Here is a 53978-nt window from a genome sequence, read left to right as displayed (position 1 = left end):
ACGGGTTCCTCGACCGGAAGAAGAAGGAAGCCAAACAGGCGATGCTGGAGTACTATTCGTGATGCGGCCGGGACGCACCGGTCCTGATCACCCCGATGACGATACGAAGGATATGCGGTCTGCAGTGGAAATGAAGGGGTATCCATGGAGATAGCCGACCTTCCCCTCCCGCCGGATCTCCTGGCCGGTTACACGGAGCGCGGGATCACGGAACTCTACCCGCCGCAGGCGGCCTGCATCGAAGCGGGGCTTTTTACGGGGAAGAACCTCCTCATCGCCATCCCGACCGCGAGCGGCAAGACCCTGGTCGCCGAGATGGCGATGCACCACCAGGTCGGGCGGGGCGGCAAGTGCCTCTACATCGTCCCCCTGCGGGCGCTCGCGAGCGAGAAGTTCGAGGAGTTCTCGGGGAAGGGCCTCCGCGTCGGTATCGCCACCGGCGACTTCGATCGAAGGGACGAGTACCTCGGGAGAAACGACATCATCGTCGCGACGAGCGAGAAGGTGGACTCGCTCCTCCGGAACCGGACGCCATGGCTTGCGGAGGTCACCCTGCTCGTCCTCGACGAGGTCCACCTCATCGATGACCCCTCCCGGGGGGCGACGCTCGAGATGGTGATAGCAAAACTCCGGCACAAAAACCCCGCCATCCAGATCATCGCCCTCTCCGCCACCATCGGGAACCCACGGGACCTTGCCGGGTGGCTGGACGCGGAGCTCGTCGAGAGCGACTGGCGGCCGGTGGACCTCCGGGAAGGGGTCTTCTTCCAGAACAGTATCCGGTTTGCCGACCGGGACCGGGAGGTCGAACGCCGGAGCAAGTACGAGGACCTGGACCTCGTCCTCGACACGGTCGCGGAAGGGGGGCAGTGCCTGGTCTTCGTCAGCTCCCGCAAAAACGCCGAGGCGTTTGCGAAACGCGCGGCATCGGGGTTGAAACTCGCAAACCCGGTCCTCGCCGGCTACGCCGATAAGATACGCTCGAACGCCGCCACCGATATGGGGAGGACGCTTGCCGCCTGCGTCGCGCAGGGCGCGGCGTTCCACCACGCGGGCCTCGCCCGCGAGGAGCGCCAGATCGTTGAAGCGGGGTTCCGGGAGGGGCAGATCAGGGTGATCGCCTCCACCCCGACGCTCGCGGCGGGCTTAAACCTCCCCGCCCGGCGGGTGGTCGTCCGCGACTACCTCCGGTTCAACGCCGGAGAGGGGATGCTCCCGATCCCGGTCCGGGAGTACCGGCAGATGGCCGGGCGGGCCGGGCGGCCGCACCTCGACCCTTACGGCGAGGCGGTCCTGATCGCGAAGTCCGAGGAGATGGTCGACGAGCTCTTCGACTGCTACATCGGGGCGCCGGCCGAGGACGTCCGGAGCCGGTGCGCAGACGAGGCAGTCCTCTGCACCCACATCCTCTCGCTCATCGCGACGGGGTTCGCCCGCGAGACGGGCGAGGTGCTCGAGTTCATGGACGGGACGTTCTACGCCCACCAGGGGGAGAGCCCCCGCGCACTCTCGCGGGCGGTGCACCGGGCGCTTGAGTTCCTGCGCGAAGCCGAGATGATCACCGAGGTGGGGGAGTGGCTTGAGGCCACGGAGTACGGGTCGCTCGTCTCCCGGCTCTACATCGATCCCCGGAGCGCCGAGGTGATCGTGGCGGCGATGATCGGGCGCAAAGAGTATACCGATATCGGGCTCCTGCACCTCCTCTGCTCGACGCCTGATATGCCGACGCTCTTTGTGCGGCGGGACGACATGTACCTCCTCGACCGGTTCCTCGCCGACCACCGTGACAATCTCTGGATGGAGATCCCCTGGGACGCGGGCGAGGGGTTCGACCGGAGCCTCAAGACCGCGCTCCTCCTTGCCGACTGGGCGGACGAGGTCGGCGAGGATGCGATCTGCGAGCGCTACAGCGTCGGCCCGGGCGATATCTACGGTATGGTGGAGAGCGTCGCCTGGCTGGTCCACGCGAGCCGGCACCTTGCCGGGCTCTTTGCCCCGCACCTTGCAGCGCCCATCGAGGAGATGGAGCTCCGGACCAAGCACGGCATCAAAAAAGAGCTCCTGCCCCTCATCAGGCTCCGCGGGATCGGGCGCGTCAGGGCGCGCCGGCTCTTCAACAACAACCTCGGGTCGATCGAGGCGCTCCGCGCGGCCGGGCCGGAGAAGGTCGGGAAGGTTCTCGGCCAGGGGATCGCCGCACGGATATTCGAGCAGCTCGAGGGGACGCGGGCGGAGGTCGGGGAGGTCGGCGAAGAGCAGTCGACCCTCTCCCGGTTCGGGTGAAGAAGGATGGCAGAGATGGCATGCGATATCTACCCGGCGGTCTTCACGGTCGACGAGAACGTCCGGTTCCTGCGTAAGGTCCGCCGGATCGCCGAAGAACACCGGACCCACATCATCCTCTTTGATGCTGACCGCCTCGCCGGACGCGCCCACGTGGAGGCGGCGCTCCGGCACGCCTGGCGGTCGTGGGCCGGCGGCGAACCGATAGCAAACTCGATCGAGATGGAGGCGCTCCTCTACGCCGCGGGGACCCGGCAGTGCCAGGTGGCCGCGTCCTTCGGGGTCCATCCCGGCGAGAACCGCTCCTACATCGCCGTCTGCCCGTCGGCGCCGGGCGTCCGTGACCGCCTCGCCGGTCTCGTGACGTTCGTCGGTGAGGAGCGGGAAGAGGCGATCGGTCCCGCGAAAAGGGCGCGCCTTGCGGACCTCTTCGGCATCACGCCCGAAGAGGTCGCGGTGGTGGGAGAGGAGCGGTTCCGCGACCTGGTCCTCGAGCGGGTGGCGCTCCTCGACGTCTACCGCTGACCCGACGAGGCGTGGGTGAGGATGTGCCGGATCTCGGGGATGATGATCTCCCGCGCGGCAAGTGTCACGGCCTTCGTCGAGCCCGGTATGCAGAAGACCGCCCGGCCGCCGACGACCCCGGCGATCGCCCGGGAGAGGATCGCGGCGGTCCCGATCTCCTCGTAACTTTTGAGGCGGAAGAGTTCGCCGAACCCGTCGATGGTCTTCTCAAGCAGCGGCGCGACCGCCTCAATGGTCACGTCGTCGGGCGTGAGCCCGGTGCCCCCGGTGACGATGACACAGGTTGCACGCGAAAGGGCCGCGGAGACTTCGGCGCGGATCCGCGCGAGATCATCGGGGACCACGGTATAGTGGGTTACCTCGATGCCATCGGCGGAGAGGAGGTCGATGAGCGCCTTTCCGCTGGCGTCAGTCCCGGGTTTCCGGCTCGATGAGACGGTGATGACGGCCCCGGTCACGGTGAGGGGTTTAAGATGATTACTCTCCATAGGATCTTCCAGTACCCCTGTACCGCGTATTTTACTTCTTTCTATCTCTTGAGTGGCGGTGTTCAATCCCCGACCCCTTTGTTTCGACTGGAACCTGTGGAGGGACGGGGGGAGGGACGGGGAGGGGGACGGGGGAGGGACGGGGGGGAGGGACGGGGGGAGGGACGGGGGGGGGGGACGGGGGGAGGGACGGGGGAGGGACGGGGAGGGATGGATGAGTGCGATGTATGGAGAGGACACGGGACACGAAGAAGAACTGAAGAGGGAAACGCGGAGAGAGGGGGAGGGAATCGGTTCTCCGGCGGATATGCAGGTTCACCCGAAGGAGGTGACCGGGGCCGGACCGGAGGAGGAGAGCCCATCCCGGGATGTCATCGGGAGGCGGTGACCAGGATCCGGATCGGAAGGGGGAGGACCCATCCGGGGATATCATCGGGAGGAGGTGATCGGGATCCGGATCGGAAGGGGAGGACCCATCCGGGGATATCATCGGGAGGAGCTGATCGGGATCGGATCAGAGGAGGAGAGCCCATCCCGGGATGTCATTGGAAGGGATGACAGGGAGCCGGACCAGAGGAGGGGAGAACTCCCTGAAGACTCCTCCAGGATGAGGTGACAGGGGGATCAGGATCGAGCACCAGAGTGGGCTGTCTCGCCTGAATATCCAGGGGTCCCATCCCTCACATACCTTCCCTTCGTCTCTGCCTCTCTTCGTGTTTCTCTCTCCAGTTTCTCTTCGTCTCTCTCGTTCCTCTTCGTATCCCATACTCCTCCCCATATCCTTGCATTCGTCTCCCTGCATCCTGTACTCCACGCTCTGCACTTGTCCTCCGTATCCTGTACTGTTACGATAAAACTTTATATCTTGAGTTGCAGAGTTACACATGACTATCACCATCACCTTGATTGAATGATACCGCCCTGCGGTATCACCATCACTCTCCACTCGAAACAAAGGGGTCGGGGTGATCCCGGGTCGCTCCATCTGCGCTATCCCCGGCATTACTCTCCTCTTGAGCCCTTCACCGATATTTCGCCGCTGATTCGCCGGTATTTCGCCGGCAACCGGTCCGCTCTAAGTTCCACTGGAAACGAAGGGGTTATCAATCCCGACGACGATCATCTTAGGGGTTCACGGCGCGAGAATTTCCTGTCCTGGTAACCCCCTCCGGTGACATCATGTCGGACGATAAGACCAACCCAATGGGACTATTCAAAAAATACCTGACCAACAGGCGTATATTTAAGAACAGGGAAGTATTGCGCCACAGCTATCGTCCTCACATCTTTCCTCACCGGAAACCCCAGATCGACGAGCTCGCCTCCATCCTTGCGCCTGCCCTCACGAACGAGACCCCCTCAAACATCCTCATCTACGGCAAGACCGGGACCGGGAAGACAGCCTCGGTCCGGTACGTCGGGACGGAACTTGAGAACGCGAGCGCCCTCGCCGGAACGAAGTGCAGGATCGTCCACCTCAACTGTGAGGTGATCGATACCCAGTACCGCGTTCTCGCCCAGATCGCAAACTGCCTCGACGACGCCGACCAGCACCCAAGCGACAGCCCCCGGAGCCTCATCCCGATGACCGGGTGGCCGACCGACCAGGTCTACATGGAGCTCAAAAACCAGCTCGAGAGCAGCGGTGGGGTCATGGTCATCATCCTTGACGAGATCGACAAACTCGTCAAGAAGAGCGGCGACGACACCCTCTACAACCTCACCCGGATCAACTCCGACCTCAAATTCGCGAAGGTCAGCATCATCGGGATATCAAACGACCTCCGGTTCACCGACTTCCTGGACCCCCGGGTCCTCTCCTCGCTCTCTGAAGAGGAGATCGTCTTTCCTCCCTACAACGCCCCCCAGCTCTGCGACATCCTCCAGCAGAGGGCCGATATGGCGTTCATCGAGGGGGCGCTCGACGAGACGGTCATCCCGCTCTGCGCGGCGCTCGCGGCGCAGGAGCATGGCGACGCCCGGCGGGCGCTTGACCTCCTCCGGGTCTCGGGCGAGCTCGCGGACCGCGAGAACGCCGCGGGCGTGGGTGAGAAGCATGTCCGGATGGCCCAGGAGAAGATCGAGACCGACAGCATGGTGGAGTGCGTCTCCACCCTCCCGACCCAGAGCAAGGCGGTCCTCTACGCGATGCTGATCCTCGAACAGATGGGCAAACGGATCTTCACGAGCGGCGAGGTCACGGTGGTCTACCGGGAGATCGCCCGGCTCATCGACCTCGACGTCCTGACGCACCGCCGGATCACGGATCTCATCTCCGAACTCAACATGCTCGGCGTCATCAACACCCGGGTCGTCTCGCGGGGCCGCTACGGCCGGACGAAGGAGATGTGGTTCGACGCGACGACGAGTAAGATCGAAGAAGTCGTCACGCGCGACCCGAGGCTCGTCGACCAGAGGCTCAAGGAACTCGACATCAACCGATTAAGAGCAATGTTCAGGTGAAACCATGGATGACAAGGATCGTATCCTCCTCCATCTCCTGGAGGAGAACTGCCGTACCCCGGTGAGCGAACTCGCGGTGCTGGCCGAAGTGAGTGAGCAGGACATAAGAGACCGGATCGGCCGGCTGGAAGCGGCCGGCGCCATCCGCCGCTACGGGGCGGTCGTCGACTGGGAACAGGCCGGGAACGGCAACGTCGCCGCGGTGATCGAGCTCAAAGTCTCGCCCGAGCGGGACTTCGGCTACGACCGGATAGCAGAGCGGATCGCCCGGTTCCCGGAGGTCCGGTCGCTCCGGCTGATGACCGGGGCCTACGACCTCCAGCTGCTGGTGGTCGGATCGAGCATGCACGAGATCGCGCGGTTCGTCGCCGAGCAGATCGCCCCGATGGACCGGATCCGGGAGACGGCGACGCATATCATCATGAAGACCTACAAGGAGAACGGGACCGCCTTCGCCGGGCGCGAAGAAGTCGAGCGTCTCCCCTACTCGTTCTGAGGTGAGGATCGTTGAGGGACTTCGTCTCGGCACGGGCGCGCGCCATACCACCTTCGGGCATCCGGAGGTTCTTTGACATCGCCCAGACGATGGAGGACGTCATATCCCTGGGCGTCGGCGAACCGGACTTCGTGACCCCCTGGTGTGTCTGCGAGGCGTCCATCTACTCCATTGAGCAGGGGTCGACCGCCTACACCTCGAACAAGGGGACGCCCCAGCTGCGCGGCGCCATCAGCCGCTACCTCGATACCCGCTTTTCCACCCGCTACGACGCCGACGGGGAGATCATCGTGACCTGCGGCGTCTCGGAAGCGGCCGACATCGCCATCCGTGCCGTCGTCGACCCGGGCGACGAGGTGCTGGTGGCAGAGCCTAGCTACGTCTCCTATACCCCCTGTGTCTCCCTCACCGGCGGGGTCCCGGTGACCGTGCCCTGCCGGGCGGAGGACGAGTTCCGGCTGACTGCCGATGCGCTCATGGAGTCTATCACCCCCCGGACGAAGGCCCTGATAGCGAACTTCCCGAACAACCCCACCGGCGGGGTGATGCAGGAGGCGGACTGGCGCGCGGTCGCCGACGTCCTGGTCGACCACGACCTCCTCCTCATCAGCGACGAGGTCTACGCCGAGCTCACCTACGACGGCGACCACTTCTCGCCGGCGAGGATCCCCGAACTCCGTGACCGGACGATCACCTTAAACGGGTTCTCGAAGGCCTTCGCCATGACCGGGTGGCGGATCGGCTACCTCTGCGCCCCGCCCGAGATCACCGCGGCGGCCTTGAAGATCCACCAGTACGTCGCGCTCTGTGCTCCCGTCATGGGGCAGGTTGCGGCCTACGAGGCGCTCCGGATCGGCGAGGCCGAGAAGGACGCCATGGTCCGGGAGTACCGGCTCCGGCGGAACCTCTTCGTCGACGGGTTAAACAAACTCGGCCTTGTCTGCCACCTTCCGAAGGGTGCGTTCTACGCCTTCCCCTCGATAGAGAGCACCGGCATGAACGATATCGAGTTTGCCGAGTCGCTCCTCCGCGAGCAGCACGTGGCGGTCGTCCCGGGAAGCGTCCTCGGGCCGTCGGGTGCCGGGCACATACGGTGCGCCTACGCGGTCTCGCGGGATAATCTCAAAGAGGCGCTCTCCCGCATGGGGACGTTCCTTGAGTCGGCAAAATAGAAACGCCTTTATACCCGCCCCGGAGAGAATCAAAACCTTTTTATCCGGTATACCTGCCCCGGCAGCCGTCGGTCTGGTGTCCGACAGGGGAATGACGGGCGGAGAACCCCTTTATTTCCACTGGAGATGTGGATTTATTCAGGGATTATAGGTGCCGCGGGATCCCGTTGTGTCCATACGGGGGTACGCATCCCGTCTCCCGAACCCCGGACAGATCGCCGGGTTCGCATCCGCGCTCAGGCAAAAAAATCCGATTACAGATCAACATGCCTCTACCGGGAAAACCTCGGCGCAATGACCCTGGATTTCATGGAGATGAGGTTTCCAGTGGAAATGAAGGGGTCCGGATCCCGAGTTCGACCGGGTTTGTGGGGAACTGCCGCCGCGAAGGTTGATATACAATGGCCCCCTGCCGCCGGAACCCCGGGATAAGCGCATACCACGACGCAACGCCAAAACGGTCCGCCTGAAATCCGCGCTCCCGGGGAAGACCCATCCTTCTCGCGCGGGATACGACCCCTGTCCGGCGCTCGTCCGTCCGGGGGGCGGGGAGGGCGGTCTCTGCACCACGAAGACCCGGTTGCTTTCACGCGGGACGATCGCTCTCCCGGTGTTGCATTGTAACGTTTATCAGGATGTATCGCTCCATCCTACTTGATAGAACAATGAGTTGTACTATTATCGTCGGCGGATTCTTTGGTGACGAGGGAAAAGGAAAGATCGTGGCCCACATCGCTCACCAGGACAGACCATCCATCATCTCCCGGGGCGGCGTCGGCCCGAACGCCGGGCATACCGTCTGTATCGGGGAGAAGGAGTATGGTGTCAGGATGGTCCCCTCGGGGTTCGTTTACCCGGAAGCGGCCCTCATGATAGGGAGCGGCGTGCTCGTCGATCCCCGGGTATTCCTGCGGGAGGTCGACCTGCTCGGCGTCAGGGGCAGGATCTTTGTCGACGGACGGTGCGGCATCATCGAAGAGGAGCATATCGCCCGCGACAGGGGGAGCGAGCACCTCAGGGAGAAGATCGGGAGCACCGGGACCGGATGCGGCCCGGCAAACTCCGACCGCGTCCTCAGGACGTCCCGGCAGGCAAAAGACGTCCCTGAACTCGCGGAGTACATCACCGATGTGGCGGAAGACCTCAACCGCGCCCTGGACCGGGACGAGGTGGTCCTTCTTGAGGGGACCCAGGGTTTCGGCATATCGCTCTACTTCGGGACCTACCCGTTCGTGACCAGCAAAGACACGTCCGCCTCGCAGATCGCCGCCGATAACGGCGTCGGCCCGACCCGGATCGACGACGTCATCGTCGTCTTCAAGGCCTACCCGACCCGGGTCGGCGAAGGCCCCTTTGCGACCGAGATGACGATGGAGCGGTCGCACGAACTCGGTATCGAGGAGTTCGGCACCGTCACCCGCCGCCAGCGCCGTATCGGCACCTGGGACGGGAAGATGGCCCGCTACTCGGCGATGATCAACGGGTGTACCCAGGCGGCGATCACCGGCATCGACCGGATCGACCCGGCCTGTTTCGGCGCGACGGATTACGGCCAGCTGACCCGGAAGGCGAAGGACTTCATCGCGCAGGCCGAGAAGGATATCGGCAAGCCCGTCACCCTGATCTCGACGGGCCCCGAGATGTCGCAGATCATCGACCTCCGGGGCGAACTATGAGACGGGATCTCATGGAGATCCTCTGCTGCCCGGTCTGCAAGGGCGATCTGCTGCTGACCGCGACCGAAGAGAGCGGCGGGGAGGTGCTGGAGGGCACCCTCCGGTGTGCGGCATGCCGCGTCGATTACCCCATCAGCGAAGGCATCCCGAACCTCCTCCCGCAGACGGCCTGCGAGGACTGATCCCGCCGATGTCGGAGATTCATCTCAACCGCCGCGGGATCAACGCCATCGAGGTCCCGGGCGAGGTGGAGGCGGCGCCGGGAAGCGATCTCTCCCTCCGGATCGTCAACCACGGGTCTCCGCTCCACATCTCCCTCGCCACGGCGAACTCTGCGGCATTCACCGGCTTCATCCACGAGAACCTCTACGTGGGCGTCGATGCGGAGTTCCATATCCCCATCCGCGAGGACGCTCCCCCCGGGGTCTTCTCCGTGGAGGTCATCGCCGGGTACGGCGCCCGACGGGCGGCGTTCCGGGTCGCCGTCCGCGAGCGCAAAGCCCCGGAGCCCGAGCCGGTCGACGCGCTCCCGGCGGCGGCCCGGGCGGTGTCGCTCCCATCCCTCCCGCTCCCGCCCCTTCCGGTTCTCGCCCCCGTTGCCACAGCCCTGGTGCTCTACGGGCTCTGGATCGCATCGGGGATCGATCTCTTCAATGCCGCCGCGTTTGCGGTGCTCCTCGTCGGGGTCATCCTCGCATGGCAGCGGCAGCGGTCGTAGTCGCCGCGTCGCTGCTGGTTGACCGGCTGGTCGGGGACCCGCACTCCCGCTACCACCCGGTGGCGGTCCTCGGCCGGTTCATCGGGTGGTGGGGAGTCCCGTCCCGCTACCCGGTCCGGGTCCAGCGGGCGGCCGGGGCCGCGGGGACCATCGCGACCGCAGCGCTCTTTGCCGCCCCGTTCGCCCTCGTCCAGTTTGCCGCCCCCTGGTTTCTCTACATCATCCTCGCACCCTTCCTCCTCAAGGTCTGCCTCGCCTGGCGGTCGCTTGAGGAGCATACCGCCGCCGTGGTGCGGGCGCTCGAGGACGGCGGCATCGACGCGGGCCGTGCCCGGGCCGGGATGATGGTGAGCCGGGATACGGCGCACCTCGAGCGCGAGCACGTCCTCTCGGCCGCATACGAGTCGATGACCGAGAACCTGGTGGACAGCATCATCTCCCCGCTCTTCTACTTCGGGATCTTCGGCCTCGCGGGGGCCGCGGTCTTTCGGGCGATCAACACCCTGGACGCGATGCTCGGCTACCGCGACGAGCGGCTCCGGATCGGGTGGTTCCCGGCCCGCGCCGACGATGTCGCAAACTTCATACCGGCACGGGTCACCGGCCTCGTCCTCCTCGCCTACTTTGCGGCGAAGGGGCGGTTCGCCCCGGCGTATGCGGCGCTTTGCCGGGATGCGAAGGAGCGCCCCGGGTTCAACGGCGGGATCCCGATGGCCGTCATCGCCGGCGGGGTCGGGGTCCGGCTCGAGAAACCCGGGATCTACACCATCGGAGACCCGGAGCGGACGCTTGCGGAGGCGGGCGCCGGGATCGTCCGGGCGGTCCGGGCGGCGACGATCATCTTCGCCCTCGCCGAGATCGGCGCACTATTTTTATTGGGGTCCATGAGCTATACATAGGAGTAATGAAACTCGAGGAACTGAGATTTGGCACCGAGCTGATCAAGCGCGGCTTTGCGTCGATGCAGAAAGGCGGCGTCATCATGGACGTCGTCAACGCAGAGCAGGCAGAGCTCGCCGAAGAGGCCGGTGCCGTCGCCGTCATGGCGCTTGAGAGAGTCCCTGCCGATATCAGGGCAGCCGGGGGCGTGGCCCGCATGGCCGACCCGCAGAAGATCGTTGAGATCATCGATGCGGTCTCCATCCCGGTGATGGGGAAGGCCCGGATCGGCCATTTTGTCGAGGCGCAGATCCTGGAAGCGCTCGGTGTGGATATGGTCGACGAGAGCGAGGTGCTGACCCCGGCAGATGAGCAGTTCCACATCGATAAGACCCGGTTCTCGGTCCCGTTCGTCTGCGGCGCCCGGAACCTCGGGGAAGCCCTGCGCCGGATCGACGAGGGGGCGGCGATGATCCGGACGAAAGGCGAGGCCGGGACCGGCAACGTCGTGGAGGCGGTCCGTCACATGCGGGCGATCATGGGCGGGATCCGGAGTTTGAAGGGGCTCTCCAGCCAGGAGCTCGTCGACCGGGCCCGGGAGATCGAGGCGCCGGCGGAACTCGTCATCGAGTGCGCAAACCTTGGCCGCCTTCCCGTGGTGAACTTCTCCGCCGGCGGCATCGCGACGCCCGCGGACGCGGCGCTCATGATGCAGCTCGGGGCCGACGGTGTCTTTGTCGGGTCGGGGATCTTCAAATCTGCAAGCCCCGAGATGACCGCCCGGGCGATCGTGGAGGCGGTGAACCATTACGACGACCCGAAGGCCATCGCCGAGGTGAGCAAGGGGCTCGGCGAGGCGATGAAGGGCCTCGACGTCCACATGCTCCGGGAAGAAGAGGTGCTGCAGACCCGTGGGCGTTAAGGTCGGCGTTCTTGCGCTCCAGGGTGACGTTAGCGAGCACATAGCGGCGTTCCGCGACTGCCTCGCGGGCCGGTCGGGTTCGACCGCCGTGCCGGTCCGGCACCCTCGCGACCTCGCGCATCTCGACGCCCTTGCGATCCCGGGCGGGGAGTCGACCGCCATCTCCCGGCTGATCGGGAAGAACGGGCTTTATGAGCCTCTCAGGGGGTTCGAGGGCGGGGTATTCGCCACCTGTGCCGGGATGGTGCTTGCGGCGGACCGGGTTGACGATCCCCGGGTGCGGACCCTCGGCCTCATCCCGATGCATGTCGCACGGAACGCCTTCGGGCGGCAGGTCGACTCCCGCGAGGCGTCTCTTGACGTCGCGGGGCTCGCGGAGCCGTTCCGGGCGGTCTTCATCCGGGCCCCGGTGGCGACGGAGGTCGGCCCGGGCGTTGCGGTGCTCGCCCGTGTCCCGGAGGGGATCGTGGCGGTCAGGAGCGGCCGGCATATGGCGTTTGCCTTTCACCCGGAGCTTGGAGGGGACTTGCGCCTGCACCGGATGTTCTTAGCGGGGCTCGGGGTATAGGATCGGGGCCTCTTTTCGTATGAACATGGCCCCCGATCTTTTCATCCGGTATGCCTGTGGCCCCAGGGGCATCATGTAGTTTTTTGCCACGACCGGGAGGGCTCAGCAAAACCCGGGATTCCGGTCCCCGGCCGGTTCCCCTGCCCGCCGTGCCCACGTCTCGCCTTCGGCGGTCAGCCGGTAGATGATCCAGTTTCCCTGGGCCTCGCCGATGATCAGTTCTGCTCTCTTCAGGATAGAGAGGTGGTAGGATAACTTCGAGTCCGCTATCCCGATCACCGCCTTGATGACACAGACGCAGAGCGGCTGGACGGCGAGCATCGCGAGGATTTTTTGTCGGATCGGGTCGGCAAGTGCGCGGTGGAGGGCGCTCTCTCTTTCCAGAACCTCGTTCCCCGGCAACCGCCCGGTCAGCCCTGCGATACCCCCGCACCGGCAGAGCGACTCCTCGACCTCCGGCGGGAGGGAGAGCGTCTCTGTCCGGTACTCGTTCTTCTCTACCACCCGATCCATCACCTCGCTGGTTCAAACTAGTATGAAATGAGATGGCATATACCTTATCTGCGCTGTTCTGTCCTCCGCCGCCCGTTCCCACTGTGGCTCTGACACCCCCGGGGAAAGGGGTTGTCCGGTGCGGAGCCCGCCTGCTCGTACGGGGTGAAGAGACGACTGCCCATCATGGTCCCCGGGATCGGGATAGCGGAGTCGGGCGGGGGCACAGGGCATCGTAACGTTTATCCTCACTCCTGCACCATACTGTTTCAAATTTATTTGAATTAGTGATCAACCTCCAGTGAGGTACACTCGTGATTGACATACTCATCAGCGCTCTCGCATCAGGGCTTGCCTCCGTGCTCGACTACCTCTCGGCGCACGTTCTCACCTGCCTGATCCCGGCGTTCTTCATCGCCGGCGCCATCGCAGCCTTCGTCAAGAAAGAGGCGGTGCTGAAGTACTTCAGCCCGGACACCCCAAAACCGGTCTCCTACGGGATAGCATCGGTCTCGGGGACGATCCTCGCGGTCTGCAGCTGCACCATCCTCCCGATCTTTGCCGGTATCCTCAAGAAAGGGAGCGGCATCGGCCCGGCGACTACGTTCCTCTACGCCGGTCCGGCGATCAACATCCTCGCGATCATCTACACTGCCCGGGTGCTCGGGTTCGACCTCGGTGTGGCTCGGGCGGTCTCTGCCGTCACCCTCGCCATCGTGATCGGGCTTCTCATGGCGCTGCTCTTCCGGTCGACCGACGTCGAGACCCTGAAGCGGAAGGCGATGGCGCCGAGCGTCGCCGGGGCGTGTGAGGCGGAGAAGCCGCGCTGGGTCACGCCCGCGTTCTTCGCCCTCCTCGTCGGGGTGCTGGTCTTTGGCGCCTCGCCGCTTGACTGGGTGATCCGGCTCTCGATCGTCTACATCCTGACCCTTGCGATCGCCGTCCTGCTCATCTACTACTTCGACAGGGACGAGGTGACCGACTGGGGGCTTGAGACCTGGGATCTCACGAAGAAGATCTTTCCGATCCTGATCGCAGGAACGTTCCTTGTCGGGATCATCGCGTTCTTCCTCCCGCCTGAGACCTTCCAGCCCTACTTCGGCAACAACTCGCTCGGTGCGAACTTCCTCGCAGCCGTCGTGGGGATGATCCTCTACATGCCGACGTTGCTTGAGGTCCCGATCATCGGCACGACGTTCGGCTACTCGTCCGGGATCATGGCCGCCGGCCCGGCGCTCGCCCTCCTGCTGGCCGGGCCGACGCTCAGCCTGCCCTCTATCCTTGTCATCTACCGGATCATCGGAGCGAAGAAGACGGCGGCCTACGTGACGCTGGTTGTGCTCTCGGCGACCATTGCCGGGTTCGTCTACGGCAACGGGATGCTGCTCGTGTAGGGGGAAGCGTATGGAGAGCGATAAAAAGAGAGAGAAACCCTGCTGCGCCGCCGAAGCGCTGCGGCGTGTTCGCCGGATCGAAGTCGGAGGGGTCGTCGTCGGGCTCGTGATGCTCGACGATATCCTGGCCGATACAATCGCCCTTAACCTCTCAGGCGAGATCGCTATCGGCGATGAACTGATGAAACAGGTAAAGATCTACAACTACATCCCGAGGGAGGCGGAACTGCTCTACCGGGCGGCGATCCTTCGTGAGTACCAGAACGAGGTGAAGAAGCAATGGTAAAGATAGAAGTGCTCGGAACCGGTTGCGCGAAATGCAAGCGGCTCGCAAAGAACGTGGAGACAGCAATCAAAGACCTCGGCATCGAGGCAGAACTCGTCAAGGTCGACGACATCACCGAGATCATGGACCGCGGTGTGATGCTGACGCCCGCCCTCGCCGTCGACGGGGAACTGAAGGTCTCTGGCCGAGTGGCAGACGTCAAGGAGATCAAGGAGATCCTGCAGGGGTGATAAGCATGGCCCGCGAACGGCGCGTCATCGTCGCCTGCTGCGGGGGATCGTATACCGGACAACTCGCCTGCCGGAGCGCGGTGCGGCTCGCCCGTGAAGGCTACGGCGACCTCGTTGCCGTCGCTGCCGTCGCCGCCGGGTGCAGGCCCGGGATCGAACAGGTGCTGGCTGCAGACGACGTCGTGGTCATCGACGGCTGCGAGACCGGCTGCGCCCGGGCGATTCTCGATCGGTTGGGTCTTGAGCCCGACCAGTACATCGTCGTTGCCGGGCTCCCCCTCCGGTCGACCGGCTACCTCGGGATCGACCCGCAGGACGTCGATGCGGTCGTCTCTGCCGGATGGGTGCGAGATGCCGGGACCTGCATTCCCCGGAAGAGGAAAGACCATGGTGCTGATTGAAGTATTCGGGACCGGCTGCGTCAAGTGCCGGCGGATGAACAAGAACGTCGAGATCGTTGTCAGGGAACTCAAGATCAATGCGGATGTCCGCAAGATCGAGAGCCTCGATGAGATGATCGACCGGGGTGTGATGCTGGCGCCGGCGCTCTACGTCGACGGAGAGCCTAAAGTCGTCGGCCACGTCCCCTGCGTTGAAGATATCAAACAGATCCTGCTTGGAGAAAAGTAAACCATGACGGAACAGAACATACCCCGGTGCGCCTGTGAATCTGGCATAGAGATGGAGGGCGGCACGAAACGGATCATCTTCGCCTGCGCCGGCGCATCGAAGGCCGGACAGATCTCGAACGAGGCTGCCGTTCAGTTGACGAAGGAAGGATACGGGAATATAGCCTGCACGGCATCCCTCGCCGTCTCTACACCCTCGATCAAGAAGAAGGTCGAGGCAGCGGACGAGGTGATCGTCATCGACGGCTGCCCGGTCGGCTGCGCCCGCCAGATCGCGGAGCGGGCCGGGGTTGCGCCCGACCAGGAGATCGTGGTCACGGACCTCGGGATCGAGAAAGGCGGGGGCCTCGACCTATCCGAAGAAGACGTGGAGACGGTCGTCTCCGCCACCTGGGAGGGGAAAGGGAGAGCAGAGGAAGAGAACGAGCACAGGCGGTCCGGTGGATGCGGGTGTGGGTGCGGTTGCGGGGGGTCGACGGACACCCTCGTCGTTGAATGGCGGCATATCGGCAGAGACATCGAGAACACCTGCGAGCGGTGCGACGAGACCGGAAAGGCCGTGAGGGACGTTGTCGACCAGATTCGTGCGGTCCTTGAGGATGTGGGTATCACGGTCAGGTTTGTCGAGAACGTCCTCCCGAGCGATACGATCGCAGAGTCAAACAGCATCCTCTTCAACGGCGTGCGGCTCGAGAGCCTCGTCGAGGGCATGGAGGTCACCAGCACTCCCTGCACCTCCTCCGCCTGCATCACCGGGCAGGACGGCGCAGAATGCCGGGCAATCGAGTATAACGGCGAGCGTTACGATTCGATCCCGCCAGAGCTGATCGCCCGGGCGGCGCTCAGGGCGCTCGGGCTGGAGTGATAGCGTGAGGGAGAAAGTCCGCTTTGTCTGCACCCATAATTCCGCCCGGTCGCAGATGGCGGAAGGGTATATGAACGCACGCTATGGCGACCACTATGAGACCTTCTCCGCCGGCACCAAACCGGGGACCCTGAACCCCTACGCCGTCCGGGCGATGGCCGAGATCGGGATCGACATCTCCGGCCACAGGGTCAAAGACCTTGGTGAGTTCGATGAGCAGGAGATGGATTACCTTGTTGCCGTCTGCGAGGGAGGGCTCTGCCCCCTCTTTCCCTGGGCGAAGGGGGAGATCCATCAGGAGTTCCCGGACCCCTCGAACCTCACCGGCACCGACGAGGAGATCATGGTCGGCGTCCGGCGTATCCGGGACGATATTACGAGTTGGATCGACGCGACGTTCGGGGGGAACTGATTGGCGGTCATCGTCATCGCCTGTTTGGGGATATCGAACACCGGGAAACTGACCGCCCAGGCCGGGGTGATGCTCCTCCACTGCTCCTGCGGGGCGGTCGAGGCCTGCATCGCGGCCATCCGGCCGACGGCGTCCCTGGAGGTTGCGGTCCGACACGCGGACCGTATTCTGGTGCTGGACGGGTGCGCCGACTGCTGCGGGAAGAAGAAGGTGCGGGCGCTCGGGGTCGAGCCGCACCTGCATATCGTTGCCACCGGCTGCGGCATCGAGAAGAACGGGATGGCCAAACCCCGGTTCGATGAGATCGAGCGCCTTTCAGCCGCCGTGCTGGAGGCGATCAGGGAGTGACGCCGGTCGGGGGAAGACCCCGGAGAAGGTCGAGCACGTCGCCCGAAAAAGGAGCCCACTGTGACCGGTGATACCCGTACTGATTGCTCAGGCGTGCCGAACCTGATCGAGGTTGAAGACCTGACGAAGGTTTTCGGCACCATCACCGCCGTGGACCACGTCTCGTTTGAGGTCCGCGAAGGAGAGATCTTCGGTTTCCTCGGCCCGAACGGGGCGGGGAAGACCACTACCACGCGGATACTCACCGGCGTCATCCCGAGGAGCGGCGGGAGCGCCAGGATATTCGGGTATGATATCCTGAAGGAACCGGTCCGGGTAAAACAACGGTTCGGCGTCGTGCCCGAAACCTCGAACGCCTACGTCGACCTGACCGCATGGCAGAACCTCATGCTGATGGGGGACCTCTACGGGCTCGATCGTGCCCGGGCAGAACGGCGCTCGCACGACCTTCTCGAAACCCTCGGCCTCTCCGTGAGGAGAGGCCAGAAGGTGCAGGGCTACTCGAAGGGCATGAAACAGAGGCTCATCCTCGCCATGGCGCTCCTCCACGAGCCCGAACTCCTCTTCCTCGACGAACCGACGAGCGGCCTGGATGTGCAGAGCACGCAGATGATCCTCTCCATGCTGCGGGCGCTGAATGCGGACGGGACAACCATCTTCCTCACCACCCACAACATGGAGGAGGCGAACCGGCTCTGCGATCGAGTCGGTATCATCAGGAGCGGCCGGATCGTCGCGATCGACGCGCCCGAGAGACTGAAGACCACGATCGACCGTGTCCACCGGATCGAGGTGAGCTTCGACCGGGAGATCGGGGGAGATCTCCTTTCAGGGCTTGCGGGCATCACCGGGGCTGCCCGAACGGGGGATAAGTGGCAGATTACGGCAGAGAATCAGGACACGGCCATCCGCTCCCTTGTATCATTCAGCCGGCAGGAGGGGATAGCGATCCTCACCTTGAACACGCTTGCCCCGTCGCTCGACGAGGTCTTCCTGCGACTGACGGGCGAAGAGGAGAGAAGATGAACCCGGCAGGAACGTCCGAACAGGTGCGGCGGGCATGGGCGATAGCAAAGAAGGATATCCGGATCTATTACTCCAAAGGCCCCGTGCTCATCTTCGGTATCTTCATGCCGGTCTTCCTCTTCCTGGCCTTCTTCATGGGAGGCCGGCAGCTCCCGCTCGCGTTCCTCCTCTCCGGGCTTATGGGGATGACCCTCTTCTTCACCTCGACCGCCGTATCTCCTGCAATCTTTCCCTGGGAAGGGCAGGCAAAGACCCTCGAGCGCCTCGCAGCCTGCCCCATCACCATCGAGGCGATCGTCCTTGGGGACATGATCGCCTCCATCCTCTTCGGCATCGGGGTCACGGCGGTCACGCTCCTCATCGGGCTTGGGCTCGGGCTTGTGCTCCTGCACGGCATCGTGCTCGGTTCTGCCGTCTTCCTTGCGGCGGTCTGCTTCTCGGCTATCGGGATGCTCCTTGCCGTCCCCCCGACGAACGTGCCTTCGAACATCATGATGCTCTCCTCGCTCCTGAAGTTCCCGCTCATCTTCATCTCCGGGATCTTCATTCCCCTGGAGCAGATGCCCGCATGGGGGCTGTACCTTGCCGTCTGCTCGCCGCTCACCTACTTCACGGACCTGGTGCGATACTCGTTCACGGGCGCACACTACTTCCCGGTGGCGGTCGACATCGTGATGCTTGCCCTCTTCACCCTGGTCTTTACCGCCGCCGCGATGCACCTGCACCGGCGGACCATGCCACGGAGGCTGTGATGTCGCGCCGGGAAGCCGGGTTCTGGGGTTGGCTGCGGCTCCCTCCATCCTCCTTGCAGCCGGGTGCTGCACCTAACACCCCTCCCTCAGTGAAGGGGGTACTCTCCGGGCGCTTGAGAGGAGCAGCACGCGGACACGCCGGAAGGTGAACGCTATGGACAGGGTGCTGATACCCCGCATCATCGAGACCCTGCGGTACATCGAAGAGCAACTTGAGGAGCGGGAGCGGGAGGATCTCTACCGCAGGGAGATCACCCGGGCAAAGAAACGGGGCGAGCCGGAGTGACCGCTTCTGCATCCTGCCCCGATACACGGTGGAGGAACGCCGATTTTTCCGGCAGGTGGATGCGGTGATGAAGCATCACTGGAGAAAGCATATATATCCGCCTGCACAAGAACACAGAACCATTTCAAACCAAATTGTAACAGTCAATCCAGCGACGGGAGTGTCCTTGATGAAAACGAACCAACCATGCAGTTCTGAGGTCCCACGCATGCGCCGGGGGCTTGCTTGCAACATAACCGGACGAAAGGTCCTGCCGTTAGTTGCGCTGTCGGTTCTCCTGGCCTTTGCCGCCCTCTTTGCAGGGTGTACGACAGAATCCGGCGGAGCGGACGCAGCCACCGTCTCGCCGCTCAACGGCACCGTCACTAAAGTCGAGGTCATCCATTTCACCGCTCCGAACCAGTGCCACTCCTGCGTGGTGCTCGGTGACTACGCCGAGGAGACCGTAAAGACGCACTTCTCCGAAGAACTCGGCTCCGGGAAGCTGATCTTCGACCATATCGATATCGCCGACCCACAGCAGCAGGAGATCGTCGAGCGCTACGGCGCAACCGGTTCGTCGCTCTGGATCGGCACCTACGACGACCTGGGCGGGTTTTATAAAGAAGAGGATATCCGGGTCTGGTACAAACTCAACGACAAACCCGGATTCATGCAGTATCTCAAGACGCTACTCGGGATGCGTCTCGCCGGGGACTTCTCGCAATGAGCCTGATGGGGTTCATGGAGACGATGGGGACGAGCAGCGTCCCTCTCGTCGCCGCGTTCTTCATCGGACTCATGATGGCCCTCTCGCCCTGCCCGCTCGCGACGAACATCGCTGCAATCGGGTATCTCTCCCGCCGGATCGGCAGCCCGGGGCAGACCCTCCTTGCCGGAGCGCTCTACAGCGCCGGGAGGATGGCCGTCTACGTCGGCATCGCGGCGCTGATCGTCACGTTCGGCCTCTCCATCCAGGGGATCTCGCTCTTCCTCCAGTCCTGGGGCGAGGTGCTGGTCGGTCCGCTGCTGATCGGGCTCGGGGTTGTGATGCTCGATCTCGTCCCGCTCCCCTCCTGGACGGGCGGCAGCAGGCGATTCGCGGCATTCAAGGAGCGGGTTGCCGATCAGGGGCTGGCAGGGAGTTTTCTCCTCGGCGTACTCTTCGCACTGACCTTCTGCCCGTTCTCGGCGGTGCTCTTCTTTGCGATGCTCGTCCCGCTGGCGCTCCGGACCTCTGATCCGCTCGGCGTCCCGGCGGTCTTTGCCGTCGCGACCGCTCTGCCGGTGATCGCGTTCTCGCTGATCATGGTGACCGGGATCGCGAAGGTGGGGAGCGCGATGAAGGCGGCGGAGATGTTCGAGTACTGGACCCGGCGCATTGTGGGGGTGCTCTTCATCGGGATCGGGGTCTACCTCATCGCGGCAATGCTGCTTAGGTGAGACCCTTCCAGCGGAGAATCTTCCTGTGGCTGCACGGAAAACTCCCGCAGCCCTTCTCTCCTTCCATGCCGCGCTCCTGTCCGCGTTTGGTCTGAAGACTACATCGTCCTGCAGGTTCCTCCTGCGTACTGTCTCATACAAGTTCAATTTTTATTGAAATAGAAACCTTCATACGCCGGCACCGCCAACAGTAGTTCAAACCAGATTGAAACACTCCGGCAGGTGAGCCGGAGCGGACGTGGTGACCATGACAGGCGAGAACGAGAAAAAAGACGGAGTAAAAATCGGATCGCGGATAAAGAACCTCTTCTCCTCCGGATGCGGCTGTGGCAGCGGCGGCGGTTGCTGCGGCACACGGATCGTCCCGAAGGAGAAGAAAGAAGAATCTGACATAGGGGAGCAGTAAACCACCGATGCGGGACCGGGCCCCATGGATCTTCCCTCAACACTTATTACGGCCGGGCAGTTCTTCGTCGTTATAGCCGGGGAACTGATCCTGCTCTTTGTCGGGATCACGTTCCTCGTCGGGCTGCTCCAGGCCTATATCCCCGAAGACCGGGTACGGAGCGTGCTTGCCGGGAAGCGGCAGGGCATCGCCGGGAACGTCATCGGGGCTGGGTTCGGGGCGCTCACCCCGTTCTGCTCCTGCTCGACCATCCCCATCCTGCTCGGGCTCCTTGAGGTCGGGATTCCCTTCGGGGTCTGCATGTCGTTCCTGCTCGCCTCCCCGCTCTTAAACCCGATAATCCTCTCGCTTCTCGTCGCGCTCATCGGGGTTGTGCCGACCGCTGTGTATGCCGCCGTCACCTTCACCGCCGCCGCAGGCATCGGGTGGCTCCTCGGGCGGCTCGGCTACGGGCGCTACGTCAAGGACGTGATGGTTGAAGGGAGGCCGGAACCCTGCGACTGTGCTGCAGGCCACCCTGTCCGCATCCGCAAGGCGTTCTCCTTTGCCGTCAGCCTTTTCCGGCAGGTGCTCCCCTACCTCCTCCTCGGTGCGGGTATCGGGGCGTTCATCTACGGATTCATCCCCGGAGACCTGATCGTCTCCCTCGCCGGGCCGAATAACCCGCTCGCCATCCCGGTGGCGGCGGTGATCGGGGTGCCGATGTACATCCGGGCAGAGACGATCATCCCCATCAGTGCCGTCCTCCTCGAGAAGGGGATGGGCATTGGAGCGGTCATGGCCCTGATCATCGGCGGCGCGGGGGCAAGCATCCCGGAAGTGACGCTCCTTGCCGCGATCTTTGAGCGAAGGCTGGTCGCCGCGTTTGTGGTGACGATCCTCATGGTCGCCGTCCTTGCCGGGGTGGTGTTCCAGGTGCTCAGCGTGGTCTAACCTCTGTCATGAGGTGAACGAATCATGGATGGAAAACCTTGTTGTGCCGCGGATGCGCCGCATGCCGCCGCGCTCGCGGGAGAGATCCGGCCCGGCGGGTGGTGACCGGCGATGGACACCGCCGACCAGGGGACCTCCGGCTCCCGGCTCTCGTTCCTCGACCGCTACCTGACCCTCTGGATCGTCCTTGCCATGGCTGCCGGCGTCGCCGTCGGCTACTTTGTCCCCGCGGTCCCGGCAGCGATCACAGGGTTTGCTGTCGGGACGACATCGATCCCCATCGCCGTCGGGCTGATCCTGATGATGTATCCGCCGCTTGCGAAGGTCCGGTACGAAGAACTCGGGCGGGTCTTCCGGGACAAAAAAGTCCTCGGCCTCTCCGTCGTCCAGAACTGGGTCGTCGGCCCGGTGCTGATGTTCCTCCTTGCGGCGGCCTTCCTCGCGGATAGGCCGGAGTTCATGTACGGCCTCATCCTCGTGGGTCTCGCCCGGTGCATCGCGATGGTGATCGTCTGGAACGACCTTGCAGAGGGCGACTGCGACTACTGTGCCGCCATCGTGGGCTTGAACTCCATCTTCCAGGTGCTCTTCTACGCCCTCTACGCCTACGTCTTCATCACCGTCCTCCCGCCGCTCCTCGGGATCGGGACCGGGACGGCGGTGCCGATCACGATCTCGGGCGTCGCCGCCACGGTCTTTGTCTACCTCGGCATCCCGTTCATCGCCGGGTTCGTCACCCGGTTCGCCCTCCTCCGGGTGAGGTCGAAGGAGTGGTACCACGAGCGGTTCATCCCGAAGATATCGCCGATCACGCTCATCGCCCTGCTCTTCACGATCGTCGTGATGTTCTCGACCCAGGGCGGGAACATCGTCGCGCTCCCCGCGGACGTCGTGCAAGTCGCGATCCCACTCACGATCTACTTCCTTCTGATGTTCTTCGTCTCATTCTGGATGTCCTGGAGGCTCGGGGTCGACTACGGCCGGAGTACGGCGCTCTCGTTTACTGCGGCAAGCAACAACTTTGAACTTGCCATCGCCGTTGCCATCGGGGCCTTCGGGATCAGCTCCGGGGTGGCGTTTGCCACCGTCATCGGCCCGCTGATCGAGGTGCCGGTGCTGATATCGCTCGTGAACGTGGCGCTCCTGATCCGGGATAAGTGGTACGGCGGGGAGGCGACAGGAAGATGTCCCGCGGATTCCCACTAAAGGTGATATCATGAAGAAGGAACTCGTCATCGAATGGAAGCACATCGGAAGCGACATCGACAACACCTGCGAACGGTGCCACGAGACCGGGATGACACTTGCGGCGGTTCTCACGGAGATCAGCATGCTCCTTGAGATGGAGGGGGTCAGCGTCCGGGTGGTCGAGACCGTCCTCCCGAACGAGGCGGTCGCGGAGTCCAACAGCCTCCTCTTCAACGGGGTGCCGATCGAGGAACTCCTCGAGGGGATCGAGGTGACCACCACACCCTGCTGCTCCTGCTCCTGCATCACCTGCGAGGAGGATACGGAGTGCCGGGCGCTCCGCTACAACGGCGAGGAGTACGAGGCGATCCCGCCGGACCTGATCGGCCGGGCAGCTATGAAAGCTCTCGAAATGGAGTGAGGCTGTGGCGGAGCCCGTCACCCTCATCACCTGTTCCGGCCTCTCGAACACCGGGAAGCTGACCGACCGTGCGGGTATGGTGGTTCAGCAGCGCTCTCCAGGATCCGTGGAGGCCTCGCTCCCGGCAAGCCGCCCGTCGGCATCGCTTGAGGAGGCGGCACGCTACGCCGGACGCATCCTTGCGCTCGACGGCTGCGACGATGCCTGTGCGCTCAGAAAACTCCGGGAGCTCGGGGTCGAGCCGGACCTGCACGTCATCGCGACCGAATGCGGGATCGTGAAGAACGGTATGGCGGAGCCGCGGTTCGACGAGATCGAGAGGCTCGTGGGCGCGGTAATCGAGACGATCCGGGACGGGCAGCAGTTCTGACTGCATCACCCCTCCGGGCTGTAGAGTCTCCGGAGGATTGACGGGGCGCCCGGGGAGGCGCCGGCGGCTGCATCCGCAAGCAGCGCGGGGTCCCCGGCGATGCGGCCCGGGGAGAAGGGGGGCACCGGGACCGCGGATGGCGTCTGCGCCTCCCGCCACTCCCAGACGGCGTCCATCACGTCGCCTGCTGTCGCCATCACGCTCGCGGTCCTGACGTCCAGGACGACGGGGTTTCTAATCATCCAGCGCTGGATGACCGTATCGAGGAGCCGGCGCCGGACCGTCCAGATCATCGGGGGGTGCGGGAGCGAGACCAGCCGGTCGATCTGGTTGGCCCAGACCGCGCCCTGGAGTTCGAACCTTCCCACCTCATCGATGACCACGAGATCGGTTTCCCGGGGATCCGGCGGCGCAAGCGCCCTGCGGCCGAATGCGAGCCCTTCAGGCCGGAAGTAGAATCGGCCGTGGAGTTCGCACCGCGGATCGGGGTCGATCGAACAGAGCTCCTCGTGCTCGCTGGTGGCAAGATCGACGAGGGTGAACCCCGACCTCCGGCCGTCCCGCACGTGGCCGGGAGCGAGCACGCCCCGGACCCGGACGTTCAGCGCGACGGTGAGCCCGAGAACCAGGTGCAGGAACGTCGTCTTGCACTGGCCCTGCTCGCCGGTGATGATGAAGACGGGCGCCCGGTCGTTCATCCCGGAAGGCCCCCGCCGCTGCGCGGGGCCGAGTGGAGGGACGCGGGTATATCCCGGCCGCGGGTCCGGGGAGACGTTCGCTCCGGAGTACATGCATATACTTCTGCGGCCGTCCATATAAAACATTTTTACATGCTCTTTTTGTTTACATGATGACGTTGACTCGGCCCGCCGGGGAAGGGTGCGTGACCGCTCTCGTGCCGGACGGCGGCGCAAAGCCCGGCAGGGGATCGGCGGGAAGCGCAGCCTCCACCTGCCGGCTGCGGCGCATACCCCTCCCACCAGTATAAGTAACAACGGCGAACAATACCATACGGAGCTGTACACAATGGCAGAAACGGACAGAACGCTGGTCGTGCTCCACACGACCATGGGTACGATCACGATCCACCTCTACGACGACATGCCGGTGACGGCGGGGAACTTCGCGAAACTGGCAGGGTCCGGGTTCTACGACGGCACAATCTTCCACCGGGTCATCGAGGGGTTCATGATCCAGGGCGGCGACCCGACCGGCACCGGGACGGGCGGACCGGGCTACACCATCGCCGATGAGTTCGTGAAAGGCCGTTCAAACCGCCGGGGCACGATCGCCATGGCGAACACCGGACGCCCGAACTCCGGCGGCAGCCAGTTCTTCATCAACCTGGTGGACAACACCTACCTCGACTGGGACGACCCGCGGACGCCGAGCGCCCACCCGGTCTTTGGTGAGGTGGTGGAGGGGATGGACGTCGTCGACAGGATCGGGAAGGTGAAGACGGACTCCGCCGACAGGCCCAGGGTCCCCGTCCGGATCGAGAAGGCGGAAGTCCGGGAGTAATCCTCTCACCATGAGCCATAACGACGCCGTCCGCCGGGACCCGGGCGCGATCGAGGCACGGATCGGCTACGTATTCCGGGACCGGGCTCTCCTTTCACGCGCGCTCACCCGTCTCGCCTACACCCTGGAGGCGGGCCTCCCTTCGAGCGCCCACATGGATGCCCTCGCCACCCTCGGCGATGCGGTCATCAACGTGGCGGTCGTGGAAGCGCTGGTCGCGGGCGGGGCGCACGACAAGGGCGCGATCAGCAACCGGAAGATGAACCTGGTCAACATGACCCGGCTCCGCGAGCTCGCACAAGACCTTGACCTTGAGGATTACGTCCGCTGGGGGAAGGGCGAGGCCGCCCAGGCTGTCTGGACGTCCGGCCGGGTCCTTGCCGAGTGCCTGGAGGCGCTCGTCGGCGCCGTCTACCTGGACGGCGGGATGAGTGCGGCCGCAGGCGTGCTCCGGCAGCTCGGGCTCACGGAGAGGGTGTAAGCCTTCGTCCCTCCTCCTCCGCGCTCGCCTGAACCCCGGTCGGCGGCCGCATCAGGAGCCAGGCGACGATGAACCCCACCACCGCGAGGGCCGCGACCAGCGGAAAGACGCCGAGGTAGGTCCCGGTCGCTGTCCTGACGAACCCCGCAACCTGCGGCCCGGCGATGGCTCCCGCGCCGTAGGCGAGGAAGACGACCCCGTAGCACCGCGGGTAGTCGCACGTCCCGAAGTAGGACGCCGTCGCCGCCGGCGCGATCGCAAGCCACCCTCCAAGACATCCCCAGAGGACGGCGAACGAGACGACATAGGCGGGCACCCCCGGCACGAGCCAGATCAGGACCGACGCGGCCGCGATCAGCCCAAACGCCAGCATAGCCGTCTTCTGCGGGGATATCCGGTCGGCGAGACCGCCGAACGCCGGCCGTCCCAGCCCGTTGAAGACGGCGAAGAACCCGACGAGGAGCGTCGCGAGCCCCGCGTCGACTCCCGCCACCTCGGTCCCGACCGGCTTTGCGATCGAGATCGCGGTGAGCCCCGCGAGGCAGCCGATGAAGTAGCAGGCGAAGAGGCCGTAGAAAGCCCCTGTCCGGAGCATCGTCCTTCTATCGCACTCGCAGAGCGGCGCCGTGCCGACCTCGGGCGCGGGAGGGGACCATCCCGCCGGCCGCCAGCCTTGCGGCGGGAACCGGAGCGGCAGGGCCGCGAGCACCAGCACGGCGGCGAGCGCGACCCCGAAGATCCCAAACGTCGCCATCACCCCGTACGCGGCGATCAGCGCCCCCGCGGCGTTTGCGGTGACAAACGCCGAGATCCCGAACCCGAGCAGGGTGAGCCCCACCGCGAGCCCCCGCCGGTCCGGAAACCACCGGGCCGCGACGGCGACCGGCGCCCCGTAGGCGATCCCGACGCCGATCCCCCCGATCACCCCGTAGACGACATAGAGCGCCTCGACCGACGTCGCCGTCGAGGCGAGGAGCCACCCGAGGCCGGTGAGGAGCCCGCCGGCGATCGTCACCCTTCGGGGACCGTAGCGTTCGATGTACTTCCCGGCGAGCGGCATCGCGATGGCGAAGAAGGCGAGGAAGACCGAGAATGGGAGGAGCACCTCCCCCGCCGTCACCTCCCGGCCGAGCGCCGCGGTGAAGTGCGCGGCAAGCGGCGCCACAAAGACGCTCCATGAGTAGATGCTCCCGAGGCAGAGGTTGATGACGAGGCCGAGGGCGACGAGGCCCCATCTCCCCGTCTCTGCGGGCATGCCGAAGACCTTCGGTGTATCGGGCATCGGTTTTCCCTCACGAGAAGTGGAGGAGGGTCACTCCTCCAGGGTGGATATGTCCCCCGGGTCCATGCCGAGCTCCCGGGCCTTCAGGACCCGGCGCATGATCTTGCCGCTCCGTGTCTTCGGGAGCCGGTCCACGTACTCGATCTCGGCCGGCACCGCGACGGGCCCGAGGCTCTTCCTGACGTGGCGGGCGAGCTCGGCGGAGAGGCCATCGCCGGGACTTGCACCCACGCGGAGGGTGACGAAGGCCTTGATGATGTTCCCCTTCAGGGGATCGGGCTTGCCGATGACGGCCGCTTCCGCCACCGCGTCGTGGGAGACGAGCGCGCTCTCGACCTCCGCAGTCCCGATGTTGTGCCCGGAGACGACGATCAGGTCGTCGGCCCGCCCGAGGATCATGATGTAGCCGTCCTCGTCCTTCACCGCGAGATCGCCTGCCGTGTAGCAGCCCGGGATGGTCTCCCAGTAGGCACGGTAGCGCGCATCGTTGCCGTAGACCGTCCGGAGCATGGCGGGCCAGGGTGCCCGGATGACCAGGAACCCCCCGGTGCCGGGCGGGACCGGCTTCCCTGCCCTGTCGACCACATCCACGACGGCGCCCGGGATGGGCTTTCCGGCAAACCCCGGCTTCATCGCTTCGCCGATCATCGTGGTGATCAGGTGCATCCCGGTCTCGGTCTGCCACCAGGTATCCACGATCGGGCACTGCCCGCCGCCGATCTGGTGGTAGTACCACTCGAACGCCTCGGGATTGAGGGGTTCCCCGACCGAGCCGAGCACCCGGAGCGAGGAGAGGTCGTACTTCGCCGGCCACTTGTCGCCGTAGCGCATGAACATCCGGATCGCCGTCGGGGCGGTGTAGAAGATCGTCACCCCGAGGTCCTGGACCAGCCGCCAGTAGGCGCCCGGGTCCGGGTAGTCGGGCGTCCCTTCGACGATGACGACGGTCGTCCCGACAGCGAGCGGGCCGTAGACGATATAACTGTGGCCGGTGATCCAGCCGGGGTCGGCGGTGCACCAGAAGACGTCGTTCTCCTTGATGTCGAAGTCGTGAAGGGCGGTGTAGTAGGTCCCGACCATGTAGCCGCCGCAGGTGTGGACGATGCCCTTCGGCGCGCCGGTCGAGCCGCTCGTGTAGAGGATGAAGAGCGGGTCTTCCGCGTCCATCGCCTCCGCGGGAGAGTCCGGTGCGGCACGGGCCATGAGATCGGCGTAGTCGATCTCCCGGGCGGGGTCGAGGTCGGCCGCCGGGGTCTCGCGCCGGAGGACGACGACCTTCTCGACGCACGGCGCGTGGGTGAGTGCCTCATTTGCGATCTCCCGGAGCGGGACGGCTTTCCCCCGCCGGTAGGCGACGTCTGCGGTGATGAGGACCTTTGCCTCCGCGTCGTTGATCCGCATCGCAAGCGCGTCCGGCCCGAACCCCCCGAAGATCACCGAGTGGACGGCCCCGATGCGGGCGCAGGCGAGCATCGCGACGATCTGCTCGGGGACGAGCGGCATGTAGATGCAGACCCGGTCGCCCTTCCCGACGCCGAGGCGGGTGAGGCCGTTTGCAAACCGCATCACCTCGCGGTGGAGGTCGTCGTAGGTGAGCCTCCGCTCCTCCCCGCGCTCCCCGCGCCAGACGATCGCCGGTTTGTCCTTGTGGTCGCTCGTGACGTGGCGGTCAAGGCAGTTGTAGGTGATGTTGAGTTTTCCGTTGACGAACCACTTCGCGTAAGGGTAGTTCCACTCAAGGACCCGGTCCCACGGCTCAAACCAGACCAGTTCGCGGGCGATCCGGTCCCAGAAGGCCTCCGGGTCGTGCATGAACTCCTGATACGCCCGGGTGTAATCCGGCGTCCAGGCGGTCGCCTTGCACCGGGGATCGGGGAGGTAGCGTTTCTCTTCCAGTTTGACGGCAAACGTCCCTGTCATCTTCCCACATTCCTACATTATTAATCATGCCAGATTTACCCGGTCAGACCCCCATGGGTCCTGACACCGTGCAAAAGCGGCTAACCTTCTTCCCGGCCCATCGATCCTGCGACCGATGTGCCCGTGATCGTGCTGCCGTACAGACCTGTCACGCTCCCCGGCAGAGACCGCGGGCGGCATGACATCTTCGGGGGCCGCCACCCCGGCGACCCCGCCTATTTGACATGATCGATCATGTATAATTTGTCATGATCAATAATGTATATTGTGGTGATAAATGTTGTGGTCGGCCGGGGCAACGGGGCCGGCACTCCGCCTGAATGCCGGATGCTCCTGAGACATCGAGAAAAACCGGGGTTTTCCAGGGTGCAACGGCAAATGCCCGGGCTTTAGCCCGTGGAGGACGGCTAAGACCTGTCGCTCCATGTTGTTTGGGAGTCTGCAATCCTGTATTGGACCTTCGCGTCAACGCGGGAGGCAAGGGTGTGCAGGTGCCGATACCATTGCCGGACCCCTGCCCGCTGACCGGGGCGCTTCCCCGGACGCAAGCCTGCGGGGAGGGTCACAACCACCCTTTCCGGTTGATCGCCACCGCGAGGAGGGAGGAGACGATCAGGGAGAGGACGATGATGATGAGAAACCCGTAGGGTTCGTCCTGCAGGGGGACCGGGACGTTCATGCCGAGGAAACTTGCGATCATCGTCGGGATGGCAAGGATGATGGTTATCGAGGTGAGGAGTTTTAAGACGTTATTGAAGTTGTTCGATATGATCGAAGCGAAAGCATCCATCGTCTCTGAGAGGATCGTCGAGTAGGTGTTCGCCATCTCGATCGCCTGCTTGTTCTCGATGATGACGTCCTCAAGAAGGTCGGTGTCGTCCGCGTACATCCGGAGCGGCTGGAACGTCAGGGTCTTGTCGAGGACGATCTGGTTGCTCTTGAGCGACGTCGAGAAGTAGACCAGGCTCTTTTTGAGGTTCATCAACTGGATCAGCTCCCGGTTCCGCATCGACTGGTTCAGCTCGGCCCCGAGCCGGTCTGAGATCCGCTCGATCTGGCGCAGGTACTGGAGGAAATAGGACGCGTTCCTAAAGAGGATCTGGAGCACGAACCGTGTCTTCTTGAAGGTGTAGAACGACTTCACCCGTCCATTCGCGAAATCCTCGATGATCGCGTTCTCGCGGAGGCAGACGGTGACGATGCTATCGGGGGTGATGATGATCCCAAGGGGCATCGTCGTGTAGAGGATCGTCTGCTCAGGGTAGGGCATCGGGATATCGATGACGATCAGGGTGACACCGTCCTCGCTCTCGGTCCGCGGGCGCTCCTCCTCGTCGAGCGCCGCCCGGAGGTAGTCGCCCGGGATGGAGAGCCTCTCCGAGACCTCCCGGATCTCGTCTGCGGTGGGGTTGACGAGAGAGACCCAGGAGCCTGGCTCAAACCTTCCCGTCTCCTCCGTCCGTGGCGCCGTGGCCCCTTCAACCGTGCGGTAGATCTGGAACATGCGGTCTTCACCCCCCGTTCCGGGATGCACACATTATCTGGTTGTCCGTAGAGCGGGATGAAGGTATGGCCTCCTCTGGGGTCGCCCCCGGCGGGCCTAAAAAAGATGGGTTAGACGACCAGGATCAGCGGCGCAAAGACCAGCGCGACCATGGCCATCAGTTTCAAGAGAATGTTCAGCGACGGGCCCGACGTGTCCTTGAAGGGGTCGCCCACGGTGTCGCCGACGACCGCCGCCTTGTGGGCCGGCGATCCCTTGCCGCCGAGGTGGCCCTGCTCGATGTACTTCTTTGCGTTGTCCCAGGCCCCGCCGGCGTTCGCCATCGTGACGGCGAGGAGGAACCCGGACGCAAGCGAGCCTACGAGCAGGCCGCCGAGGGCTTCAGGGCCGAGGACGATCCCGACGGTGAGCGGCGCGGCGACGGCGAGGACGCCGGGCACGATCATCTCACGCAGCGCCGACTTGGTGGAGATGGCGATGCAGGAGGTGTAGTCGGGGTCTGCCTTCCCCTCCATGAGGCCGGGGATCTCCTTGAACTGGCGGCGGACCTCGTGGACGATGCTGTATGCGGCCTTCCCCACCGCCATCATCGTGATGGAGCAGAAGAGGAAGGGGAGCATCGCACCGATCAGGAGACCGATGAAGACGTTCGGGACCGAGACGTCGATGATCGAGAGGTTGACCGCCTGGGTGTAGGCGGCGAAGAGGGCGAGCGCCGTCAGCGCCGCGGAGCCGATGGCGAACCCCTTGCCGATGGCGGCGGTGGTGTTGCCGACGGCGTCCAGGGTGTCGGTGATCTCGCGGACCTCGGGTTTCTGGTGGGACATCTCGGCGATACCGCCGGCGTTGTCGGCGACCGGGCCGTAGGCGTCGACGGAGAGGGAGATCCCGAGCGTCGAGAGCATGCCGACGGCGGCGATCGCGATACCGTAGAGCCCGGCGACCTGGTAGGAGATGTAGATCGCGACGGCGATGATCAGGACCGGCCAGACGGTGCTCTCCATCCCTTTCGCAAACCCGGTGATGATGGTGGTCGCGGCCCCGGTCTCGCTCGACTTCACGATGGCGAGCGTCGGTTTCCGGTCAAAGGAGGTGTAGTACTCGGTGATCAGGCCGATAGCGAACCCTGCGACAAGGCCGGCGACGGTGGCGTAGAAGACGCCGATGTACTCTGCACCGAGCAGCGTGTTCACCATGAAATAGGTGGCGATGACGACTATGATGAGCGCGGAGAGCAACCCCTTGTTGAAGGCCATGTGGATGGCGCTGCTCTCGGTCTTGTTGGTCCGGACGAAGAACGAACCGATGATGGACGCGATGATACCGACCGCTGAGATGAGCAGCGGGAGGATGATCACGTTCATGACGCCGGCGTTCGGGAACTGCGTGGCCGCGACGGCGACGCCGAGGACCATCGTGGCGATGATCGAGCCGACGTAGGACTCGTAGAGGTCCGCGCCCATGCCGGCGACGTCGCCGACGTTGTCGCCGACGTTGTCGGCGATGACGGCCGGGTTCCGGGGGTCGTCCTCGGGGATGCCCGCCTCGACCTTGCCGACGAGGTCGGCGCCGACGTCCGCGGCCTTGGTGAAGATACCGCCGCCGACACGGGCAAAGAGGGCGATCGAACTTGCCCCGAGGCCGAACCCGGTCACGATGGTGAGGACTTCAGCCTGGGTCAGGTCTGTCACGGTGCTGATGACCATGTACGCGACCGAGAGCCCGAGGAGCCCGAGCCCGACCACGGCCATGCCCATGACCGACCCGCTCGAGAACGAGACCCGGAACGCGTCCGCGATCCCCCGCCGTGCGGCGTTCGTGGTCCGGACGTTTGCGGCCGTGGCGGTGAACATACCGATATAGCCGGCAGTCGCCGAGAGCGCCGCGCCGAGCACGAAGCAGGCGGCGGTGAGCGGGTTGATCCAGATCGCGAGGACGACGGCAAGCACGATGACGAATAGTGCTATAGCGCGATACTGCCTGTTCAGGTAGACCATTGCTCCCTCATGAATAGCGGCAGCAATCTTCTGCATCAATTCGGTACCCGTGCCCTCCCGTTTGATACTCATATACGAGTATCCCGCGAACAGGAGAGCGAGAATGGCACCGATGGGTGCCAGATACACCAGATCCATCTCTCTGCATTCCTCCGATAGAGTACCATATACAAAGGGATTCAACATTTTTAAATATGTGGAAAACATCCGGAAAAAACGGAGAATATTAACTGAAATCCATCACTTCCGGCTGAAGTGTCTGGAGATCGACGACGAACGCCCGCGCGGGCGTAGGATGGATGTTCATCTGTTTCTGAAACGATGTCTGCGACTGCCAGGTGCCGGCGTTCACCCCGAGGACGCCCCGGTAGCGGGTCATGCCGCAGATGTGGACGTGCCCCGTGAGGAGGATCTCGGGGAGCGGGTCGATGACGAGCCGGTCGGTCTTCATTGCGGCGATGGGGGTCCGCATACCGTAGGGGGAGGCAAGGAGCCGGCGTTTCAGCATCTCGTCCATGATCGCGGCGGGTTTTTCGTAACTCGCCCCGGGGATCAGCCCGATCATGTCATCAAACGACCGTCCGTGGTACATCAGAACCCTGACCCCCTGGAGGTTCAGCAGGCAGGGGTTCTCGACGAGGGTGCAGTTTGCCGGAAACTTCCCGGTGAACTCGGGGGGTATCGCGGGCTGCGGTTCGGCCATCCTGACGACGTCGTGGTTCCCCGGGGCGACGACGATCCGGACCCTCGAGGGGAGGTCGCGGAGCATCCCGGCAAAGACGTCGTACTGCTCATATATGTTCCGGATCGTCAGTTCGTTCTCCTGCCCGGGATAGATGCCGATGCCGTCGACGAGATCGCCTGCGATCAGGAGGTATGCGGCGTCGGAGTCCTGGAGCCAGTCGGCAAACCGGTTCCATCCCTCCTCGAGGAAGGTGTTGCTCCCGACGTGCACGTCGGAGATCAGGACGGCTTTCCCGGGTCTATCGCTCTTGAACGGGGCGTGATTGATGGGGACGTCCGGGCGGGAGAGTTGTTCGGCGAAGAAGAGCCCCCCGTCGCCTGAGAGTTTCCCCTTCACCCCGATCACCTCATCGGGGAGGATCCGTTCCGCCTCCGCAAATGAGTCGTCCCTTCCTTTATTGAAGAGCACCCGAATGGCCCCGGTAGGGTCCTCCACCTCGACGAGCCGGTGCCCTTTTGCGGTCGTCCGGGCGTCGGCCACCATACCGATGATGCTGCATTCCTCATCCCGGTAGCGGTGAGGGGATTTCGCCAGCGCCTCGATGGGCATCGCCGTCATCCTGCTCCGGATCATCGAGGAGAGGTTGTTGTAGCGGTCCCGGAAGTAGTGGACGGCGTCCTCGTGGCCGGTGACGCTCCCGGTGGACCCGGCGCTCCCCGTGATCACCTCAAGTTCCGGGTCGACGAGGAACCGGGTCCCGTCCCTGACCTTCCTGAGCCCCGGGATATGCTCTGCGGATATGACCAGGGTGCCGTCAGGGACCCCTGCCGCTATCCGGTCGATGAGCGTCGGATCGTTCTGTTCCCGGATGTAACTCACCACGTCGGGGTGGACCTGGTGTTTCAGCGCAAGGAACCGGCGTACGATCTCCGCTTCGGCGAGCATGGACTCATGTTATTCTCCGCGGGATAATATGGGTTTATCTTTTTCCGCCCGGTCCCCGGGGAACCTATGTATATGAAGGGAGTGCATTCTCTCTGAAGCATGTCGGATGTCACCCTGCTGCAACGTGTAGCATCAGCCCTCACGGCGTTCCGGGAGAGCGACAACCGGGTCGTTTCCCTGGCCCGGGACCTCCTCTGGGTCGTCGCGGTCGTGGGCGGTATTGCCCTTCTTCTCTACCTCTTCGCCGGCACCTGGCCGGCGGTGGTCACGATCGAGTCGGAGAGCATGGTCCCGAACATGAACGTCGGCGACCTGGTGCTGGTCGTTGACGAGGACCGGTTCGGCGCGTTGACGACCTGGGCCGAGGGGCAGCTGACCGGGCACCAATCCTTTGGAAATTACGGCGACGTGATCGTCTATCGCCCGAACGGCGCCGGTTCCGTCCACCCGATCATCCATCGGGCGATGACCTACGTCGATACCGCCACCGTGGAGCAGTCGGCGCTCGGCGAGTTCTACGCCAACCCGCACGGCGGCTACATCACCAAGGGGGACAATAACCCGTATATCGACCAGGGGAACCTCCGGATAGCGGGCGTCGGGGTTGTCGAGCCGGTCGAGAAGGAGTGGATTGTAGGCAAAGCCCTCGTCGCGGTGCCGCTCATCGGCTACCTGCCCCTGCACCTCACCGAGTTCGCCGTTGTCGTCATCATCGTCATCCTCATCCACGATCTCATCCTTGCGCGGCGCAAAGGGAAAGAGGAATAAATCCAGGACTGCAATAAAGTTGTTTACGATGCCGCATCCACTGCACACCCTGCTTCGTGACACGCTCGCCGGCCACCGGCTCACGGAGGAGGAGGCCGTCCGCCTCCTCTCGACCCGTGACCGGGGCGTCTGGGCGATCGCCGCCGCTGCCGACGAACTCCGGGAACGCAAAGTAGGCGATGTCGTCACCTACGTCCGGAACCAGAACATCCATGTCACCAACATCTGCAAGAACCTCTGCGGGTTCTGCGGGTTCGGGCGGCGGGCTGATGATCCGGGTGCGTTCTGCGATGACCTCGCGACCGTGCGGGAGAAGGCCCGGGCGGCGGTGGGGCGCAACGTCACCGAGATCTGTCTCCTCTCGGGGGTGCACCCGGACTACACGCTCGACTCCTACACCGACCTTATCTCCTCCGTGCGGGAGGCCGCCCCCGGTGTGGATATCCACACCGCAAGCCCGGACGAGATCGCCTGGGCGGCGGCGCGGAGCGGCGCTTCAACCGTCGCGGTCATCGAGCGGCTCCGGGCGGCAGGGCTCGGCACCCTGCAGGGGACGGCGGCCGAGATCCTGGTCGACAGAATCCGTGCGGTGATCTGCCCGAGAAAATGCGACACGGCGACCTGGGTCCGGGTCATCCGGGAGGCGCACGCTCTCGGGATCCGATCGACCGCGACGATCATGTACGGGTCCTGCGAGAGCGAGGCGGACCGCGCCCGGCACCTCGGTGTTCTCCGGGAGATCCAGGACGAGACCCGCGGGTTCACCGAGTTCGTCCCCCTCTCCTTCATCTACGAGAATACCCCCCTTTACCGGGCGGGGCTCGCCCGGCCCGGGGCGACGGGGAGGGAGGACCTCCTGATGGTTGCGGTCGCCCGGCTCTTCCTTGACAACTTCGACCACGTCCAGGTCTCCTGGGGGAAGGTGGGGACGAAGATGGCGGAGGGGGCGCTTCTTGCCGGCGCCGACGACCTCGGGGGGACGATGTTCTGCGACGATGTCTCGGTCGACGCCGGCGGCGAAGGCGCCGACTACCTGGACCCGCGCGATATGCAGCGGATCGCAGACGACCTCGGCCGGACGCTCCGGCAGCGGACGACGACCTATGAGCTCGTATAATCCTCCGGGTACCGCCCGGTTGCCGGTGTGGCCCCACCTCGCGGCAACGCGTTCTTCCGCGTGAGGCCGTGTCGCTCTCCGTACCGGATTACTCACGCGGAAGGGTATGAAGAGCGGTGGGGTGCTCCTGTTCCCGGTCGGCGGGGCGGTGTAGATACCTAATTCCGGTCCCTCCGAGGCCGGGGTCTCTAAATGAGGCTGGTTAGTGCGGTTTCTCTGAGGAGGAGACGGGGCCGGGCAACCGCCTGACGACGATAGACTCTTGCAGGTTCCCTGCGGGTATCGGAGGTGCAGGCGACGATATTTTAAGTTTACACAAACTTCGCGGATGATTGATATTTTACTCTAATTATACGCGTTGGCCAGGGCTCATCTCCTCTGATCCACGGGTATGTCTTTTTTCCCTTTACAAAAAGTTTACATATCTACAAAACAACTGCTGTTTTGTAAACAACATCATGAGGTGACCTGGGTGACCATTGGAGAGAGGTTGAAGATGGCTCGAACGATGAACGGTTTCAGCCAGAGGGAACTAGCCGGCAGGGCAGGAGTTACCGCCACTGCAATCTCCAAGTACGAGAGAGGAGTGATGGTTCCAGGTTCCGGGGTCCTCCTCAGATTAAGCACTGCATTAGGTGTGAGAGTCGAGTACCTGATGCGTCCTCGTGTGCATTCTATCCATCTGACGGTGCCGGTATTCCGTTCGGCTGGTCTGAGCGAGAAGGAAGAGGCAATGGTGATAGAGAAGGTACGGGAATGGCTTGAACGATATATTGAGGTTGAGGACCTGTTCGATCTCGAACAACAGGTACGGCCCTCCATACCCCTCGGCTATCCTATACGGATCACCGATATGCGGGAGGTTGAACAGGTCGCCATTAACCTGCGCCGGGACTGGGGGCTTGGCATTCAGCCGATTGAGAGTCTTACCGATCTGCTCGAGGATAAGGGAATAAAAGTGGGAGCGATCTCCGCCCCGGATTCGTTTGATGCGCTCGTGTTCTGGTACAACGATACTACGCCCGTCATCATAATCCGGGAGGGAGTAGCGGGAGATCGGCAGAGGTTCAGCATCGCCCACGAGCTGGGTCACCTGATGGTTGAGCCGTCGCAGGATCTTGATAAGGAGAGAGTTGCGCACCGGTTTGCAGGAGCATTTCTTGTCCCGGAAGAGGTAGCCAGAGGAGAGTTGGGGGAGAGCCGGAAGAGGCTGGACCTCTTCGAGTTGCACCTGTTGAAGCATCGGTACGGATTGAGCATCCAGGCCTGGGTTCACCGGGCAAAGGATCTCGGTATCATCCCGGACTGCGAGTATCGCAGGATATTCGATCACCTCGATACGATGGGGTGGCGCAAACGCGAGCCGGGAGACCAGATTCCTCCTGAAGAGCCCAAGAGGATGAAGCGCCTCGTGATGAGGGCTTATGCAGAGGACGTGATCTCCGCATCCCGCGCCTCAGAACTTCTCGGGAAGAGCATTCCTGAATTCTGCCGGGCCGAGGGAGAGCGGCATGATGGATTCCCGATTGAGATGTGTGATTGATGCCAGCGTGATCATCAATCTCCATCACGGGGGCATCCTCAAAGATATCACCAGCCTGCCGTTCGATTTTCTTACACCGGATATCGTGCTGGCGGAACATACTAACCCCCCTCCCGATGAGGTCCTGCGATCCGGCATCCGTGCCGGAGAGCTCCCCGATGTTCTTGTGCAACAGGCAGCAGTTCTTGCTCCTCAGAATCGCAAGTTATCGATACAGGATATATTCGCATTTGTCCTTGCGAGACATCACCGCTGTCTGCTGGTTACCGACGACGGGCGACTGCGGACACTGGCCGGGCGGCAGGTAACGGAGTGTCACGGCACTCTCTGGATTATGGGCGAGATGGTTGAGCGTGGGGTACTAAACCCTGCAGCTGCCTGCACCGCCCTCGGAATTATGTTAGTTAAGAACGCCCGCCTTCCGGCTGCCGAGTGCGAAGAGCGGCAGAAAGCGTGGAGAGAAATGCAGGATAGCACATTGACCGCCAACCGGGAATAAACGGTGCCGTGACCCGTTGCAGTGTGTTTTTGTATCCCTGCGGGGCTCGTCGGCGGCACGAGCGAGAAGGCCCCTCCGTACGGGGATGGAAGCGGCGTCCCCCCGTCACGCCGCCCCGTTCACAAGACTGCTCCCGGCAGGTGATCCCATTGTGCCGCCCCTCCCCGGCTGCCCGGTGCCGGGCATCGCCGGCCCCTCGGGTATGGCACCGACGTGCACCGTAGGTTGCAGAGCACAGGACCGGGCGTCAGGTTTTCACGCTACGGGCGGGTCTGGCGGGTTCGACGGCGGCGGAGTCGAGCGAGATCATAGCCGACTGCTCCCGGCAGAGCCCGGGGGTTACCTCCTGGGTCGTCACATCCTGTTTAAGGCCTCGCGCCCCGGCATCCCGACTTCGACGCGGCGCTGTATCGCCGGGAGGTTCACCGCCTTCACCTCGGCGTCCATCAGGTCGTCGAGGTTCTCCAGGGTGGACTCTTCCGAGACGCCCACGATCGCTGCGGGGACCCCGGCATTTGCCAGCGCCTCGATATCGAACCCGGCAGTCGCGATCAGCCCCTCGTCGGTCACCCAGGTCATCAGGCTGGTCCCTCCGACCGGGATGACGTATCCGTATGCGTCCTTGTAGCTGAGCCGTGTCCGCTGGTGACATAGGATCTGCTGAGCCATGGCTGCGGAGATGTCCCCGGAACAGATAAGGATATGCCTTTCCCCGGGAGCGCACCCGAAGGTTCTTGAGCTGACCGCGCCAAAACGAGATCATCCTGCAAAGACGGTTGAGGGGTATGACGCCACCGCTGCAAGAGCTGCTTTGCGACACGCTCGCCGGCCACCGGCTCACGGAGGAGGAGGCCGTCCGCCTCCTCTCGACCCGTGACCGGGGCGTCTGGGCGATCGCCGCCGCCGCCGACGAACTCCGGGAACGCAAAGTAGGTGATGCCGTCACCTATGTCCGGAACCAGAACGTCAACGTGACCAACATCTGCGTGAACGCCTGCGGGTTCTGCGGTTTTTCCCGGAAACCGGGCGACCCCGATGCGTATCGCCACGACGAAACCGCCGTGCGGGAGAAGGCCCGGGCGGCGCGCGGGCGGAACGTGACCGAGGTCTGCACGGTGAGCGGCCTCCACCCGGACTTCGACGCGCAATCTTACGTCGATATCATATCCTGGATACGAGACGAAGCCCCCACCATCCACATCCACGCGAGCAACCCGATGGAGGTGGCCTACGCCGCAAGGAGGAGCGGCCTCTCCACCCGGGAGGTGCTCGGCCGGATGAAGGCGGCGGGCCTCTCGACACTCTGCGGGACGGCGGCCGAGATCCTGGTGGACGACGTCCGCGCGGTGATCTGCCCTGGTAAGATCGATACCGCGACCTGGGTCCGGGTCATCCGGGAGGCGCACGCTCTCGGGATTCGATCGACCGCGACGATCATGTACGGACACTGCGAGAGCGAGGCAGACCGCGCCCGGCACCTCAGCGTTCTCCGGGAGATCCAGGATGAGACCCGCGGGTTTACCGAGTTCGTGCCCCTCACGTTCATCCACCAGAATACTCCTCTCTACCGGGCGGGGCTCGCCCGGCCCGGCGCGACGGGGAGGGAAGACCTCCTGATGTTTGCGGTATCAAGGCTCTTCCTCGACAACTTCGACCACATCCAGGCGTCCTGGGTGAAGCTCGGGACGAAGATGGCGGAAGTGGCGCTTCTTGCCGGTGCCGACGACCTCGGGGGGACGCTCTTTGAGGAGAGCATATCCCGGGAGGCGGGCGCCCGGGGCACCGACTACCTGGACCCGGGCGAGATGCGGCGGATGGCCGGGGACCTCGGGCGGACGCTCCGGCAGCGGACGACAACCTACGGCATCCTCCCGGGCTGATGCCGTTCTGGACCGGCCTCCCTCCCGGCCCACGACTATTCCCGGAAAATTATAAATATCCGTGGATATAGTGTGGCTCCTCAACGTCGGCCGGATGCCGGCGATTGGGAGGAGATAGATATGGTAAACGGTCTAATCGGCCTTGCAATCCTCTTCTTTGTACTGGCACTTATCTTTGCCCTGCTCGGGGCGCGGGGCGTTGCCGGGATGTCGATGTCGATCGCGAAGTGGCTGGTCATCATCTTCATCGTCCTCGCGATAATATCGCTGCTTCTCTGACTGCCCAACAGGCTTTCGGGCTGCTCTCCGGCCCGTAAGCCCTCGCACCGGCCGGGGATGTCCTGGTTTTAGCGCCCGTCTTCATCCCCCCGGCCGGGCGTATCCGTCCTTCAGTCCTCCGGCCGGAGGTACCTGATGATCGTATCCGCAACCTGCCGGGCCCTCTTCATCGCCCGCTCGTCCTTCCGGACATCACCCGGCGCATAGCCCCTTCCGCAGACGTAGCCGAGGTAGGAGAACTCATGGGAGTTGAGGAACCCCTCCATGGTTTCAAGTGCTCGTTCACCTCCCCGGTCGGCGCAGACGGCGACGGCGACCGCTTTCCTGCCCGCAAGCCTCCTGTCATGGTAGAGGGAGTAGGTCCGGTCGATCAGGTTCTTCGTCTGTCCGTTGATGTCGTAGTAGTAGGTCGGGGCGCCGAGGATCAGCACCTCGCAGTCGATCATCTTCTGTGCCACGCGGGCCCAGTCGTCGTCCTCCGTCACGCACCACTTTGCGCTTTTGCAGGCCTCGCAGCCGGTGCAGGGCCGGATATCCATACCGGCAAGCGTGAGGTAGTCGGTCTCGATGCCAGCCTCCCGCACCCGGTCGAGAATGGTGGTGACGAGGAGCGCGGTGTTGCCGTTCTTCCGCATGCTTCCGGAGATGCCGAGGACACTCATACCCTATGCTCGTCTCCCTCATTCTTGATTCTTGTGATCCGGGCATCCAGGTTGAGGCCCCTGAACGCGGCGAGGACTTCTTCGACCGGGTCGCCGGAACGGTGGAAGAGGTGCGAGGGGCAGGCGCAGTCGCTGCACCCGAACCCGGGGACCGGAGGCCCGCCGATGGCGCGGGCGAGGGCGCACTCGCAGTCCCGGTCTGTCGCGGCGGTGACGACGGCGACGGGGGCGAAGCAGGGGTCGAGGAGGAGGTAGTCGATGTGCCACCGGGCAGATCGGTCGCGGTGGAGGGCGAGCCGGACGTGCCGCTCTACCCGGGCGAGGCCGCCGCTTCCTAACGCCGATCCGACGTAGATGTGCCGGCCTGCCGCAAACTCCCGCACCCCGAGAGCGCCGATGCGGATCTCCCGGTGCGGGTTCTTGAGGATGAGGGCGTAAACGCCTTTATTCATAGAACCGGAACGCTTCCCGGGCGGCCGCGATATGCCTCCCGCCGCCCGTGGGGACGGGCTCGCCGTGCCCGGGATAGAGCCCCTCGACATCCAGCGCCGCGAGCCGCTCTATCGATGCCGCAAGCATCCTCCGGTCCCCGCCGGGGAAGTCGTAGCGCCCGAACGACCCGCCGGTAAAGACCGTATCCCCCGAGAAGAGTACCTTTGTCGCCGGATCGTAGAGGCAGATCCCGCCCGGCGTGTGCCCCGGGGTGTGGATGACGCGGAGGTTCCCGACCAGATCGCCGTCAGAAAGGAGGGTATCGGGAACGATCCCGGGCGATCGGGCCCCAAAGGCCATGGCGAGGCTCCGGGTGTCGTCGACGAGGCCGGGCGCGTCCGCCTCGTGGATGCAGACGGCCGCGCCGCCGCAGAGCCGGGCGATCTCCCTGACATGGGCGATGTGGTCGTAGTGGGCGTGGGTGATGACGATCGTCTCGATAGCGTCGGCATGCGGCTCCACGGCCATCGGGAGAACGCCTGCATCCACAAGGACGTTTCCGTAAACGAACGAGTTGGCGTAGGTTGTGCCGCTCGCGATCCACCGGACTGGCATGCAGACTAATATGGCCTCCGGACAAATGGTTCTTATGCATACCCTGATCTCCGCATGCCTGCGCGGGGTCCCCCCGGAGGTGGAGGCGATCGCCCGCGAGGAGGGCCTCGTCCCGCACCATGCCGCGCGGGCCGTCGCCCGCGGGCGGATCGTCATTCCGGCAAACCCCGTACGGCCGCACCGGCTCTGCGCCATCGGTGAGGGCTGCAGGGTCCGGATCAACGTGAACGTCGGGACATCGGGCGTCCGGTGCGACGAGGACCTCGAGGTCGAGAAGGCGAAGGCGGCCCTCCGCGAGGGCGCGGATGCGTTGATGGACCTCTCGACCGGCGGCGATCTCGCCCGTATCCGGCGCCGGATCCTCGCTCTCGACGCGCCCGTCGGGACGGTCCCGGTCTACGAGGCGGTCCGGCGGGCGGGGAACGCGGCGGACGTCGACGCCGACCTGCTCTTCTCGGTGATCCGGGAGCACTGCCGGCAGGGTGTGGACTTCCTGACCCTGCACTGCGGCGTGAACCGGGACGCGCTCGCATCGCTCCAGGCTGATCCCCGGACGATGGGCGTCGTCTCTCGCGGTGGGGCCTTCCACGTGGCGATGATGGCCGCGACCGGCGAAGAGAATCCCCTTTATGCCGAGTACGACTACCTGCTCGAGATCCTCGCCGAGCACGACGTGGTCGTGAGCCTCGGGGACGGGATGCGCCCCGGTGCACTCGTGGATGCATCCCGTCTCGCGAAGGCGACCGAGTACCTGACGCTCGGACACCTGGCGAAGAAGGCGCTCGCCGCCGGGGTGCAGCGGATGATCGAGGGGCCGGGGCATATCCCGGCCGACCAGGTCGGTTACAACGTCCGAATGATCAAGGAGCTGACCGACGGCGCACCGCTCTACCTGCTCGGCCCGCTCGTGACCGACGTGGCGCCGGGCTACGATCACGTCGTGGGGGCGATCGGCGGCGTGATCGCCTGTATGCACGGCGCCGACTTCCTCTGCATGGTCTCGCCGGCCGAGCACCTCGCGCTGCCGGACCTCCGCGACATCGTGGAGGGGACGAGGGTTGCGCGGATCGCCGCGCACGTCGGGAGCCTCTCCCGGAACGCCGGGAGCACCAGGAACCGCGAGATCCGGATGGCGGAGGCGCGCCGGGCGCTCGACTGGGAGAAGCAGTTCGAGGCGGCCCTCTTCCCGGGAGAGGCCCGGCGCATCCACGAGCGGGACGGCGAGCTTGAGACCTGCTCGATGTGCGGCGACCTCTGCGCCGTAAAGATGGTCCGGGATATCCTCAAGGCGCCGCCGGAAGAGCGGATGGAGCCGTGAAAGGTCCCCGGTAAATACTCCGTTCTCTCACTTCCTTCGCACCTCGCACCATCGGTGCTCACGCTCCGGATGTTCCATCCGTCGCTCCCCCGAACTGCCTGTCGATCCAGGCGGTTATCGCGTCCCGGCTTCGCCGGTAGGTCGCGAGGACCTTATCCGGGGTTCCGGTGGCTCTGGTCGGGTCCGGGAAGTCGACGTGGATCGTCTCCTTCGTCCAGGGAAACATCGGGCAGACCCCTCCGGCACAGAGCGTGACCACGTAATCCATCTCTTTCCCGTCGAAGAGACTGAGATCCTTCGCCCGCTGGCCGGCGATGCCGATCCCGATCTCGGCCATAACTCGTGCAGCCAGAGGATCGAGGGCGGTAGGGGCGATTCCGGCGGAGCAGGCCTCATAGCGGTCGCCGTAGCGGCCACGGAGGTAGCCCTCTGCCATCTGGGTCCGGGCGGCATTGTTTGTGCCGATGAAGAGCACCCTCTGCTTCATGTCCCCTCCCTCCCCGGCCCGGCACAAAAAGGTAACCGGGTCCGGGAGATTCTTGCCTGACCGGGGCGTGTACCGCCCCGCGTCGCCGGCTATACCCTTAATCCACGCGAGATGCGACGGGCACGACCGGTTGCAGGGGCTCTCCGGATAGCCTCATGCTTGCTGCGTTCGCACTTCGTCCGGGGCGTCCTGAAGTACGAAGGGTGCCCCACGCGGGCCGAAAGTCCCGGACACCCGGTCGCTGCCGCTGAAAACCCGGACCATAAATGGGGTTTTAGCAGGTGCTCCCGACCGGGTGCAAAAAGTTCCGTCAGGCGCGCCTCGCGCCGAGGATCCGAACCGCGAGCAGGGCGGCGTTCTCGCCGCTGTCCACGCCGACACAGGCCACCGGGACACCCTTCGGCATCTGGACGATCGAGAGGAGGGCGTCAAACCCCATCAGTTTCCCGCTCACGGGGACACCGATCACCGGGCGCTGTGTCTTCGAGGCGACCACGCCCGGGAGAGCTGCGGAGAGCCCGGCGATCGCGATGAAGACCCGGGCATCGCTTTCCTTCACGTACCCGTCCAGCCTCTCCGGGTCCCGGTGAGCCGAGATCACCTGGTAGTCGTAGGATACGCCGTGTTCCTGTAAGGTCGCAAACACCTTCTCCGCTACGGGGGTATCTGAAGCGGAGCCGCAGATCACCGCGACATCAACCATATCTCCCTTCGGTATGCCCCTCCCTCCTCATCTCTTTACCGGTATCGCACTGTGGAGAGGTTGATAAGAATCTACATCCAAGTTCCTTGCAGGAACTGCGTCTGTACTCGACGAGACGATATGGAATGATCCACATGGAAAACGAGCCACTCCTTATGATCCCCGGCCCCGTGCCCATCCCCCAGCGGGTACGCGCCGCCATGACGCGGCAGGCCATCAACCATCGCGGCCCCGAGTTCGGCGCCGCGTACGCGGACTGTGTCCGGATATTAAAGACCCTTTTTGGCACCACACACGAACTCTACATCATCAGCGGTTCGGGAAGCGCCGGGATGGAGGCCGCCGTTGCGAACTTTGCGCGGGAGAGATCGATCGTCTCGCTCATCAACGGCAAGTTCGGCGACCGCTTCGCAAAGATCGGGGAGCGTTACGGCAACGTCATCCCCCTCGAGTCTGAGTGGGGGACGCCGCTTGACCTTGCGGGCCTCGAGCGGGAACTTGAGGCCGGGGCCGAGATCGTCACCATGGTCCACAACGAGACGAGTGCCGGGATCAAGAACCCCGCACCCGAGGTCGGAAAACTCGCCCGCAAGCACGACGCCCTCTTCATCATGGACGGAGTCACCTCCGTCGGCGGCGACGACGTCCAGATGGACCGGTGGGGCGTGGACATCGCCGTCGTCGGGTCGCAGAAGTGCCTCGCCGCCCCGGCGGGCCTCGCCGCCATTGCTGTCAGCGATCGCGCCTGGGACCGGATATGCGAGAAACGTCCCTTCTACCTCGATATGGCTGCCTACAGGAAGAGCGGGAGCGGCACCCCGATGGAGACTCCCTACACGCCGGCGGTCCCGCTCTTCCTCGCGCTCCACGAGGCCTGCAAAATGATCGAGGAAGAGGGCGTCCCGGCCCGGATTGCCCGCCACCGCCGGATGGCCGACGCCGTCCGCGCCGCGGCGAAGGGATGGGGCGTCGACCTCTTCCCGACGCTCGACGCGCACCACGCCTACTCGAACACCGCGACCGCGATGCGGATCCCGGGCGGCATAACCGACAAGGATCTCCGGGGGACGGTCAAGAAGTTCGGGATCGAGATCGCCGGCGGCCAGGACCACCTCAAGGGCAAAATCTTCCGGATCGGCACCATGGGCGGGGTCGGAGCGCAGGAGATCCTTGCAACCCTCGCGGCAGTCGAGTTCACCCTCAAAAAGTCCGGGTTTGAGGCCGGCGATGGTGTCGAGGCGGCCGCCGGGGTGCTTCTCGGATGAAGATCGGGATCGCTGACACAACGTTTGCCCGGATCGACATGGGCAGGATCGCCGCGGACGAGATCCGCAAGCACGCAAGCGTGGGGCTCGAGCGCTACGTCGTCCCCGGCATCAAGGATCTCCCGGTGGCCTGCAAGAAGCTGATTGATGAGCGGGGGTGCGACCTCGTGATGGCGCTCGGGATGCCCGGGAGAGCCGAGAAGGACAAGGTCTGCGCCCACGAGGCCTCTCAGGGCCTCATCCTCTGCCAGCTTCTGACCAATAAACACATCATCGAGGTCTTCGTCCACGAGGACGAGGCGAAGGACGCAAAGGAACTTGCCTGGCTGATGGAGCAGCGGACCCGGGAGCATGCCGCGAACGCCGTCCGGCTTGCGCTCTACCCGAAGGAGCTCGAGAAACTCGCCGGGACCGGCCAGCGGCAGGGGTTCGAGGACGTCGGGCCCGCACGCCTCTAACACAAAAAGTGAGGATTATCAGTATCCGGTGCGAGTAGTACCACAAGGATTGATTGAAATGACGATAAAACTTGGATTTGTCGTCGCGGAGTTCAACCGTGACATCACTTATATGATGGAGATCGAGGCCCGGGAACACGCGAACTTCCTCGGGGCGGAGGTGACCGGGACGATCTACGTCCCCGGCGCCTACGATATGCCGCTCGCGATCAAGAAGCTGCTCAAGACGGAAGAGATCGATGCGGTCGTCACGATCGGGTGCGTCATCGAGGGCGCCACCCAGCACGACGAGATCGTCGTCCAGCATGCGGCGAGGAAGATCATCGACCTCTCCCTCGAGTACGACAAACCCGTCTCCCTCGGCATCTCCGGGCCGGGGATGACCCGGATGGAAGCTACCGAGCGTATCGACTACGCCAAGCGTGCCGTCGAGTCGGCCGTGAAGATGGTCCAGCGATTGGGATGAGGAGCCTGTCAGAGAAGATTGCGGGCATCCCTCCCTCCGCAACCATCGAGATATCGAACGCGGCAAAAAGGATGGCGCAGGAGGGTATCGACGTCATCAGCCTCTCGATCGGGGAGCCGGACTTCGATACCCCGGAGCATATCAAGAACGCCTGCATCGACGCTCTCCGCCGCGGGGAGACGCATTACGCCCCGAGCGCCGGTATCCCGGAGCTGACGGGCGCGATCGCCGAGAAGATCACCCGGGAGAACGGGTTTTCGGTGAAGCAGGACGAGGTGATCGTCACCTGCGGGGCGAAAGATGCCATCTACGAGGCGATGGAGGCCGTCCTGAACCCCGGTGACGAGGTGCTCATCCTCGATCCCTCCTGGGTCTCCTACGAGCCCTGCGCCCGGATCGCGGGCGCGAACGCCCGGCACCACACCCTCTCTCCCGCGACGTTCCAGGTCGACGACACCCTTCTATCGGCCGTCGGCCCCCGGACGCGGATGATCGTGGTCAACTCCCCCTCGAACCCCTCCGGCGCGGTGCTGAACATGGACTCGCTCCGCCTGATCGCCGATGTCTGCCGGGACCACGACATCTTCGCGCTCTCCGACGAGATCTACGAGAAGCTGGTCTACGGGAAGACGCCGGTATCGATCGCCTCCCTCCCGGATATGGCGGAGCGGACGATCACCGTCAACGGGTTCTCGAAGGCCTACGCGATGACCGGGTGGCGGATCGGCTACGCGGTCGCGCCCCGGCCGGTCATCCGGCAGATGGAGAAGGTGCAGCAGCACACCATATCGCACCCGACGACGTTTGCGATGTTCGGCGCGGTCGCCGCGCTTGAGGGCAGCCAGGAGTGTGTTGAATCGATGCGCCGCGAGTTCGAGCGCCGGCGCGACTACATCATCCCGGCGCTCCGCGACCTCGGCTACGCCACCGCTCCGGCGGACGGCGCGTTCTACGCCTACGTGGACGTCGGAGGCGACGATATGGCGATCGCCCGGTCGTGGCTCCACGACGCCCACGTGGCGGTCACCCCGGGGACGGCGTTCGGCACCCCCGGCTGGCTCCGGGTCTCCTACGCGACGTCGATGGCGAACCTCAAAGAGGCCGTCGGGCGGATAGCGCGGGTATAGGGGCCCCGCTTCCTTTTTCCACACCCGGCCCCGCGCTCAGGGCCGCCCCGGCAGCCGCCGCAGCCTCTCGTAGTACCTGACCGCCTCGGCGGAGCGGTCGAGGTAGATGAGGGCCACCGCCTTCCCCTTGAGCGCATCGGGATCGTCGGGGTTCGCAGCGAGCGCCCGGTCGTAGCAGTCGAGCGCCTCCTCGCAACGCTCCAGGATGACGAGGGTGTTGCCCCGGGCGCACCAGGCCTCCGCCCTCGCGGGATCGACCTCGATTGCCCGCGTGTAGCAGGCGACGGCCTCGCTGTACCGCCCGAGGATGAAGAGCGCAAGACCTTTGTTGTACCACGCGTCCGCGTTCTCCGGGTGCGCCCGGAGTTCCTGGTCGTAGCAGACGAGCGCCTTGTCATAGTGCGTGAGGATCGAGAGGACGTTTGCCTTGTTGCTCCAGACCCCCTGGTTCTCCGGGTCGATCCCGAGCGCCCGCTCGTAGCAGACGAGCGCCTCTTCATAGCGCTCGAGCCGGTAGAGCGCGTTTCCGTAGTTGTTCCAGGCGACGGCGTTCTCCGGGTCCGTCCGGACCACGGTCTGGTAGCAGCCGATCGCCGCCTCGTAGTTCCCGAGAGTGTAGTAACTCTCCCCCCGGTAGTAGCACGCGTCCGTATGGTCGGCGCGGAGCCTGAGCGCCTGGTCGAAGCACTCGATCGCCTCCTCGCAGCGCTTCAGGCTGAAGAGGACGAGGCCCTTCTGGTACCAGATCCCCGGATCGACGGCGTTCTCCTTGAGCGCCCGGTCGAAGCAGGCGAGTGCCGGGTCGTAGCGCTTCAGTCTCTTCAGCGCCGTGCCTTTATGGTACCAGATCCCGGTATGGTCGGGTCTGATCCGGAGCGCCCGGTCGTAGCAGTCGATCGCCTCCGCATAGCGCTCGAGGTGGTGCAGCGCCCGGCCCCTGTTATACCAGGCGTCGGCGTCTTTCGGGCGGACGGCGATCGCCCGGTCGTAGCAGTTGATCGCCTCCGCATAGCGCTCCAGCACCGCAAGCGTGCAACCCCGGACGTACCAGGCGTCGGCGTGGTTCGGGTCGATGGCGACGGCCCGGTCGTAGGACGCGAGGGCGTCGCCGTGCCGCGAGAGGATGACCTGGATTGTCCCTCTGGCGTACCAGGCGTTTGCGTTCCCGGGGTCGAGCGCGATGACCCGGTTGTAACAGTCGATCGCCGCGTCGTACTGCCGTTCGACGGCAAGCACCGTCCCCCTGGCGAGCCAGGCCTCCACCCGGCCCGGTTCGAGCGTGATGACCCGGTCGTAGCTTGCGATCGCGTCAAGGGTTCGCCCCATGCTCCTGAAGGCGTGCCCCCGGGTGAGCCAGGCGCCCGCAGAGTCAGGCGCGAGTTTCACCGCCTGACTGCAGTACTCGGCGGCCTCCTGGTACTGCTGGAGGTTGTAGAGCGCCTGCCCCCGGGCACACCAGGAGCGGGCGGACGCCGGATCGATCCTGATGGCCTGGTCGAAGCATTCGGCCGCTTCGTGGTGGCGCCCGGCGACGGTGAGAGCAAGCCCCTTATGGTACCAGGCGTCGGTGGCGTTGGCGTCCAGTTTGATTGCCCGGTCGTAGCACTCGACGGCCCGGTCGTACTGCCCTTCCTCGCAGTATGCCCGTCCCTTCCTGCACCAGACCTCGGTACTCTTCCAGGGCAGCTCCATTTTGTGAGAGATGGTGGTTCTCAGGCAAAAGGGTTTCGATAGCGTTCCCCGGCCTTCCGCGTACCGGACAGGAAACTTCCGGCTCTCCCTCCCCTGCCCGGTCGCTGCGGCTGTCCGGTGCGGCGAACCGATTGACAACGTATACATGCTCCGGGATCAAAAACGGGGATCAGGAACCTCGTTGGGCCCGATGAGCATGAAAAGGATGCGCGATATACCCAATCACGATCGTCCGCGTGAGAAGCTCGCAACACGGGGACCCCAGGCGCTCACCGATGCCGAACTGATCGCTCTCCTCCTCGGGCGGGGCGTAAAAGGGCGTGACGTCTCGCAGATCGCCGGGGACGTCGAACGGTACCTGAGGAATGCCGAAGGCAGCCCGTCGTATGATGCCCTCCTCGCGATAGAAGGCGTCGGGGCGGCGAAGGCCTGCGAGATCATGGCCTGTTTTGAGCTCGGGCGGCGGTACCTTGCGGACGATGGTGTCTCGGGGAGCCGGATCACCTGCCCCCGGGACGTGCTTCCGCTGATCGCCGAGTGGCGGGACAGGAAACAGGAGTACTTCTTCTGTATAACGCTCAACGGTGCCGGGGAGGTGATCGAGCGCCGGACGATCACCGTCGGGATCCTGAACCAGAGCCTCGTCCATCCCCGCGAGGTCTTTGCCGAGGCGATCACCGACCGCGCCGCCTCAGTCATCCTGGCCCACAACCATCCGTCGGGCACCCTGGAACCCTCCACCCAGGACATCAGCATCACCCGGCAGCTCGTCGAGGCCGGATCGATCCTCGGCATACGGGTGCTCGACCACGTCATCGTCACGAAGAAGGGTTACGTGAGCCTCAAAGAACTCGGGCACCTCTAGACCGGTGCCCGAAATACCCTTCCCGCTCTCCTGAACGTTCGCCGCCGGTGCAGGGGTGCCCGCGCCGGCGCTCCCTGCCCCCGGGCGGCGGGCGGCACCCCCTCGCCTGCACCCGGGTGCCGGTGAGGCCGGGCTCAGCCCCGGGTTTGGGGTGATATTCTCCGGGGATTTGTGGAGATCCCCGGATTCCCTCTTGCGTTCCTGAAAAAGTTTATCCTCTCTCATCCGCCAAGAGTATACGAGGCATACCTATCATGGAAACTGGATTTCTCCGGGTACTCTTCGATCCCGGGCATTTTTTCGAGAGCCGTATGCGGGACGAACCGAGCCTGAAGGTACCGGCGCTGATCGCGCTCGTCGTCGGGCTGATCGGCGCAATCTCGGCTGCACTGGTGGCAAACCTGATCGTCGGGATACTCCCCGCAGAGGCGCAGGCCTTCGGCGTGATCGTAGTAGGTTTCTCCGTGGCCGGTGCCGTCATCGGGGGATTCCTGACGTGGATCGTCTACGGCATCGTCTTCTATCTCATATCGATGGTCTTTAAGGGCGAAGGATCGCTTGCACGGACGCTCGAGGTTACCGGCTACGGGTTCCTGCCCCAGGTCTTCGGAGGCATCGTCGGAGCGTTCTTCTCCTACCTCATCGTCTCGAACCTGACGATCCCGGCCGCAGGGAGCCCCGAGGAGATCGCGGCGGTGACGGAGAACCTCACCGGCATGCTGGTGACCGACCCTCTGGCGCAGGTCGCCGCGCTTGCGGGCATCCTCTTCCTGGTCTGGAGCGCAAACATATGGATCTTCGGCATGAAATACGCGCGCAACCTCTCGACGCGGGACGCGGCCCTCACCGTCGGGATACCCGTGGGTCTCTATATCCTCTATACGCTCATCACCCTTGCCGGATGGCTGTAACCATGAAACCACTTTACCTCGTCATCGTATCACTCGTCTGCGCCGTCGCGGCGGTCGCCGGGCCGGCCTCCGCCGGCCCCGCGGACATCACCGTGACCTCTTCATCCATCGACCCGCCGGTCCTGATGAAGGGCGATACCGGGATGCTCACGGTGACGATCCAGAACAACGGCGCCGACCCCGTCTCCATCAAGAGCGCCCGGCTCTTTGGGAGCGGGGTCGTGGCGTTAAGCGACTCCTACCCGTCGGTCGGGGAGATCGGTGCCGGGAACGCAAAGACGTTCACCTTCACCGTCCGGGCGGACGCCGGGGAGGGGACGTTCTACCCCATGTTCGTCCTTGACTTCGTCAACGCCGGCAGCCTCCGCTACCCGGTCCCGGTCCAGGTCGAGGATACCCCGCTCAGCATATCGGTGATCAGGAAACCGGATGCCTTCGCCGAAGGGAGGACGGCCGACATAACCATCCGGGTGGCGAATCCCCGCCCGAACGCCGCATCGGGCGTCCAGGTAGTCCCGCAGGGGACGGGCTTTTCCGTCACCCCGTCGAGCGCGTTCATCGGCGCTCTTTCTGCCGACGGCTCCGGGACCGCCGTCTTCAACCTGACCCCGGCAGCGGAGACGACCGCCACCTTCCAGGTGGTCTGGCGCAACGGCATCAACACCCATACCGCCGATCTCGTCCTGCCGATCCCGTTCGGCGAGGACAAACGGCAGGCAGACCCGCTCATCACCAACGTCGAGGTCCGGCCGGAGGCCGGAGGATACCGGATCGTGGGTGACGTCATGAACGCCGGTCTTGAGTCCGCGCGGTCGGTGCTCGTCACCCCCGGCGCGCCGGCAACCCCCATCGACCCCTTCCGGGTCTACGTCGTCGGGACCCTCGACCCCGACGACGCGTCCCCGTTTGAGGTGACGCTCCGGGCCGACGCAAGCGCAACAGAGGTCCCGATCATCGTCGAGTACCGGGACGACGACGGCAACCGCTACACGACGACGACGATGGTCGGCGTCGGCGGTGCCCTGGCGGCGCCGCCTGACGAGGGAGACGGCGGGATACCGCTCGCCGGCATCATCGTCGTCGCGCTTGTCGCTCTCGGGGTAGCCGGGGCTATCTACTACTCCTGGAGACGGAAGTAACGACGATGCCCGTCATCAGTTTCGACGCGGTCACGAAGGTCTACCCCCTCCCGGCCGGCGACGTTGTGGCGCTTGCCGGGATCGATCTCGCCATCGAGGAGGGCGAGTTCGTCCTGGTCATGGGCCCCTCCGGGTCGGGGAAATCGACACTCTTAAACATCATGGGGTCGCTCGACGTCCCAACCACGGGGGAGGTCACCATCGCGGGAAGACGGATCGGCGGGCTGGGCGACGACGAGCTGACCCTTATGCGGCGGGACCACATCGGGTTCATCTTCCAGCAGTTCAACCTGATCCCGCTTCTCTCGGTGGTCGAGAACGTCGAGTACCCGCTCATCCTGAAAGGCCGGCGGGATACATCCCGCGCGCGGGCAGAGGAGGTCCTCGCGGCGGTCGGGATCCCTGATTCGCACTTCTCCCACAAACCCGGCGAGCTCTCCGGCGGGCAGCAGCAGCGGGTGGCGATCGCCCGGGCGCTCGCAAACGATCCCGACTTCCTCCTCTGCGACGAGCCGACCGGCAACCTGGACTCGAAGACCGGGACTGCGATCATGGACCTCCTCGACCGGATGAACCGCGAAGAGGGTAAGACCGTCGTCATGGTCACGCACGACCCCCGGATGACCGAATACGCCGACCGCACGATCCGGATGGTGGATGGGAGGCTGGCATGACGTTCTTCGACCTCGCCCGCAGGAACGTCAGCCGTCACTGGCTCCGGTCGGTCCTCGCGGTCATCGGGATCGCCATCGGCGTCGTCGCGATCGCCACGCTCGGGATCATGGGTAACAGCATCGGCCTCATGTTCAACGACATGGTCAGCGACGTCGGTGACACCATCATCGTCTCCCCGGCGACCGGTTCGGGAACCACGGAACTTACGGAACGGCAGGTGAACGATATCACCCGGGCGGTCGGGTCCAACCGGGCCATACCGTTCGCGACCACCTTCGACACGGTAACCGTGGGCGAGGCCAAAAGCGGCGCCATGATCTATGCGATCCCGGCCAGGGATATCCCCTTCCTGCTCGAGATGGAGGCGGGAGCATATCCGAAGGATACCGGTTCCGGGTGTGTGATCGGGAAGAAACTTGCCGAGAACAGCAAGGATACCGGCCTCAAACTCGGTGCCCGGGCCACGATCGGCAATGAGACCCTCCGGGTTGTGGGCGTGCTCGAAGAGCGGGGGATGGGGTTTGACATCAACCCCGACTACGCCATCATCGTGCCCTACTCGTGGTACTCGAGACACTACGATAAGGACAAGTACGACCAGGTCATCGTGAAGGTCCGCGACGTCAACGACCTCGACGCGGTCAAGGAGGCGATCGAGCAGAAGATGAACCGGCGGGAGGATGTCGTCAACGTCATGGATACCCGGGGCATCCTCAAGGAGGTCTTTGCGGCTGCCGAGTCGATCACAGTCTTTTTGATGGGCATCGGCGCGGTATCGCTCATCGTCGCCGGGGTCTCGATCCTGAACGTGATGCTGATGTCGGTCACCGAACGGATCAAGGAGATCGGGGTCCTGCGGAGCATCGGCACCCGCCGGAGCGAGGTGATGCGGATGTTCATCTACGAGGCCCTGATCCTCGGGGTCGTGGGTGCCGTCATCGGGGGCGTGCTCAGCTTCGGCACCGGGTATGCGATAACGGCGGTCTTTGCCGGGAACCCCGATTATCTCTTCAACCCGACGAGCCTTCTTTACATCGTCTTCGGGATGGCCTTCGGCGTCGCGACGAGTGCGGCCTCCGGCCTCTACCCGGC

The 53978-nt window shown here is 64.3% G+C and carries 64 protein-coding genes and 1 pseudogene (2 of these 65 running past the window's edge); 49 read left to right on the top strand and 16 right to left on the bottom strand.

What is annotated here, in order from left to right:
- From QZ408_RS04335 to cgi121, 3 genes are all read left to right on the top strand, one after another.
- Positions 1-62, top strand: partial view of a KH domain-containing protein gene (locus QZ408_RS04335; protein ID WP_292489975.1) — the final stretch only. 481 nt of this gene lie to the left of the window's left edge; the window shows 62 of its 543 coding nt (coding positions 482-543); its start codon lies off the left edge, out of view; the stop codon is at positions 60-62.
- An 82-nt stretch (positions 63-144) separates the two neighbouring features.
- Positions 145-2283: an ATP-dependent DNA helicase gene (locus QZ408_RS04330; RefSeq protein ID WP_292489974.1), complete on the top strand. Its 2139-nt coding sequence runs from the start codon at positions 145-147 to the stop codon at positions 2281-2283.
- A gap of 6 nt (positions 2284-2289) precedes the next feature.
- Positions 2290-2808, top strand: a complete 519-nt coding sequence (cgi121, locus tag QZ408_RS04325; RefSeq protein WP_292489973.1) for a KEOPS complex subunit Cgi121 — start codon at positions 2290-2292, stop codon at positions 2806-2808.
- Here the strand turns inward: cgi121 and QZ408_RS04320 are convergent.
- Positions 2799-3296: a molybdenum cofactor biosynthesis protein B gene (locus QZ408_RS04320; protein WP_292489972.1), complete on the bottom strand. Its 498-nt coding sequence runs from the start codon at positions 3294-3296 to the stop codon at positions 2799-2801. The genes cgi121 and QZ408_RS04320 overlap by 10 nt on opposite strands.
- Before the next feature lie 514 nt (positions 3297-3810).
- A complete protein-coding gene (locus QZ408_RS04315) occupies positions 3811-4194 on the bottom strand; it encodes a hypothetical protein (protein WP_292489971.1) in 384 nt (127 codons plus the stop codon).
- A gap of 281 nt (positions 4195-4475) precedes the next feature.
- On the opposite strand from QZ408_RS04315, the gene QZ408_RS04310 reads away from it, so the two are divergent.
- The 9 genes from QZ408_RS04310 (at position 4476) to pdxT (ending at position 12190) form a co-directional block, all read left to right on the top strand.
- On the top strand, positions 4476-5759 hold the full coding sequence (locus QZ408_RS04310) for an ORC1-type DNA replication protein (protein WP_292489970.1): 1284 nt from the start codon (positions 4476-4478) through the stop codon (positions 5757-5759).
- A gap of 4 nt (positions 5760-5763) precedes the next feature.
- Entirely contained in the window at positions 5764-6255 is a 492-nt protein-coding gene (locus QZ408_RS04305) for an Lrp/AsnC family transcriptional regulator (protein WP_292489969.1), read from the top strand.
- 11 nt (positions 6256-6266) lie between these two features.
- Positions 6267-7427: an aminotransferase class I/II-fold pyridoxal phosphate-dependent enzyme gene (locus QZ408_RS04300; RefSeq protein WP_292489968.1), complete on the top strand. Its 1161-nt coding sequence runs from the start codon at positions 6267-6269 to the stop codon at positions 7425-7427.
- 665 nt (positions 7428-8092) lie between these two features.
- Positions 8093-9103, top strand: a complete 1011-nt coding sequence (locus QZ408_RS04295; RefSeq protein ID WP_292489967.1) for an adenylosuccinate synthetase — start codon at positions 8093-8095, stop codon at positions 9101-9103.
- Positions 9100-9285 carry a methytransferase partner Trm112 gene (locus tag QZ408_RS04290; protein WP_292489966.1) on the top strand — a complete coding sequence of 62 codons (186 nt, stop codon included), beginning with the start codon at positions 9100-9102 and terminating at the stop codon, positions 9283-9285. Before QZ408_RS04295 ends, QZ408_RS04290 begins: the two co-directional genes overlap by 4 nt.
- Before the next feature lie 8 nt (positions 9286-9293).
- Positions 9294-9821: a hypothetical protein gene (locus QZ408_RS04285; RefSeq protein ID WP_292489965.1), complete on the top strand. Its 528-nt coding sequence runs from the start codon at positions 9294-9296 to the stop codon at positions 9819-9821.
- Complete coding sequence (gene cbiB / locus QZ408_RS04280; RefSeq protein WP_292489964.1) at positions 9800-10720, top strand: adenosylcobinamide-phosphate synthase CbiB; 921 nt, start codon at positions 9800-9802, stop codon at positions 10718-10720. The genes QZ408_RS04285 and cbiB overlap by 22 nt, the downstream gene beginning before the upstream one ends.
- Before the next feature lie 5 nt (positions 10721-10725).
- Positions 10726-11622, top strand: coding sequence for a pyridoxal 5'-phosphate synthase lyase subunit PdxS (gene pdxS / locus QZ408_RS04275; RefSeq protein WP_292489963.1), 897 nt, complete (start codon positions 10726-10728; stop codon positions 11620-11622).
- Positions 11612-12190: a pyridoxal 5'-phosphate synthase glutaminase subunit PdxT gene (gene pdxT, locus QZ408_RS04270; protein ID WP_292489962.1), complete on the top strand. Its 579-nt coding sequence runs from the start codon at positions 11612-11614 to the stop codon at positions 12188-12190. The genes pdxS and pdxT overlap by 11 nt, the downstream gene beginning before the upstream one ends.
- A 102-nt stretch (positions 12191-12292) precedes the next feature.
- Here pdxT and QZ408_RS04265 read toward each other — a convergent pair whose 3' ends face one another.
- Positions 12293-12703 (bottom strand): metalloregulator ArsR/SmtB family transcription factor, encoded by a 411-nt coding sequence (locus tag QZ408_RS04265; protein ID WP_292489961.1) that lies wholly within the window; start codon positions 12701-12703, stop codon positions 12293-12295.
- 293 nt (positions 12704-12996) lie between these two features.
- Here QZ408_RS04265 and QZ408_RS04260 point away from each other — a divergent pair, with 293 nt between their 5' ends.
- From QZ408_RS04260 to QZ408_RS04175, 18 genes and pseudogenes are all read left to right on the top strand, one after another.
- Positions 12997-14076, top strand: a complete 1080-nt coding sequence (locus tag QZ408_RS04260) for a permease (RefSeq protein WP_292489960.1) — start codon at positions 12997-12999, stop codon at positions 14074-14076.
- A 10-nt stretch (positions 14077-14086) separates the two neighbouring features.
- Positions 14087-14362: a hypothetical protein gene (locus QZ408_RS04255; RefSeq protein ID WP_292489959.1), complete on the top strand. Its 276-nt coding sequence runs from the start codon at positions 14087-14089 to the stop codon at positions 14360-14362.
- Positions 14356-14592 (top strand): thioredoxin family protein, encoded by a 237-nt coding sequence (locus QZ408_RS04250; RefSeq protein ID WP_292489958.1) that lies wholly within the window; start codon positions 14356-14358, stop codon positions 14590-14592. Before QZ408_RS04255 ends, QZ408_RS04250 begins: the two co-directional genes overlap by 7 nt.
- A 5-nt stretch (positions 14593-14597) precedes the next feature.
- The gene (locus tag QZ408_RS04245) at positions 14598-14993 is read left to right on the top strand and encodes a putative zinc-binding protein (RefSeq protein ID WP_292489957.1); all 396 of its coding nucleotides are present in this window, start codon (positions 14598-14600) and stop codon (positions 14991-14993) included.
- The gene (locus QZ408_RS04240) at positions 14980-15222 is read left to right on the top strand and encodes a thioredoxin family protein (protein WP_292489956.1); all 243 of its coding nucleotides are present in this window, start codon (positions 14980-14982) and stop codon (positions 15220-15222) included. Before QZ408_RS04245 ends, QZ408_RS04240 begins: the two co-directional genes overlap by 14 nt.
- A gap of 3 nt (positions 15223-15225) precedes the next feature.
- Positions 15226-16086, top strand: coding sequence for a putative zinc-binding protein (locus QZ408_RS04235; protein WP_292489955.1), 861 nt, complete (start codon positions 15226-15228; stop codon positions 16084-16086).
- A 4-nt stretch (positions 16087-16090) separates the two neighbouring features.
- On the top strand, positions 16091-16498 hold the full coding sequence (locus QZ408_RS04230; RefSeq protein WP_292489954.1) for an arsenate reductase ArsC: 408 nt from the start codon (positions 16091-16093) through the stop codon (positions 16496-16498).
- Positions 16499-16846, top strand: a complete 348-nt coding sequence (locus QZ408_RS04225; protein WP_292489953.1) for a putative zinc-binding protein — start codon at positions 16499-16501, stop codon at positions 16844-16846.
- Between the two features lie 60 nt (positions 16847-16906).
- Positions 16907-17872: an ATP-binding cassette domain-containing protein gene (locus QZ408_RS04220; RefSeq protein ID WP_292489952.1), complete on the top strand. Its 966-nt coding sequence runs from the start codon at positions 16907-16909 to the stop codon at positions 17870-17872.
- Entirely contained in the window at positions 17869-18624 is a 756-nt protein-coding gene (locus QZ408_RS04215; RefSeq protein WP_292489951.1) for an ABC transporter permease, read from the top strand. Before QZ408_RS04220 ends, QZ408_RS04215 begins: the two co-directional genes overlap by 4 nt.
- Before the next feature lie 112 nt (positions 18625-18736).
- Positions 18737-18910, top strand: a pseudogene (locus tag QZ408_RS04210) (V-type ATP synthase subunit D); the annotation flags it as partial.
- Between the two features lie 169 nt (positions 18911-19079).
- Positions 19080-19619 carry a nitrophenyl compound nitroreductase subunit ArsF family protein gene (locus QZ408_RS04205; RefSeq protein WP_292489950.1) on the top strand — a complete coding sequence of 180 codons (540 nt, stop codon included), beginning with the start codon at positions 19080-19082 and terminating at the stop codon, positions 19617-19619.
- Positions 19616-20332, top strand: a complete 717-nt coding sequence (locus QZ408_RS04200; protein ID WP_292489949.1) for an aromatic aminobenezylarsenical efflux permease ArsG family transporter — start codon at positions 19616-19618, stop codon at positions 20330-20332. The genes QZ408_RS04205 and QZ408_RS04200 overlap by 4 nt, the downstream gene beginning before the upstream one ends.
- A 247-nt stretch (positions 20333-20579) precedes the next feature.
- Positions 20580-20738 (top strand): hypothetical protein, encoded by a 159-nt coding sequence (locus QZ408_RS04195; protein WP_292489948.1) that lies wholly within the window; start codon positions 20580-20582, stop codon positions 20736-20738.
- A gap of 24 nt (positions 20739-20762) precedes the next feature.
- Positions 20763-21671, top strand: coding sequence for a permease (locus QZ408_RS04190; protein ID WP_292489946.1), 909 nt, complete (start codon positions 20763-20765; stop codon positions 21669-21671).
- A 111-nt stretch (positions 21672-21782) separates the two neighbouring features.
- The gene (arsB, locus tag QZ408_RS04185) at positions 21783-22877 is read left to right on the top strand and encodes an ACR3 family arsenite efflux transporter (protein ID WP_292489945.1); all 1095 of its coding nucleotides are present in this window, start codon (positions 21783-21785) and stop codon (positions 22875-22877) included.
- A gap of 10 nt (positions 22878-22887) precedes the next feature.
- A complete protein-coding gene (locus QZ408_RS04180; RefSeq protein ID WP_292489944.1) occupies positions 22888-23280 on the top strand; it encodes a DUF2703 domain-containing protein in 393 nt (130 codons plus the stop codon).
- A 4-nt stretch (positions 23281-23284) separates the two neighbouring features.
- Positions 23285-23650, top strand: coding sequence for a putative zinc-binding protein (locus QZ408_RS04175; protein ID WP_292489943.1), 366 nt, complete (start codon positions 23285-23287; stop codon positions 23648-23650).
- Between the two features lie 5 nt (positions 23651-23655).
- On the opposite strand, the gene QZ408_RS04170 is transcribed toward QZ408_RS04175, so the two are convergent.
- Complete coding sequence (locus QZ408_RS04170; protein WP_292489942.1) at positions 23656-24441, bottom strand: nucleoside-triphosphatase; 786 nt, start codon at positions 24439-24441, stop codon at positions 23656-23658.
- A 56-nt stretch (positions 24442-24497) separates the two neighbouring features.
- Between QZ408_RS04170 and QZ408_RS04165 the strand changes: the two genes are divergently transcribed.
- The 3 genes from QZ408_RS04165 to QZ408_RS04155 are packed head-to-tail and all read left to right on the top strand — an operon-like array spanning position 24498 to position 25652.
- A complete protein-coding gene (locus tag QZ408_RS04165) occupies positions 24498-24638 on the top strand; it encodes a hypothetical protein (RefSeq protein WP_292489941.1) in 141 nt (46 codons plus the stop codon).
- A 38-nt stretch (positions 24639-24676) separates the two neighbouring features.
- Complete coding sequence (locus tag QZ408_RS04160) at positions 24677-25171, top strand: peptidylprolyl isomerase (protein ID WP_292489940.1); 495 nt, start codon at positions 24677-24679, stop codon at positions 25169-25171.
- 10 nt (positions 25172-25181) lie between these two features.
- Positions 25182-25652, top strand: a complete 471-nt coding sequence (locus QZ408_RS04155; protein ID WP_292489939.1) for a ribonuclease III domain-containing protein — start codon at positions 25182-25184, stop codon at positions 25650-25652.
- On the opposite strand, the gene QZ408_RS04150 is transcribed toward QZ408_RS04155, so the two are convergent.
- The 5 genes from QZ408_RS04150 to QZ408_RS04130 form a co-directional block, all read right to left on the bottom strand.
- On the bottom strand, positions 25636-26934 hold the full coding sequence (locus tag QZ408_RS04150) for an OFA family MFS transporter (RefSeq protein WP_292489938.1): 1299 nt from the start codon (positions 26932-26934) through the stop codon (positions 25636-25638). The two genes, QZ408_RS04155 and QZ408_RS04150, sit on opposite strands and share 17 nt — an antisense overlap.
- A gap of 30 nt (positions 26935-26964) precedes the next feature.
- A complete protein-coding gene (acs, locus tag QZ408_RS04145) occupies positions 26965-28854 on the bottom strand; it encodes an acetate--CoA ligase (protein WP_292489937.1) in 1890 nt (629 codons plus the stop codon).
- Positions 28855-29416: 562 nt separating this feature from the next.
- On the bottom strand, positions 29417-30358 hold the full coding sequence (locus tag QZ408_RS04140; RefSeq protein WP_292489936.1) for a magnesium transporter CorA family protein: 942 nt from the start codon (positions 30356-30358) through the stop codon (positions 29417-29419).
- Between the two features lie 110 nt (positions 30359-30468).
- A complete protein-coding gene (locus QZ408_RS04135) occupies positions 30469-32493 on the bottom strand; it encodes a sodium-translocating pyrophosphatase (RefSeq protein WP_292489935.1) in 2025 nt (674 codons plus the stop codon).
- 88 nt (positions 32494-32581) lie between these two features.
- Positions 32582-33985 (bottom strand): DNA-directed DNA polymerase II small subunit, encoded by a 1404-nt coding sequence (locus QZ408_RS04130; protein WP_292489934.1) that lies wholly within the window; start codon positions 33983-33985, stop codon positions 32582-32584.
- Between the two features lie 99 nt (positions 33986-34084).
- Here QZ408_RS04130 and QZ408_RS04125 point away from each other — a divergent pair, with 99 nt between their 5' ends.
- From QZ408_RS04125 to QZ408_RS04110, 4 genes are all read left to right on the top strand, one after another.
- Positions 34085-34753 carry a S26 family signal peptidase gene (locus tag QZ408_RS04125; protein ID WP_292489933.1) on the top strand — a complete coding sequence of 223 codons (669 nt, stop codon included), beginning with the start codon at positions 34085-34087 and terminating at the stop codon, positions 34751-34753.
- A 28-nt stretch (positions 34754-34781) separates the two neighbouring features.
- Complete coding sequence (gene cofH, locus QZ408_RS04120) at positions 34782-35870, top strand: 5-amino-6-(D-ribitylamino)uracil--L-tyrosine 4-hydroxyphenyl transferase CofH (protein ID WP_292489932.1); 1089 nt, start codon at positions 34782-34784, stop codon at positions 35868-35870.
- 472 nt (positions 35871-36342) lie between these two features.
- Complete coding sequence (locus QZ408_RS04115) at positions 36343-37413, top strand: XRE family transcriptional regulator (protein ID WP_292489931.1); 1071 nt, start codon at positions 36343-36345, stop codon at positions 37411-37413.
- On the top strand, positions 37406-37912 hold the full coding sequence (locus QZ408_RS04110) for a hypothetical protein (RefSeq protein WP_292489930.1): 507 nt from the start codon (positions 37406-37408) through the stop codon (positions 37910-37912). The genes QZ408_RS04115 and QZ408_RS04110 overlap by 8 nt, the downstream gene beginning before the upstream one ends.
- Before the next feature lie 354 nt (positions 37913-38266).
- Here the strand turns inward: QZ408_RS04110 and QZ408_RS04105 are convergent, their stop codons facing one another.
- A complete protein-coding gene (locus tag QZ408_RS04105; protein ID WP_292489929.1) occupies positions 38267-38581 on the bottom strand; it encodes a DUF1805 domain-containing protein in 315 nt (104 codons plus the stop codon).
- 116 nt (positions 38582-38697) lie between these two features.
- Between QZ408_RS04105 and cofH (QZ408_RS04100) the strand changes: the two genes are divergently transcribed.
- Together cofH (QZ408_RS04100) and QZ408_RS04095 are read left to right on the top strand one after the other, a co-directional pair.
- Positions 38698-39792, top strand: coding sequence for a 5-amino-6-(D-ribitylamino)uracil--L-tyrosine 4-hydroxyphenyl transferase CofH (gene cofH, locus QZ408_RS04100; RefSeq protein WP_292489928.1), 1095 nt, complete (start codon positions 38698-38700; stop codon positions 39790-39792).
- Positions 39793-39912: 120 nt separating this feature from the next.
- Positions 39913-40071, top strand: a complete 159-nt coding sequence (locus tag QZ408_RS04095) for a DUF1328 domain-containing protein (protein ID WP_292489927.1) — start codon at positions 39913-39915, stop codon at positions 40069-40071.
- A 110-nt stretch (positions 40072-40181) separates the two neighbouring features.
- Here QZ408_RS04095 and QZ408_RS04090 read toward each other — a convergent pair whose 3' ends face one another.
- Genes QZ408_RS04090 through QZ408_RS04080 form a run of 3 tightly spaced genes read right to left on the bottom strand, consistent with a single transcriptional unit; the run spans position 40182 to position 41780 of the window.
- Positions 40182-40733 (bottom strand): flavodoxin family protein, encoded by a 552-nt coding sequence (locus QZ408_RS04090; RefSeq protein WP_292489926.1) that lies wholly within the window; start codon positions 40731-40733, stop codon positions 40182-40184.
- Positions 40730-41185 carry a GIY-YIG nuclease family protein gene (locus QZ408_RS04085; protein ID WP_292489925.1) on the bottom strand — a complete coding sequence of 152 codons (456 nt, stop codon included), beginning with the start codon at positions 41183-41185 and terminating at the stop codon, positions 40730-40732. Before QZ408_RS04085 ends, QZ408_RS04090 begins: the two co-directional genes overlap by 4 nt.
- A complete protein-coding gene (locus QZ408_RS04080; RefSeq protein ID WP_292489924.1) occupies positions 41178-41780 on the bottom strand; it encodes an MBL fold metallo-hydrolase in 603 nt (200 codons plus the stop codon). The genes QZ408_RS04085 and QZ408_RS04080 overlap by 8 nt, the downstream gene beginning before the upstream one ends.
- 25 nt (positions 41781-41805) lie before the next feature.
- On the opposite strand from QZ408_RS04080, the gene thiC reads away from it, so the two are divergent.
- Positions 41806-43098 carry a phosphomethylpyrimidine synthase ThiC gene (gene thiC / locus QZ408_RS04075; protein ID WP_292489923.1) on the top strand — a complete coding sequence of 431 codons (1293 nt, stop codon included), beginning with the start codon at positions 41806-41808 and terminating at the stop codon, positions 43096-43098.
- A gap of 58 nt (positions 43099-43156) precedes the next feature.
- Here thiC and QZ408_RS04070 read toward each other — a convergent pair whose 3' ends face one another.
- Both QZ408_RS04070 and purE read right to left on the bottom strand, forming a co-directional pair.
- Positions 43157-43585, bottom strand: a complete 429-nt coding sequence (locus tag QZ408_RS04070; RefSeq protein WP_292489922.1) for an arsenate reductase ArsC — start codon at positions 43583-43585, stop codon at positions 43157-43159.
- 310 nt (positions 43586-43895) lie between these two features.
- Complete coding sequence (purE, locus tag QZ408_RS04065; protein WP_292489920.1) at positions 43896-44288, bottom strand: 5-(carboxyamino)imidazole ribonucleotide mutase; 393 nt, start codon at positions 44286-44288, stop codon at positions 43896-43898.
- Between the two features lie 134 nt (positions 44289-44422).
- Here purE and QZ408_RS04060 point away from each other — a divergent pair, with 134 nt between their 5' ends.
- Genes QZ408_RS04060 through QZ408_RS04045 form a run of 4 tightly spaced genes read left to right on the top strand, consistent with a single transcriptional unit; the run spans position 44423 to position 47604 of the window.
- The gene (locus QZ408_RS04060) at positions 44423-45553 is read left to right on the top strand and encodes an alanine--glyoxylate aminotransferase family protein (protein WP_292489919.1); all 1131 of its coding nucleotides are present in this window, start codon (positions 44423-44425) and stop codon (positions 45551-45553) included.
- Complete coding sequence (gene ribC, locus QZ408_RS04055) at positions 45550-46011, top strand: riboflavin synthase (protein ID WP_292489918.1); 462 nt, start codon at positions 45550-45552, stop codon at positions 46009-46011. The genes QZ408_RS04060 and ribC overlap by 4 nt, the downstream gene beginning before the upstream one ends.
- A gap of 58 nt (positions 46012-46069) precedes the next feature.
- Complete coding sequence (gene ribH / locus QZ408_RS04050; protein WP_292489917.1) at positions 46070-46477, top strand: 6,7-dimethyl-8-ribityllumazine synthase; 408 nt, start codon at positions 46070-46072, stop codon at positions 46475-46477.
- Positions 46474-47604, top strand: coding sequence for a pyridoxal phosphate-dependent aminotransferase (locus QZ408_RS04045; protein ID WP_292489916.1), 1131 nt, complete (start codon positions 46474-46476; stop codon positions 47602-47604). The genes ribH and QZ408_RS04045 overlap by 4 nt, the downstream gene beginning before the upstream one ends.
- Positions 47605-47640: 36 nt before the next feature.
- Here QZ408_RS04045 and QZ408_RS04040 read toward each other — a convergent pair whose 3' ends face one another.
- Complete coding sequence (locus QZ408_RS04040) at positions 47641-49296, bottom strand: tetratricopeptide repeat protein (protein ID WP_292489915.1); 1656 nt, start codon at positions 49294-49296, stop codon at positions 47641-47643.
- A 196-nt stretch (positions 49297-49492) separates the two neighbouring features.
- On the opposite strand from QZ408_RS04040, the gene radC reads away from it, so the two are divergent.
- The 5 genes from radC to QZ408_RS04015 form a co-directional block, all read left to right on the top strand.
- Entirely contained in the window at positions 49493-50161 is a 669-nt protein-coding gene (gene radC / locus QZ408_RS04035) for a DNA repair protein RadC (protein WP_292489914.1), read from the top strand.
- A gap of 254 nt (positions 50162-50415) precedes the next feature.
- The gene (locus tag QZ408_RS04030; RefSeq protein WP_292489913.1) at positions 50416-51072 is read left to right on the top strand and encodes a YIP1 family protein; all 657 of its coding nucleotides are present in this window, start codon (positions 50416-50418) and stop codon (positions 51070-51072) included.
- Between the two features lie 2 nt (positions 51073-51074).
- A complete protein-coding gene (locus tag QZ408_RS04025) occupies positions 51075-52211 on the top strand; it encodes a hypothetical protein (protein WP_292489912.1) in 1137 nt (378 codons plus the stop codon).
- A 5-nt stretch (positions 52212-52216) separates the two neighbouring features.
- Positions 52217-52885: an ABC transporter ATP-binding protein gene (locus QZ408_RS04020; protein WP_292489910.1), complete on the top strand. Its 669-nt coding sequence runs from the start codon at positions 52217-52219 to the stop codon at positions 52883-52885.
- A protein-coding gene (locus QZ408_RS04015) for an ABC transporter permease (RefSeq protein ID WP_292489909.1) crosses the window boundary here: on the top strand, positions 52882-53978 show its 5' portion. The gene runs 49 nt beyond the window's last position; 1097 of the gene's 1146 nt are visible here — the first part of the coding sequence; the start codon lies at positions 52882-52884; its stop codon lies beyond the right edge, outside the window. The genes QZ408_RS04020 and QZ408_RS04015 overlap by 4 nt, the downstream gene beginning before the upstream one ends.

Origin of the sequence: Methanoculleus sp. 10 (genome assembly GCF_913757945.1) — an archaeon.
Classification (GTDB): Archaea; Halobacteriota; Methanomicrobia; order Methanomicrobiales; family Methanoculleaceae; genus Methanoculleus.
This window is presented reverse-complemented; position numbering and strand designations above follow the sequence as displayed.

Bases quoted from the DNA above. Each gene is read 5' to 3' on its own strand.
- QZ408_RS04330 (WP_292489974.1), top strand. From the start codon at position 145: ATGGAGATAGCCGACCTTCCCCTCCCGCCGGATCTCCTGGCCGGTTAC.
- cgi121 (WP_292489973.1), top strand. From the start codon at position 2,290: ATGGCAGAGATGGCATGCGATATCTACCCGGCGGTCTTCACGGTCGAC.
- QZ408_RS04320 (WP_292489972.1), bottom strand. From the start codon at position 3,296: ATGGAGAGTAATCATCTTAAACCCCTCACCGTGACCGGGGCCGTCATC.
- QZ408_RS04315 (WP_292489971.1), bottom strand. From the start codon at position 4,194: ATGGTGATAGTCATGTGTAACTCTGCAACTCAAGATATAAAGTTTTAT.
- QZ408_RS04310 (WP_292489970.1), top strand. From the start codon at position 4,476: ATGTCGGACGATAAGACCAACCCAATGGGACTATTCAAAAAATACCTG.
- QZ408_RS04305 (WP_292489969.1), top strand. From the start codon at position 5,764: ATGGATGACAAGGATCGTATCCTCCTCCATCTCCTGGAGGAGAACTGC.
- QZ408_RS04295 (WP_292489967.1), top strand. From the start codon at position 8,093: ATGAGTTGTACTATTATCGTCGGCGGATTCTTTGGTGACGAGGGAAAA.
- QZ408_RS04290 (WP_292489966.1), top strand. From the start codon at position 9,100: ATGAGACGGGATCTCATGGAGATCCTCTGCTGCCCGGTCTGCAAGGGC.
- QZ408_RS04285 (WP_292489965.1), top strand. From the start codon at position 9,294: ATGTCGGAGATTCATCTCAACCGCCGCGGGATCAACGCCATCGAGGTC.
- cbiB (WP_292489964.1), top strand. From the start codon at position 9,800: ATGGCAGCGGCAGCGGTCGTAGTCGCCGCGTCGCTGCTGGTTGACCGG.
- pdxS (WP_292489963.1), top strand. From the start codon at position 10,726: ATGAAACTCGAGGAACTGAGATTTGGCACCGAGCTGATCAAGCGCGGC.
- QZ408_RS04265 (WP_292489961.1), bottom strand. From the start codon at position 12,703: ATGGATCGGGTGGTAGAGAAGAACGAGTACCGGACAGAGACGCTCTCC.
- QZ408_RS04255 (WP_292489959.1), top strand. From the start codon at position 14,087: ATGGAGAGCGATAAAAAGAGAGAGAAACCCTGCTGCGCCGCCGAAGCG.
- QZ408_RS04250 (WP_292489958.1), top strand. From the start codon at position 14,356: ATGGTAAAGATAGAAGTGCTCGGAACCGGTTGCGCGAAATGCAAGCGG.
- QZ408_RS04245 (WP_292489957.1), top strand. From the start codon at position 14,598: ATGGCCCGCGAACGGCGCGTCATCGTCGCCTGCTGCGGGGGATCGTAT.
- QZ408_RS04240 (WP_292489956.1), top strand. From the start codon at position 14,980: ATGGTGCTGATTGAAGTATTCGGGACCGGCTGCGTCAAGTGCCGGCGG.
- QZ408_RS04235 (WP_292489955.1), top strand. From the start codon at position 15,226: ATGACGGAACAGAACATACCCCGGTGCGCCTGTGAATCTGGCATAGAG.
- QZ408_RS04215 (WP_292489951.1), top strand. From the start codon at position 17,869: ATGAACCCGGCAGGAACGTCCGAACAGGTGCGGCGGGCATGGGCGATA.
- QZ408_RS04205 (WP_292489950.1), top strand. From the start codon at position 19,080: ATGAAAACGAACCAACCATGCAGTTCTGAGGTCCCACGCATGCGCCGG.
- QZ408_RS04200 (WP_292489949.1), top strand. From the start codon at position 19,616: ATGAGCCTGATGGGGTTCATGGAGACGATGGGGACGAGCAGCGTCCCT.
- QZ408_RS04195 (WP_292489948.1), top strand. From the start codon at position 20,580: ATGACAGGCGAGAACGAGAAAAAAGACGGAGTAAAAATCGGATCGCGG.
- QZ408_RS04190 (WP_292489946.1), top strand. From the start codon at position 20,763: ATGGATCTTCCCTCAACACTTATTACGGCCGGGCAGTTCTTCGTCGTT.
- arsB (WP_292489945.1), top strand. From the start codon at position 21,783: ATGGACACCGCCGACCAGGGGACCTCCGGCTCCCGGCTCTCGTTCCTC.
- QZ408_RS04180 (WP_292489944.1), top strand. From the start codon at position 22,888: ATGAAGAAGGAACTCGTCATCGAATGGAAGCACATCGGAAGCGACATC.
- QZ408_RS04170 (WP_292489942.1), bottom strand. From the start codon at position 24,441: ATGTACTCCGGAGCGAACGTCTCCCCGGACCCGCGGCCGGGATATACC.
- QZ408_RS04165 (WP_292489941.1), top strand. From the start codon at position 24,498: ATGATGACGTTGACTCGGCCCGCCGGGGAAGGGTGCGTGACCGCTCTC.
- QZ408_RS04160 (WP_292489940.1), top strand. From the start codon at position 24,677: ATGGCAGAAACGGACAGAACGCTGGTCGTGCTCCACACGACCATGGGT.
- QZ408_RS04155 (WP_292489939.1), top strand. From the start codon at position 25,182: ATGAGCCATAACGACGCCGTCCGCCGGGACCCGGGCGCGATCGAGGCA.
- QZ408_RS04150 (WP_292489938.1), bottom strand. From the start codon at position 26,934: ATGCCCGATACACCGAAGGTCTTCGGCATGCCCGCAGAGACGGGGAGA.
- acs (WP_292489937.1), bottom strand. From the start codon at position 28,854: ATGACAGGGACGTTTGCCGTCAAACTGGAAGAGAAACGCTACCTCCCC.
- QZ408_RS04140 (WP_292489936.1), bottom strand. From the start codon at position 30,358: ATGTTCCAGATCTACCGCACGGTTGAAGGGGCCACGGCGCCACGGACG.
- QZ408_RS04135 (WP_292489935.1), bottom strand. From the start codon at position 32,493: ATGGATCTGGTGTATCTGGCACCCATCGGTGCCATTCTCGCTCTCCTG.
- QZ408_RS04130 (WP_292489934.1), bottom strand. From the start codon at position 33,985: ATGCTCGCCGAAGCGGAGATCGTACGCCGGTTCCTTGCGCTGAAACAC.
- QZ408_RS04125 (WP_292489933.1), top strand. From the start codon at position 34,085: ATGTCGGATGTCACCCTGCTGCAACGTGTAGCATCAGCCCTCACGGCG.
- cofH (WP_292489932.1), top strand. From the start codon at position 34,782: ATGCCGCATCCACTGCACACCCTGCTTCGTGACACGCTCGCCGGCCAC.
- QZ408_RS04105 (WP_292489929.1), bottom strand. From the start codon at position 38,581: ATGGCTCAGCAGATCCTATGTCACCAGCGGACACGGCTCAGCTACAAG.
- cofH (WP_292489928.1), top strand. From the start codon at position 38,698: ATGACGCCACCGCTGCAAGAGCTGCTTTGCGACACGCTCGCCGGCCAC.
- QZ408_RS04095 (WP_292489927.1), top strand. From the start codon at position 39,913: ATGGTAAACGGTCTAATCGGCCTTGCAATCCTCTTCTTTGTACTGGCA.
- QZ408_RS04090 (WP_292489926.1), bottom strand. From the start codon at position 40,733: ATGAGTGTCCTCGGCATCTCCGGAAGCATGCGGAAGAACGGCAACACC.
- QZ408_RS04085 (WP_292489925.1), bottom strand. From the start codon at position 41,185: ATGAATAAAGGCGTTTACGCCCTCATCCTCAAGAACCCGCACCGGGAG.
- QZ408_RS04080 (WP_292489924.1), bottom strand. From the start codon at position 41,780: ATGCCAGTCCGGTGGATCGCGAGCGGCACAACCTACGCCAACTCGTTC.
- thiC (WP_292489923.1), top strand. From the start codon at position 41,806: ATGGTTCTTATGCATACCCTGATCTCCGCATGCCTGCGCGGGGTCCCC.
- QZ408_RS04070 (WP_292489922.1), bottom strand. From the start codon at position 43,585: ATGAAGCAGAGGGTGCTCTTCATCGGCACAAACAATGCCGCCCGGACC.
- purE (WP_292489920.1), bottom strand. From the start codon at position 44,288: ATGGTTGATGTCGCGGTGATCTGCGGCTCCGCTTCAGATACCCCCGTA.
- QZ408_RS04060 (WP_292489919.1), top strand. From the start codon at position 44,423: ATGGAAAACGAGCCACTCCTTATGATCCCCGGCCCCGTGCCCATCCCC.
- ribC (WP_292489918.1), top strand. From the start codon at position 45,550: ATGAAGATCGGGATCGCTGACACAACGTTTGCCCGGATCGACATGGGC.
- ribH (WP_292489917.1), top strand. From the start codon at position 46,070: ATGACGATAAAACTTGGATTTGTCGTCGCGGAGTTCAACCGTGACATC.
- QZ408_RS04045 (WP_292489916.1), top strand. From the start codon at position 46,474: ATGAGGAGCCTGTCAGAGAAGATTGCGGGCATCCCTCCCTCCGCAACC.
- QZ408_RS04040 (WP_292489915.1), bottom strand. From the start codon at position 49,296: ATGGAGCTGCCCTGGAAGAGTACCGAGGTCTGGTGCAGGAAGGGACGG.
- radC (WP_292489914.1), top strand. From the start codon at position 49,493: ATGAAAAGGATGCGCGATATACCCAATCACGATCGTCCGCGTGAGAAG.
- QZ408_RS04030 (WP_292489913.1), top strand. From the start codon at position 50,416: ATGGAAACTGGATTTCTCCGGGTACTCTTCGATCCCGGGCATTTTTTC.
- QZ408_RS04025 (WP_292489912.1), top strand. From the start codon at position 51,075: ATGAAACCACTTTACCTCGTCATCGTATCACTCGTCTGCGCCGTCGCG.
- QZ408_RS04020 (WP_292489910.1), top strand. From the start codon at position 52,217: ATGCCCGTCATCAGTTTCGACGCGGTCACGAAGGTCTACCCCCTCCCG.